This window comes from Streptomyces blattellae (genome assembly GCF_009709555.1).
Taxonomy (GTDB): domain Bacteria; phylum Actinomycetota; class Actinomycetes; order Streptomycetales; family Streptomycetaceae; genus Streptomyces; species Streptomyces blattellae.
Map to the genome: position 1 here is coordinate 56,675 of NZ_WJBG01000222.1, position 40,408 is coordinate 97,082.

38 protein-coding genes are annotated in these 40,408 nt (G+C 71.3%); 11 read left to right on the plus strand and 27 right to left on the minus strand.

Features of this window, described 5'->3' with window-relative positions:
* Positions 1 to 67 precede the first annotated feature (67 nt).
* On the minus strand, positions 68 to 844 hold the full coding sequence (locus GFH49_RS31820) for a sulfite exporter TauE/SafE family protein (protein WP_155059524.1): 777 nt from the start codon (positions 842 to 844) through the stop codon (positions 68 to 70).
* A gap of 111 nt (positions 845 to 955) precedes the next feature.
* Here GFH49_RS31820 and GFH49_RS31825 point away from each other — a divergent pair, with 111 nt between their 5' ends.
* From GFH49_RS31825 to GFH49_RS31840, 4 genes are read left to right on the plus strand one after another with little or no spacing between them, the layout of a single operon-like run.
* Positions 956 to 1,762, plus strand: coding sequence for an alpha/beta hydrolase (locus GFH49_RS31825; protein WP_155059525.1), 807 nt, complete (start codon positions 956 to 958; stop codon positions 1,760 to 1,762).
* A gap of 48 nt (positions 1,763 to 1,810) precedes the next feature.
* On the plus strand, positions 1,811 to 2,068 hold the full coding sequence (locus GFH49_RS31830) for a WhiB family transcriptional regulator (RefSeq protein ID WP_155059561.1): 258 nt from the start codon (positions 1,811 to 1,813) through the stop codon (positions 2,066 to 2,068).
* Positions 2,065 to 2,544: a Dps family protein gene (locus tag GFH49_RS31835; protein WP_155059526.1), complete on the plus strand. Its 480-nt coding sequence runs from the start codon at positions 2,065 to 2,067 to the stop codon at positions 2,542 to 2,544. The genes GFH49_RS31830 and GFH49_RS31835 overlap by 4 nt, the downstream gene beginning before the upstream one ends.
* Positions 2,545 to 2,575: 31 nt before the next feature.
* Complete coding sequence (locus tag GFH49_RS31840) at positions 2,576 to 2,908, plus strand: DUF3140 domain-containing protein (protein WP_155059527.1); 333 nt, start codon at positions 2,576 to 2,578, stop codon at positions 2,906 to 2,908.
* Positions 2,909 to 2,914: 6 nt separating this feature from the next.
* Here the strand turns inward: GFH49_RS31840 and GFH49_RS31845 are convergent, their stop codons facing one another.
* The 8 genes from GFH49_RS31845 to GFH49_RS31880 form a co-directional block, all read right to left on the minus strand.
* Entirely contained in the window at positions 2,915 to 3,607 is a 693-nt protein-coding gene (locus GFH49_RS31845; RefSeq protein WP_155059528.1) for an SDR family oxidoreductase, read from the minus strand.
* On the minus strand, positions 3,604 to 4,479 hold the full coding sequence (locus GFH49_RS31850; RefSeq protein WP_155059529.1) for a cupin domain-containing protein: 876 nt from the start codon (positions 4,477 to 4,479) through the stop codon (positions 3,604 to 3,606). Before GFH49_RS31850 ends, GFH49_RS31845 begins: the two co-directional genes overlap by 4 nt.
* Complete coding sequence (locus GFH49_RS31855; RefSeq protein WP_155059530.1) at positions 4,476 to 5,828, minus strand: amidohydrolase family protein; 1,353 nt, start codon at positions 5,826 to 5,828, stop codon at positions 4,476 to 4,478. Before GFH49_RS31855 ends, GFH49_RS31850 begins: the two co-directional genes overlap by 4 nt.
* 21 nt (positions 5,829 to 5,849) lie before the next feature.
* Complete coding sequence (locus GFH49_RS31860) at positions 5,850 to 6,860, minus strand: alpha-ketoacid dehydrogenase subunit beta (RefSeq protein ID WP_155059531.1); 1,011 nt, start codon at positions 6,858 to 6,860, stop codon at positions 5,850 to 5,852.
* Positions 6,848 to 7,825, minus strand: a complete 978-nt coding sequence (locus GFH49_RS31865) for a thiamine pyrophosphate-dependent dehydrogenase E1 component subunit alpha (protein WP_155059532.1) — start codon at positions 7,823 to 7,825, stop codon at positions 6,848 to 6,850. Before GFH49_RS31865 ends, GFH49_RS31860 begins: the two co-directional genes overlap by 13 nt.
* Positions 7,812 to 9,176 carry a M24 family metallopeptidase gene (locus GFH49_RS31870; RefSeq protein ID WP_155059533.1) on the minus strand — a complete coding sequence of 455 codons (1,365 nt, stop codon included), beginning with the start codon at positions 9,174 to 9,176 and terminating at the stop codon, positions 7,812 to 7,814. The genes GFH49_RS31865 and GFH49_RS31870 overlap by 14 nt, the downstream gene beginning before the upstream one ends.
* 45 nt (positions 9,177 to 9,221) lie before the next feature.
* The gene (locus GFH49_RS31875) at positions 9,222 to 9,860 is read right to left on the minus strand and encodes a helix-turn-helix domain-containing protein (protein WP_155059534.1); all 639 of its coding nucleotides are present in this window, start codon (positions 9,858 to 9,860) and stop codon (positions 9,222 to 9,224) included.
* A gap of 72 nt (positions 9,861 to 9,932) precedes the next feature.
* Positions 9,933 to 11,342 (minus strand): cytochrome P450, encoded by a 1,410-nt coding sequence (locus GFH49_RS31880; protein WP_155059535.1) that lies wholly within the window; start codon positions 11,340 to 11,342, stop codon positions 9,933 to 9,935.
* 197 nt (positions 11,343 to 11,539) lie between these two features.
* Between GFH49_RS31880 and GFH49_RS31885 the strand changes: the two genes are divergently transcribed.
* From GFH49_RS31885 to katG, 6 genes are all read left to right on the plus strand, one after another.
* Positions 11,540 to 12,340 carry an SAM-dependent methyltransferase gene (locus GFH49_RS31885; protein WP_155059536.1) on the plus strand — a complete coding sequence of 267 codons (801 nt, stop codon included), beginning with the start codon at positions 11,540 to 11,542 and terminating at the stop codon, positions 12,338 to 12,340.
* Positions 12,341 to 12,365: 25 nt separating this feature from the next.
* Complete coding sequence (locus GFH49_RS31890) at positions 12,366 to 13,751, plus strand: type I glutamate--ammonia ligase (protein WP_155059537.1); 1,386 nt, start codon at positions 12,366 to 12,368, stop codon at positions 13,749 to 13,751.
* Position 13,752: 1 nt separating this feature from the next.
* A complete protein-coding gene (locus GFH49_RS31895; protein WP_155059538.1) occupies positions 13,753 to 14,880 on the plus strand; it encodes an amidohydrolase family protein in 1,128 nt (375 codons plus the stop codon).
* Positions 14,881 to 14,904: 24 nt separating this feature from the next.
* On the plus strand, positions 14,905 to 15,432 hold the full coding sequence (locus GFH49_RS31900; protein WP_196218186.1) for an NUDIX hydrolase family protein: 528 nt from the start codon (positions 14,905 to 14,907) through the stop codon (positions 15,430 to 15,432).
* A 195-nt stretch (positions 15,433 to 15,627) separates the two neighbouring features.
* The gene (locus tag GFH49_RS31905) at positions 15,628 to 16,065 is read left to right on the plus strand and encodes a Fur family transcriptional regulator (protein WP_155059540.1); all 438 of its coding nucleotides are present in this window, start codon (positions 15,628 to 15,630) and stop codon (positions 16,063 to 16,065) included.
* Positions 16,066 to 16,100: 35 nt separating this feature from the next.
* On the plus strand, positions 16,101 to 18,317 hold the full coding sequence (katG, locus tag GFH49_RS31910; RefSeq protein WP_155059541.1) for a catalase/peroxidase HPI: 2,217 nt from the start codon (positions 16,101 to 16,103) through the stop codon (positions 18,315 to 18,317).
* 79 nt (positions 18,318 to 18,396) lie between these two features.
* Here katG and GFH49_RS31915 read toward each other — a convergent pair whose 3' ends face one another.
* The 16 genes from GFH49_RS31915 to GFH49_RS31990 all read right to left on the minus strand — a co-directional run bounded on the left by GFH49_RS31915 (position 18,397) and on the right by GFH49_RS31990 (position 37,577).
* A complete protein-coding gene (locus tag GFH49_RS31915; RefSeq protein ID WP_155059542.1) occupies positions 18,397 to 20,247 on the minus strand; it encodes an ABC transporter ATP-binding protein in 1,851 nt (616 codons plus the stop codon).
* A 134-nt stretch (positions 20,248 to 20,381) separates the two neighbouring features.
* Entirely contained in the window at positions 20,382 to 22,499 is a 2,118-nt protein-coding gene (locus GFH49_RS31920; protein ID WP_155059543.1) for a bifunctional serine/threonine-protein kinase/ABC transporter substrate-binding protein, read from the minus strand.
* A gap of 80 nt (positions 22,500 to 22,579) precedes the next feature.
* Positions 22,580 to 24,793 carry a bifunctional serine/threonine-protein kinase/ABC transporter substrate-binding protein gene (locus GFH49_RS31925; RefSeq protein WP_155059544.1) on the minus strand — a complete coding sequence of 738 codons (2,214 nt, stop codon included), beginning with the start codon at positions 24,791 to 24,793 and terminating at the stop codon, positions 22,580 to 22,582.
* On the minus strand, positions 24,790 to 25,662 hold the full coding sequence (locus GFH49_RS31930) for a hypothetical protein (RefSeq protein ID WP_230396615.1): 873 nt from the start codon (positions 25,660 to 25,662) through the stop codon (positions 24,790 to 24,792). Before GFH49_RS31930 ends, GFH49_RS31925 begins: the two co-directional genes overlap by 4 nt.
* 124 nt (positions 25,663 to 25,786) lie before the next feature.
* Positions 25,787 to 26,695 (minus strand): metal ABC transporter permease, encoded by a 909-nt coding sequence (locus tag GFH49_RS31935; protein ID WP_155059545.1) that lies wholly within the window; start codon positions 26,693 to 26,695, stop codon positions 25,787 to 25,789.
* Entirely contained in the window at positions 26,692 to 27,435 is a 744-nt protein-coding gene (locus GFH49_RS31940; protein WP_155059546.1) for a metal ABC transporter ATP-binding protein, read from the minus strand. The genes GFH49_RS31935 and GFH49_RS31940 overlap by 4 nt, the downstream gene beginning before the upstream one ends.
* Entirely contained in the window at positions 27,432 to 28,406 is a 975-nt protein-coding gene (locus GFH49_RS31945; RefSeq protein ID WP_328288308.1) for a metal ABC transporter substrate-binding protein, read from the minus strand. Before GFH49_RS31945 ends, GFH49_RS31940 begins: the two co-directional genes overlap by 4 nt.
* Entirely contained in the window at positions 28,370 to 28,696 is a 327-nt protein-coding gene (locus tag GFH49_RS31950; protein WP_155059547.1) for a putative quinol monooxygenase, read from the minus strand. Before GFH49_RS31950 ends, GFH49_RS31945 begins: the two co-directional genes overlap by 37 nt.
* A 20-nt stretch (positions 28,697 to 28,716) precedes the next feature.
* On the minus strand, positions 28,717 to 30,369 hold the full coding sequence (gene groL, locus GFH49_RS31955) for a chaperonin GroEL (RefSeq protein WP_155059548.1): 1,653 nt from the start codon (positions 30,367 to 30,369) through the stop codon (positions 28,717 to 28,719).
* Between the two features lie 156 nt (positions 30,370 to 30,525).
* Positions 30,526 to 31,551 (minus strand): NAD(P)-dependent alcohol dehydrogenase, encoded by a 1,026-nt coding sequence (locus tag GFH49_RS31960; RefSeq protein WP_155059549.1) that lies wholly within the window; start codon positions 31,549 to 31,551, stop codon positions 30,526 to 30,528.
* Positions 31,548 to 32,282 carry an iron-sulfur cluster assembly protein gene (locus tag GFH49_RS31965; RefSeq protein ID WP_155059550.1) on the minus strand — a complete coding sequence of 245 codons (735 nt, stop codon included), beginning with the start codon at positions 32,280 to 32,282 and terminating at the stop codon, positions 31,548 to 31,550. Before GFH49_RS31965 ends, GFH49_RS31960 begins: the two co-directional genes overlap by 4 nt.
* Positions 32,279 to 33,286 carry an amidohydrolase family protein gene (locus GFH49_RS31970; RefSeq protein WP_155059551.1) on the minus strand — a complete coding sequence of 336 codons (1,008 nt, stop codon included), beginning with the start codon at positions 33,284 to 33,286 and terminating at the stop codon, positions 32,279 to 32,281. The genes GFH49_RS31965 and GFH49_RS31970 overlap by 4 nt, the downstream gene beginning before the upstream one ends.
* Positions 33,287 to 33,304: 18 nt before the next feature.
* The gene (gene mimD, locus GFH49_RS31975; protein WP_230396616.1) at positions 33,305 to 33,658 is read right to left on the minus strand and encodes a propane 2-monooxygenase effector subunit MimD; all 354 of its coding nucleotides are present in this window, start codon (positions 33,656 to 33,658) and stop codon (positions 33,305 to 33,307) included.
* Complete coding sequence (locus GFH49_RS31980; protein ID WP_155059552.1) at positions 33,655 to 34,785, minus strand: aromatic/alkene monooxygenase hydroxylase subunit beta; 1,131 nt, start codon at positions 34,783 to 34,785, stop codon at positions 33,655 to 33,657. Before GFH49_RS31980 ends, mimD begins: the two co-directional genes overlap by 4 nt.
* A gap of 63 nt (positions 34,786 to 34,848) precedes the next feature.
* Positions 34,849 to 35,868, minus strand: coding sequence for an FAD-binding oxidoreductase (locus GFH49_RS31985; RefSeq protein WP_155059553.1), 1,020 nt, complete (start codon positions 35,866 to 35,868; stop codon positions 34,849 to 34,851).
* Positions 35,869 to 35,933: 65 nt separating this feature from the next.
* Positions 35,934 to 37,577: a ferritin family protein gene (locus GFH49_RS31990; RefSeq protein WP_155059554.1), complete on the minus strand. Its 1,644-nt coding sequence runs from the start codon at positions 37,575 to 37,577 to the stop codon at positions 35,934 to 35,936.
* A gap of 281 nt (positions 37,578 to 37,858) precedes the next feature.
* On the opposite strand from GFH49_RS31990, the gene GFH49_RS31995 reads away from it, so the two are divergent.
* Positions 37,859 to 39,775: a sigma-54-dependent Fis family transcriptional regulator gene (locus GFH49_RS31995; protein WP_196218184.1), complete on the plus strand. Its 1,917-nt coding sequence runs from the start codon at positions 37,859 to 37,861 to the stop codon at positions 39,773 to 39,775.
* Positions 39,776 to 39,850: 75 nt separating this feature from the next.
* Here GFH49_RS31995 and GFH49_RS32000 read toward each other — a convergent pair whose 3' ends face one another.
* Positions 39,851 to 40,066, minus strand: coding sequence for a hypothetical protein (locus GFH49_RS32000; RefSeq protein WP_155059556.1), 216 nt, complete (start codon positions 40,064 to 40,066; stop codon positions 39,851 to 39,853).
* Positions 40,067 to 40,210: 144 nt separating this feature from the next.
* On the minus strand, positions 40,211 to 40,408 hold a 198-nt coding region (locus GFH49_RS32005), incomplete at its 5' end, for an L-serine ammonia-lyase, iron-sulfur-dependent, subunit alpha (RefSeq protein WP_196218185.1).

Below are 40,408 nucleotides of genomic sequence, written 5' to 3' on the forward strand. Positions count from 1 at the left end.
CACCGCCACCGCCACGGCCACGGCCACGGCCACGGCATGCTGCGCCCGCTGTCGTCGGCCCGGTGGTTCAGCGCAGGAGCAGTTGCAGGCCGCCCACCACCGTCGCGGCGATCACCAGCTGCTCGAACAACCGCTGGTTGATGCGGTTCACCGCCCATGTGCCGATGAACGCGCCCGGCACGACGAACGCGACGAGCGCGGCGTCGAGAAACAGCGAGCGGCCGTCGATCAGGCCGAGGCCGACACTGAAGGGCACCTTGGACACGTTGACGATGAGGAAGAAGAAGGCGGAGGTGCCCAGGAAGCCGAGCTTGCGGAAGCCCGCGGAGAGGAGATACATCGACATCACCGGGCCGCCCGCGTTGGCGACCATGGTGGTGAAGCCGCCGAGGACGCCGTACGAGCGGGCCTTGATCCGGCCGGAGCGGGTGGCGACCGAGTCCGGCTCCTCCGCCTCCGCGTCGGCCGTGCGCCGCCGCCACACCGTCACCGCGGCCATCACCAGCAGGATCGTCCCGATCGACGTCCGGACGATCGCGTCGTCCGCCCACACCAGGAACAGCGTGCCGCCGACGACGCCCGCGGCGACGGCGGGGAACAGCCGCCACAGCGTGGGCCAGTGGGCGTGCCGCCGGTAGGTGAGGACGGCGAGCACATCGCCGGCGATCAGGATCGGCAGCAGTACGCCGGTGGAGGCGCGGGCGGGCAGCACCGCCGCGAAGATCGCGAGACTGACCGTGTTGGCGCCGCTCACCGCGGTCTTCGAGAATCCGACGAGGAAAGCCGCGGCGGCGAGGGCGGCGAACTCCCAGCCGGTTATGTGCCAGAGCGTCATCGTGTCCATGCGGAGACCGATGCTAATTGCAGCTAACCGGTGGCCGTAAGGACCGTCTCGCCTTATGGTCCCCGTTCGGGAACCGTCCCCGGGCCCCGCACCGACACAGCAGGAGGCGCCATGACCGACGTCCGCGAGCACGTCCTCACGGGAACGTGTGGACCGATCACCGCACGCGAGTGGACGGGCCCCGGAACTCGCTACCTCGCGCTCGTGGCGCACGGCTACGGCGAGCACATCGGCCGCTACGAAGGGGTGGCCGATGTGCTGACCCGGCACGGCGCCGCCGTCTTCGGCCCCGATCACACCGGGCACGGCGACTCGGCGGGAGAGCGCGTGCTGATCGAGGACTTCGAGGATGTGGTCACCGATCTGCACCGGGTCGCCGACCTGGCCCGGGGCAGGTACCCGGACCTGCCGGTCGTGCTGATCGGGCACTCGATGGGCGGCCTCGTCGCCGCGCGCTACGCCCAGCGGTACGGCGCCGAACTGGCCGCGCTGGTGCTGTCCGGACCGGTGATCGGCGACTGGAAGCTGCCGGGGCGGCTGCTCGCCCTCGACGAGATTCCCGACACGCCGATCAGTCCCGCCGCGCTCTCGCGTGACGCCGGGGTCGGCGAGGCGTACGCGGCCGATCCGCTCGTCTGGCACGGCCCGATGAAGCGGCCGACGGTGGAGGCGTTCGCGCGGACCTTGGAGACCGTGGCCAAGTCCGGTGCCGTCGGCCTTCCGCTGCTGTGGCTGCACGGCGCCGACGACCGGCTGGTGCCGCTCGCCGGGAGCCGGGTCGGCGTCGAGGAACTGAGCGGCGGTGCGCGGACCGAGCGGATCTATGCCGGGGCCCGGCACGAGGTGTTCCACGAGACGAACAGCGCCGAGGTGTTCGCGGACCTGCTCCGCTTCCTGGACGAGGTGCTCGGGCACTGACATCTCACGCCACGTTTGCACCAGTTGGCCCTGGGCACCCGCGCCCGCATGGAGTGGTTGCGCAGTGCGGCCTGCGTGGGAGAAGACCCCGAACTGTTCTTCCCGGTGGGCACGTCCGGACCGGCGCTGCGGGACCTCGCGGAGGCCAAGCGCGTCTGTGCCCGCTGTCCGGTCTCCGGCGAGTGTCTGACGTGGGCGCTGGACAACGGCCAGACCTCGGGCGTCTGGGGCGGCACCGGGGAGGAGGAACGCGTTCGACTGCTCCGTGGCAGCAGACGCCGTGCGGCAAGGAGGAGCACATCATGACCGTCGTGAAGAGCACGCTGCCCGAACCGGCCCGTAGGGTCGTCGGGGAGGCACTGCAGAGCACGCTCGTGGATCTGCTCGGGCTCTCGCTGATCGGGAAGCAGGCGCACTGGAACGTCGTGGGCCCGCGGTTCCGTTCGATCCATCTGCAGCTCGACGAGGTGGTGGCGGCTGCCCGCGGCTACGCCGACACGGTCGCCGAGCGTGCCGCGGCGCTCGGTCTGCCGCCGGACGGCCGGCCCGAGACGATCGCCTCCGCGTTCACGCTGCCCGGCCCCAAGGGCGGCTGGCTGCGTGACACGGAGGTCGTCCAACTGCTCGTCGACGCGCTGGAGGCGGCCGTCGGACGGCTGCGTGAGCGTGTGGACGTGACCGAGAAGCCGGATCCGGTCACCCAGGACCTGCTGATCGGCATCACCCGCGAGCTGGAGAAGCAGCGGTGGATGTTCGACGCCGAGAACTGGCCGCGCGACTGACGGGCGAGAGCACGAACGGAAGAGGCCCATCATGACCGACGCCCTTGAACTCGACGCGCTGTGGGACGAGTTCCACCGCGTGGTGAACATGACCTCGCAGGAACTGGCCGCCTGGCTGCGGGTCGCTGACGCCGACGAGGAGACCGAACCGCTTCCCGAGCACGCCGGTTCACCGACCGGGCGGCATGTGCTGGCGATCCTGCAGAAGCGCCGCACCGACCTCACGGACGACGACGTCCGGGTGATGTACGAGGTGGTGGACTCGGTGACCGAGCAGGCGGACTCCGGCTACGGGCCGGAGCCGGAGGAGACGCGCCGTCGGCACCGGCTGATGACCATCGGCCACGACCCGCTGAAGGCGTGAGGCGCCTCAGCCCAGCAGCCAGCCCCCGTCCACGCTCAACTCCGCCGCGTTGACCGACCGGTTGCGCAGCAGGAAGTCCACCGCGTCCGCCACGTCCGCCATCGTGGCGAGCCGTCCGGTGGGCGTCTCGGTGCGCAGCGCCGCCAGCGCCTTCTCCGGCTTGGCCAGCCAGTACGGGCTGTCGCCCACGACTCCGGGATGGATTGTGTTGACGCGGACGGGGGCCAGCTGGACGGCGAGGGCGTGCATCAGGCCGGTCATCCCGGCGTTGACGGCCGCCACCGTCGTGGCCCCCGGGTAGGGCCGTTCCTTGGCCTGCCCGCCGAACAGCACGATGGCGCTGTCGTCGTGCAGCCGGGTCCGCAGGACGTGGACGACCTCCGGGTAGCCGACCAGCTTCAGCGTGACCAGGCTCAGTGCGGCGTCGATGTCGTACTCGTCCACCAGGTTGTCGTCGCGGGTGACCCCGGCGAGCACCAGATGGTCGACGCGTCCGACGCCGGCCAGCGCCGCGGCGATCTCGCCCGGCCGCGACAGGTCGAGGGCGAGGCCGCGGGCCGCGCCGGTCTCCTTGGCCACCGTGCCGGCACGGTGGGCGTCGCGGCCGGTGAGCACGACCTCGTCCCCGCGCCCGGCGCGCATGCGCGCGAACTCGCGGCCGATGCCTGACGTACCGCCGACGACGAGGACGCTGCTCATGATCCCAATGCCTCCCTCAGATAGTCCCAGTCCCGGGTGAACCGGTAGGAGTGGCGCACCGGCGGCTGCGGCGCCTGCGTCTCCAGCCAACGCACCGGCCCCTGGCCGGCGTTGGCGAATCCGTGCACACATCCGGCGCCCGCCCAGGCGCAGTCGCCCGGCACCAGCCGGTACGTCGAACCGTCGAACGTCGCGTCCACCACGCCTTCGAGGATCAGATACGTCTCCTCGAAGGGGTGGTCGTGACTGCCCGCGACGCCGTCGGGCGCGTACCGCACCATGAACATCGTCGAGGCGACCGCGCCCAGGTCGCCGTCGACCATCATCTTCACGGTGATGCCGCTGTAGACGAGCAGCGCGGTGCGCATGCTCGCCGAGACCGCGAGCAGGTCCTGGGACTGCTTTCCCGGGTCCATCTGCTCGGGCTCGAAGTGCCCGAACGACCGGGTGCGCGGGTCACGGACGTCGACACGGACGGGGTCGCGCGCGGGCAGCGCGGGCACCGCCTGGGTGTCGTGGCCGTAGCGGGCACGCGGCACCGGGGCGAGCATGTCGGCCCAGCGTCCGCCGGTGTCCCCGGCGCCGCGCCAGGCGTGCGGCACGCCGGCCGGGAGGAGGCCGTAGTCGCCCTCTTCGAGGAGATACGACCCCTCGGGCACGTCGAGGATCACCCTCCCGTCGAGCACGTGGAAGCTCTCCTCGTACGAGTGCACGTGGGCGGCCACTCGGCCGTCCGGCCGTATCTCGCAGAGGCCGAATCCGGTGTGCACGCTGCCGTCGTCCTCACCGACCACCGTCCGCCGCCGGTGGCCCAGTTCGTCGTACGGCGGCTCGGCGAGGTCGGCGGCTCGGCGCACCAGGTACCGGGTCATGCCGCGTTCTTCGCCTCCTTGGCGGCCAGGAGCCGGTCACGGGACTCCTGGACCAGTCGCCGGGCCCGGTCGACGTCGGCCACGAGCCTGCCGTCGCGCTTGCGGATCACGCCGTCGACGATGACCGTGTCGACGTTGGAGACGTCGGCCGACAGCGTGACCGCGGCGGCCGCGTCGTGCACCGGGGCGACGTTCAGCGCGGTGGCGTCGATCGCGACGACGTCGGCCCGCTTGCCGGGGGTCAGGGAGCCGGTGCGGTCCTCGACGCCCGCGACGTGGGCGCCGTTGAGGGTCGCGATCTCCAGCATCTGACGTGCCGTCAACATGGTGTCCGGTACTGGGAGGTTGGCCTTCCAGCAGTCGGCGTTGACGCGGGCGCGCTCGGCGCCGAAGGCCGCGCGGATCTGGGTGAACATGTCGCCGGGCACCGTGGTGACGACGTCGATGCTCAGGGACGGCCGCAGCCCGTACTCGATGGCCTTCATCACGGGCGGCCACCCGTGTCCCATCTGCACCTCGACCTGCGGCGCGATCGACACCGTACCGCCGCTGTCGGCGACCATCTGCCACTCGTCCTCGTGCAGGTAGCAGCAGTGGAGGTAGGTGGTGTCCGGGCCGAGGAGCCCCAGGTCGTGCAGCTGCTTGACCATGCCGAAGCGGCCGGCCAGGCGGCCCATCGCCACATGCACGGTGATCGGGATGTCCAGGTCGCGGGCGAGGGCCCACTCGGCGGTGACGACGTCGTTGGTGCAGAAGCCGGGGCCGCGGGTGGCCAGCGCCATGGTCAGCAGACTGTCGTCGGAGGCGAAGTAGGTGCTGCGGATCCGCCGTACGTCGTCGCCCGGCATCACGATCTTGCTGTCGAACCAGTAGTCGGCGAGCGAGGTGTTGGCGCTGCCGTACGCGTACTGGGCGCGGATGCCGGTCTCCGTGAGCGCCTGGATCGCGGCGTCCGGGTGGGCGGGCGTGTTGTTGATGTGCGACCAGTCGACGAGGGTCGTGATGCCGGCGTTCAGGCACTCCAGGGATCCCGCGAGGTTGGCGGCGTACACGTCCTCGGGGGTGTAGAGCGGTGCGAAGGTGTCGAGGATGTCGACGAAGTAGTCGTCCAGGGTGGCGTCAGGGGCGACGCCCCGGATCGACGCCTCCCAGGTGTGGCGGTGGGTGTCCACGAAACCGGGGATCACGATGCGGCCGGTCATGTCGAGGACCTCGGCGTCCGCCGCTATCTCCGGCCGCACCGCCGCGATCCTGCCGTCCTCGATGAGAACGTCCCCCTTGGGCAGTTCTCCGATCTCGGGGTCCATCGAGATGACGTGCCCGGCGCGCAGGAGTGTCCGCTTGGTCATCGTGCTTCCTCCCATAGGTTTTCAATACGCGGCGAGGCTCCGAACCGCCGCCACGACCTTCTTTACGGTCGGGATGACCTGTTCTTCCAACGCATCGGCGAACGGCAGCGGAACGCACTCCCCCGCCACCCGGCGCACGGGCGCGTCCAGCAGGGCGAACCCCTCGTCGGCGACGACCGACACGAGGGTGGCGCCCCAGCCGCCCTGGTACGGGTTCTCCTCGACCGTCACCAGCCGCGAGGTCCGGGCGAGCGAGGCGAGGACGGCGGCGACATCCAGCGGGACGAGGCAGCGCAGGTCGACGACCTCCGCCCGGATGCCTTCCGCAGCGAGCAGTTCGGCGGCCCGCACCGCCACCGGCACCATCGAGGCGAGCGCCACGAGCGTCACGTCGGCGCCTTCGCGGACGACGGCCGCGCTCCCCAGTTCGACCACGTGACCGGGCGGCGGCGGTGTTCCCTTGCTCGCCAGCAGGCCCTTGTGCTCGAAGAAGACCACGGGGTCGTCGCTGCGGATCGCCGCCGCCATCATGCCGATCACATCGGCGGGCGTCGACGGTGCCGCGATCTTCAGCCCGGGGATCGTCAGCGCCCAGTTCTCGGTGGCCTGGGAGTGCTGGGCGCCGAAGCCGAGCCCGCCGCCGTTGGCGGTGCGCACGACCAGGGGCACGGTCACCTGACCGCCCGTCATGTAGCGGACCTTGGGTATCTCGTTGGCGAGATAGTCCCAGCAGCAGGCCAGGAAGTCCGAGAACATGATCTCGGCGACCGGCCTCATCCCGGTCATCGCGGCGCCCATCGCCGCGCCCACGATGGCCTGTTCGGAGATGGGCGTGTCCCACACCCGCTCCGGCCCGAACTCCTCTCGCAGGCCCACGGTCGTCTTGAAGACCCCGCCGGCCTCGCCGATGTCCTCGCCGAGACACACCACCGCCGCGTCGCGCCGCATCTCCCGCGCGATGCCCTCGGCGACCGCGTCCCGGTAGCTGATCTCCCGTGCGCCGGCCGCCCGTTCGGCTGTCACGTCCGCCATGCGGCACCTCCGTCGGCCCATACGTCGGTCAGCGCCTCCCCCGGATCGGGCCCGGGCGCGGCCTTCGCCGCCTCGACCGCCTTCTCTACGACATCCCGTGCGCGCTCGTCCGCCGCGGTGACCGCCTCCGGCGCCACGCCCAGCTCGACGAGCCGCCCGCGGGCGAGGTCCAGCGGGTCCCGCTTGAGCCAGAGTTCGACCTCCTCGGCCGGGCGGTAGGTCGCCGGATCGGCGCGGCTGTGCCCGAAGTGCCGGTAGGTCTGTGCCTCGACGATGGCGGGCCCGTCTCCCGCTCGGGCCCGCCGGGCGAGACGGGTGACCGCCTCCTGGACGGCGACGACGTCGTTGCCGTCGACGCTGTCGCCGGGGATGCCGTACGCGGGCGCACGGTCGGCGGCGGGGCGGGCCACCGCCGTGACGTCGGCGATCGGCGTGTACTCCATGTACTGGTTGTTCTCGCACACGAACAGCACCGGCAGCTTCCATACGGCCGCCAGGTTCAGGGCCTCGTGGAAGGCGCCGATGTTGGTCGCGCCGTCGCCGAAGAAGGCGACCGCGATCTGGCCGGTACCGCGCAGCCGGGCCGACCAGGCGGCGCCGACCGCCATCGGGAGGTGGGCGCCGACGATGGCGTAGGAGCCGAGCATGCCGGTGGAGGCCTTGGTGAGGTGCATCGAGCCGCCCTTGGCCTTGCACAACCCGGTGGCCCGGCTCATGAGTTCGGCGAGGCACTCCTCGGGGGTGGCGCCGCGTGCCAGGGCGTGGTGGTGCCCGCGGTAGGTGGCGAACACGTAGTCGTCCTCGCGCAGGGCGGCGCTGGTGCCGACGGCGATCGCCTCGTGTCCGGCGGCGAGGTGGGTGGTGCCCTTGACCAGGCCGTGCAGGAACAGGTCGTGGGCGGCCTTCTCGGTACGGCGGATGACGGCCATCTGCTCGTACCGGGCGAGGAGTTCAGTGCCGTCCATGACTGGTCCCCGTGTTCCGGTGAGACTGCCCGGTCCCGGTGTTCAGGTGGGACTGCGCCTCACGCCGCGTGTTCAGCTCGCCGCCCACCGTCCAGTACTTGCGTCCCGCCACCAGCAACTCCTCCGCCGGGAACTTGGTGATGACCTCGCAGCCGTCGGCGGTGACGACCAGCTCCTCCTCGATCCGGGCGGCGGACCAGCCGTCGGCGGCGGGCCAGTACGTCTCCAGTGCGAACACCATGCCCTCTTCGAGGACTTCGGGGTGGTCGAGCGAGACCAGACGGCTGAAAATCGGCTTCTCCCAGATGGACAGGCCGACGCCGTGGCCGTACTGGAGGGCGAAGGCCGCCGTCTCGTCGGCGAAGCCGAACTCCTCGGCGCGTGGCCACACCTGGACGATGTCGGCGGTGGTGGCGCCCGGCCGGACGAGGGAGATCGCCTGGTCCATGTACTCCCGGCAGCGGACGTAGGCGTCGCGCTGGGCGCGGGAGGCGCTGCCGACGGCGAAGGTGCGGTAGTAGCAGGTGCGGTAGCCGAGGTGGCTGTGCAGGATGTCGAAGAAGGCGGGGTCGCCGGGGCGGATCAGCCGGTCGCTGTAGACGTGCGGGTGAGGTGAACAGCGTTCGCCGGAGATGGCGTTGACGCCTTCGACGTACTCGCTGCCGAGGTCGTACAGGACCTTGCTGACGACGCCGACGCACTCGTTCTCGCGTACGCCGGGGCGCAGCTGGCCGTACAGCTCCTCGTACGCCGCGTCGACCATCGCGCAGGCCTGGGTGAGCAGGGAGATCTCGTCGCCGGTCTTGATGCGGCGGGCCTCCAGGAAGACCTGCTGGCCGTCGACGACGTCGATGCCCTCGGCGCGCAGGGCGGCGAGGACCGGCATCTCGGCGACGTCGATACCGAGGGGTTCCTGGGCCAGGCCGTGCTCGCGCAGCTCGGCGGCGATCTTCCGGGCGACGTCCTCGGCTATGCCCGCGTCCGGGTGGAAGGCGCCGCGCAGGGTGGAGATGCCGGCGCGGGCGCCGGTGGGCGGGCCGCCCTTGCCGTCGCTGTAGTCGAGCCACGGGTTGTAGAGCTGGTGGTGGCGGGCGGCGGAGCCGAAGTCCCAGACGACCGGCTCGCCGCCGCGGGTCAGCAGGGCGAAGCGGATCAGCTTGTCCATCGCCCAGGTGCCGATGTGCGTGGCGGTCATATAGCGGATGTTGGCGAAGTCGAAGCTGAGCAGCGCGCCCAGCTCGGAGCGGTTGAGCTGTTCGTTCAGCCGGGCCAGGCGCTGCCCCCGCAGCCGGTCCAGGTCTACGCGCTCTTCCCAGTCGACGGCATTGGGTCCGAATGTGCGGATCGCCATGGCGACCACCCCCGATGCGGAGTCAACGACCACCTGCCGGAAGTGTCAAGTACTACTGAACACACACCATACGCCGACGGCTGGTTCCTCTCCATCGTTGCGGTAGCGGTGCGGAGTCGTCGACTCGAAGCAGACCGCGTCGCCGGGGCGCAGCGGGTACTCGTCGAAACCGAGGGTGAGGACGAGTTCACCCGAGGTGAGAAAGCCGTACTCGGTGCCCGCGTGCCGCATCAGGCCACCGGAGCCGGAGGAGGCGCCGCCGGGCCGGTAGGTCACCAGCAGGAAGTCGACATCCGTGCCGGGAACATGGCCGAGACGCTCCCAGACGACCCCCGAGTCCAGCTCCAGCGTCTCCCGCTCGCCCGGTGTGACCAGCGGGCCGATGCGGCGGCCCGGATCGGCGGCGAAGGCGGCCAGGGCGTGCAGGACGGTGCCGGGGGCGGCGGTGGCCGCGATCCGCGGTGCGGGGTCACCCGCCTCGAAGAGGGACTCGACGGAGATGCCGAGAGCCGTCGTGATCGCGTACAGCGTGCTGACGGAGGGCTGGCTCTTGCCCGTCTCGATCTGTGACACCAGGCTCGCCGAGACCCCGATCCCCCGGGCCAGCGACCGCAGGCTCATCCCCCGGTCCAGACGCGCCTGCCGGATACGGGCGCCGACCGGCGGAGCGGCGGCTGCTGCCACTGACGGCTCCTCTCCCGGTGGCGTATGTGCAGCTTCATTGAACAGCCGGGGGTGGGCGGGACGCCAGTGCGCTCAGCCGCCCGGGCGGATCAGCCCCGTCAGGTACCGCCACAGCGAGGACCGCCGGCGGACCACCTGGTCCGGTGCGTCCGCCGGGGGCGCCGCGGCTTCCGGGGGTGCCGTCGGCACCGGGCGCGGTGCCTGCTCGGCGAGTTCGTAGCGCACCGGCAGCGAGCGCAGCCCCCGCATGAACGGCGAGGAACGCCAGGGCAGTTGGTCGACCGGCAGGGCCAGCTCCAGGTGGGCGAACCGTTCGAAGACACGGCTCACGCCCGCCGCAGCGATCGTCGACGCCAGCTCGCGGGCCGGGCACTGGCGCGGGCCCGCTCCCCAGGACAGGTGCGCCCGGCTGCTGATGGTGGAGGATCCCGGTGCCGTGTGCCCGGCGAACACCGGGTCGGCGTGCGCGGCGGCGGAGGAGACCCACACGGGGTCACCGGCGTGGATGGTGTAGTTCCCCAGCCGGGTGTCCGCGGCCGCGAACCTCGGCACGAAGTTGACCAGCGGCGGCTTGCGCATGACCACCCGGTTCATGGTCTCCCGGACCATCCCGGCGGACAGGACCGCACGCACTCCTCCCTCGCGTTCCCCGGAGATCACCTCGACGACGGTGTTGGAGATGAGGATGCCGACGTGGTCGGAGGTCATGCCGAGCAGCATGAAGAGCTCGCGGGCGAGTTCGTCGACCGAGAGGTCGGGGTCGGCGGCCAGCAGCAGGGAGGGGAAGTCGTCGCCCGGTTGCTCCCGCTTGGCGGCGGCCAGCTCCGTGAGGGTCCGCAGCAGCCGCGCCAGGGCGGGTTCGGCGTCCGGGCCCGCGTCCAGCACCCGCCACATGTCCATCAGGGCGTCGTCGCCCTGCGAGCCGGGGAAGCCGAGCAGATGGCTGGCCGCCATCAGCGGCAGCGGGCGGGAGAACTGCGCCGACAGGTCGGCCAGGCCCGTGCCGCCGCCCTGGGCGAGCAGGGTGATCAGCTCGTCGGCGTACGTCGTGACGGCCGCCTTCAGCCGCTTGGCCTGCGGCTGGCGCGGGTCCTGGAACGGCCGCAGGGTGGCGTCCCAGGCGATGCGGAGCCGCCGGTGCCCCGAACCGCCCTGGATGAGCACGTGGTTGACGTCGAGGGAGGGCGCGAGCGGCCAGTCGGCGGGCACCCGGCCCTCCGACCTGGCCCGCCAGTTCTCCAGGCCCTTCGGCCAGCCGGCGTCGTCGTGCAGCACCTGGAGCGACTCGCGGTAGCCCAGCACCAGCCATGCGGGCACGCCCAGCAGATCGACCGGGGCGACCGGGCCGTGGCGCTCGCGCAGCCGCTCGTAGACGAGCGCGGGCCGGGTCTCGTAGTCCCGCGTCAGCAGGGGTTCCGGAGCCAGGGCTTCCAGCCGCGCACCGTCCCGCGCCGGCTCCTCCTCGACCAGATGGAATTCCATGATGCTGCCGCCCCCTTCGACACCGCCCGTAGCGGTCTGCAGCCAGTGAGTGGTTGCGGATCGCAGGGGACCCTACCTCAGGCGGCACACCCGTCACAGGGCCGGGGTACTCGCCGGTAGGAAAGTGTTTCCGGGACATGCTGATCACCGGAGCGGCACAATGACGGCGACGGCACCGGGCGCGCGAAGGAGCAGAGTTGAGCGAGACCCACCCCAGACCGGGGCTGAACACCGCTGTGGCACACAACGCCCGCGTGTGGAACTACTGGATCGGCGGCAAGGACAACTACGAGGTCGATCAGCAGGTCGGCGAGCATGTGGCGACCATGTTCCCGGTGATCCGGGACATCGCCCGCGCGGACCGTGAATTCCTCGGCCGGGCCGTGCGGTTCCTCGCCGGTGAGTGTGGAGTGCGGCAGTTCCTCGACATCGGCACCGGGCTGCCGACGGCCGAGAACACCCACGAGATCGCCCAGCGCATCGCACCCGAGGCCCGCATCGTCTACGCCGACAACGACCCGATCGTGCTCGTGCACGCTCGGGCGCTGCTGACCGGCACCCCCGAGGGCGTCACCGACTACATCGACGCCGATGTGCACGACCCCGGGGCGATCCTCGAACACGCCGCGAGGAGCCTCGACTTCACCCGTCCGGTCGCCGTGATGATGCTCGGCATCATGAACTTCGTACTGGACACCGACGAGGCGCGGCGCATCGTGCGCCGGGTCATGGACGCCGTCCCCTCCGGCAGCTTCCTGGCCCTGACGCACCCCACCTTCGACGCCGACCTGGGCGGCGAGGGCCAGATCCCGGCGATGGAGTTCTGGAACGAGAACGCCACCCCGCCGATCACGGCCCGCAGCCGCGCGGACATAGCAGCCTTCCTGGACGGACTGGAGCTGCTCGACCCGGGCATGGTGCCGTGCTCCCAGTGGCGTGCCGGGCCCGACCTGCCCGCCGCGGTACCGCAGTTCGGCGCGGTGGCCGTGAAACGCTGACGTAGCCGCCGCACGAGGAGGACGTATGACCACCCTTGCCGACCCCGTTCCCGGAGGGCGTCCGGGCGATGTCGAACGGGCCACCGCGCTCAGCGGGGAGCTGTCCGGCCGGGGTGTGCACGGCATCGTCCTGGCCTACGTCGACACGGCGGGCATCGGCCGGGTGAAGACCGTCCCCACCGCCAGGCTCGCCTCGGCGGCGGCGTGGGGCGTCGGCATGTCGCCGGTCTTCGACACGTTCCTGGCGGACGACTCCATCGTCTCCACCGATGTCCTCGGCTCACCCGACGGCGATCTGCGTCTCTACCCCGACCTGGACCGACTGGTCGCCCTGGCCGGGCAGCCCGGCTGGGCGTGGGCGCCGGTCGACCGGATCACCCAGGACGGCGAGCGGCACCCCGGATGCAGCCGCACCTTCCTGCGCCGGACCGTCGCCGACGCGGCCGAGCGGCACGGCGTCACCTTCCGGGCGGCGATCGAGATCGAGTGGGCGGTGGGCCGGGGACCCGCGGCGGACGGGGAGTTCGTGCCCGCGGTGTCGGGTCCGGCGTACGGCGCGGTCCGGCAGGTGGAGCTGAGCGACTGCACGGCCGATCTGCTGGCGGCGTGCGCGGCGCAGGGCGTGGACGTCGAGCAGGTCCATCCCGAGTACGCGGCGGGGCAGTTCGAGATCTCGGTGGGCGCGCTCGACCCGGTCGCGGCGGCCGACCGCAGTGTGCTGGTGCGGCAGACCGTCCGGGCGGTGGCGCAGCGCCACGGGCTGGTCGTCTCCTTCGCCCCGGCCGTGTCCGCGCGGGGCGTCGGCAACGGCGGCCACATCCACCTCTCCGCCTGGCGCGACGGCGCGAACCTGCACTCCGGCGGCGCGGGCCGGTACGGCATGACGGCCGAGGCGGAGTCCTTCGCGGCCGGGATCCTCGCCCATCTGCCCGCGCTCACGGCCGTCACCGCCCCGAGCCCGGCGAGCCATCTGCGGCTGAAACCCTCCCAGTGGGCCGGGGTGTTCACCGCCTGGGGCCACGAGACCCGTGAAGCGGCGGTACGCGTCGTCACCGGTACGGCGGGCCTGCGCGACCAGGCGGCGAACCTTGAGGTCAAACCGGTCGACCTGGCCGCCAACCCGTATCTCGCCCTCGGCTGCCTGATCGCCGCCGGACTGGACGGAGTGTCGTCATCGGCGCCCCTGCCCGAGGAGATCACCGGCGACCCGGCACGGCTGGGCGAGGCGGTGCGCCGGCTGCCCACCTCGCTGGCGGAGTCGGTCGAGGAGTTCCGCAAGGACGAGGGGCTGCGCACCGCCCTGGGCCCGGTGCTCGCCGACGCGGTGACCGCCGTACGCCTCGGGGAGATCGCGGCCGTCGCCGGACTGGACGACGAGCGGATCGCGGCGGCGTACCGCTGGAAGTACTGACGTGGGCGCCGTCGGGGAGGAGCTGGCCGGGCTGCCGCTCTTCGACCATCACTGCCACGGTGTGACCACCGCCGGTCTCGGCCGCGAGGGCTTCGAGTCGCTGCTCACCGAGGGCGAGCCCTGGCCGGGCGTCTCGATGTTCGACACTCCTGTCGGCGCGGCCGTCCGCCGCCACTGCGCTCCCCTCCTCGACCTGCCCCGGCACGCACCCGCCGACGACTACCTGACCCGGCGCACCGAGCTGGGCCCCGGCGAGGTGAACCGGCGCTTCCTCAGGGCCGCGCGGACGGATGTGCTCTGCGTCGACACCGGCTACCGCCCGGACGGGCTGACCACTCCGGCGGAGCTGGCGGAGGCGGCGCACGCGGACGCGTACGACATCGTACGACTGGAAGCCGTCGCCGAGGCGGTCGCGGCCGAGGGGGTCGAAGCGGACGCGTACGCGCGCACGTTCCGCGCGGCGGCGGAGGAGGCCGTACGGCGTCCGGGCGTGGTGGCGGTGAAGTCCGTGGCCGCCTATCGCTCCGGCTTCGACCTGGACCCGGCCCGTCCCACGGACGAGGAGGTGACCGAGGCAGCCCGGCAGTGGCTCACCTCGGGCGGCCGGCTCCAGCACCCCGTTCTCGTACGGCATCTGCTGTGGACGGCCGTGGAGCTGGGACTGCCGCTCCAGCTGCACACGGGCTTCGGCGACGACGACATCCGCCTGCACCGCGCGGACCCCGCCCTCCTGACCGACTGGCTGCACCTGACGAGCGGCACCGTCCCGGTGCTGCTGCTGCACTGCTGGCCGTACCAGCGGCAGGCCGCCTATCTGGCCGCGGTGTTCGAGCGGGTGTACCTCGATGTGGGGCTGACCCTGCACCACGTCGGGCCGGCCCGGGCCCGGGCGGTCCTGGCGGAGGCCCTGGAAATCACTCCGTTCCGCAAGCTGCTGTACAGCTCCGACGCCTATGGTCTGGCCGAGTTCCATCTGCTCGGCGCGGTGGCCTTCCGGCAGGGGCTGGCCGGACTGCTGCAGGACCGGGTGGACGCCGGCGAACTGAGCCTGCCGGACGCGCTGCGTATCGCCCGCTGGGCCGGGCAGGACAACGCTCGACGGGTCTACCGGTTTTCCGTCAACTCCTGAAAGTATGATCAAGCAATGTCTGACATGACCGAAACCACGCCCGGCTGGCTCTCCTCCGACGAGCTGGAGATGGCGCGCGCCAGCATGCCGATCCTGTACGTCGAGGCAGTGCCCGTGCGCGTCGACGACAGCGGCGAAGTCAGCAGCATCGGCCTGCTGCTGCGCATCGGACCCGACGGAACGGTCAGCCGGACGCTGGTCTCCGGCCGTGTCCTGCACCACGAGCGGGTCCGGGACGCCCTCCTGCGCCACCTGGAGAAGGACCTCGGCCCGGTGGCCCTGCCGCACGTCCCGGCCTCCCTCCAGCCCTTCACGGTGGCCGAGTACTTCCCCACCCTCGGCATCACGCCGTACCACGACCCGCGTCAGCACGCGGTCTCGCTCGCCTACATCGTGCCGGTCACCGGCGACTGCCGGCCCCGCCAGGACGCCCTCGACCTCGTCTGGTTCAGCCCGCAGGAAGCCCTGTCGCCGGCGGTGCAGAGCGACATGCCGGGCGGGCACGGGGTGCTGCTGAAGCAGGCGCTGGCGCATGTGGGCTGCGTGAGCTGAGCGGCGGTCGCTTCCGTCGTCGTCGCCGGCCCGGGTTCTTGATACGTCGCGCCGGATTCCGGTCACTCCGTGTGGCCGTCATGCACTCCACCGTCACCGTGCCTTCTCGGCCGCTTCCCGCGCCCCGACTCGACATGAAATTAGAACGAGTCGTATTCTTGAATCGTTCGTGTTCTTGAGGATAGGTTCTGCGGCATGACCGCATCCGAGACTCCGACCACGGCCGAGGAGCTGCGCGGCGCCGGCCTGCGGGTGACGGCGGCCCGTGTCGCGCTGCTTGAGACTGTCCGGCACGGCGACCACCTCGGTGTCGAGGCGATCGCCTCCGGAGTCCGAGACCGCGTCGGCCATGTCTCCCTCCAAGCCGTCTACGAGGGCCTGCACGCGCTCACCGCGGCGGGCCTCATCCGGCGCATCGAGCCGGCCGGCAGCCCGGCCCGGTTCGAGGGACGTGTCGGGGACAACCACCACCATGTCATCTGCCGGTCGTGCGGTGCCGTCGCCGACGTCGACTGTGCGATGGGCAAGGCGCCCTGTCTGACCGCGTCCGAGGACCACGGCTTCTCGATCGACGAGGCCGAGGTCATCTACTGGGGCCACTGCCCCGGCTGTTCGATCCCACGAAGTTCCTGAGCACCGAAGATCCAGTAAGTTCCGGAAGGATTCCCATGGCTGAGAACCCTGATGCAATCGTCACCGACCCCAAGGCGGAGGGCACAGGAGGCTGCCCGGTCGTACACGGGCGTGCGCCGCACCCGACCCAGGGCGGCGGCAACCGCCAGTGGTGGCCGGAGCGCCTGAACCTCAAGATCCTCGCCAAGGACCCCGTCGTAGCGAACCCGCTCGGTGCGGACTTCGACTACGCCGAGGCCTTCCAGGCCCTCGACCTGGACGCCGTGAAACGGGACATCGCCGAGGTGCTCACCACCTCGCAGGACTGGTGGCCCGCCGACTTCGGCAACTACGGCCCGCTGATGATCCGCATGGCCTGGCACAGCGCCGGCACCTACCGCATCAGCGACGGCCGCGGTGGTGGCGGCCGTGGCCAGCAGCGCTTCGCGCCGCTGAACAGCTGGCCGGACAACGGCAACCTGGACAAGGCCCGCCGTCTGCTGTGGCCGGTCAAGAAGAAGTACGGCCAGTCCATCTCCTGGGCCGACCTCATGATCCTCACCGGTAACGTCGCACTGGAGAGCATGGGCTTCACCACCTTCGGCTTCGGCGGCGGACGCGCCGACGTCTGGGAGGCCGACGAGGACGTGTACTGGGGTCCCGAGACCACCTGGCTCGACGACCAGCGCTACACCGGCGACCGTGAGCTGGAGAACCCGCTCGGCGCCGTCCAGATGGGCCTCATCTACGTCAACCCCGAGGGCCCCAACGGCAACCCGGACCCGCTGGCCGCGGCCCGCGACATCCGCGAGACGTTCCGCCGCATGGCGATGAACGACGAGGAGACCGTTGCCCTCATCGCCGGTGGCCACACCTTCGGCAAGACCCACGGCGCCGGCCCGGCCGACGCGGTCGGCAACGACCCCGAGGCCGCGTCCATGGAGGAGCAGGGCCTGGGCTGGAAGTCCACCTACGGCACCGGCAAGGGCGGCGACGCCATCACCTCCGGCCTTGAGGTCACCTGGACCACCAAGCCGACCCAGTGGAGCAACGACTTCTTCGACATCCTCTTCGGCTACGAGTGGGAGCTCACCCAGAGCCCCGCGGGTGCCAACCAGTGGGTGGCCAAGGACTCCCAGGAGATCATCCCGGACGCCCACGACCCGTCGAAGAAGCGTCGGCCCACGATGCTCACCACCGACCTCTCGCTGCGCTTCGACCCGATCTACGGCGAGATCTCGAAGCGCTTCCACGAGCACCCGGACCAGTTCGCGGACGCCTTCGCCCGCGCCTGGTACAAGCTGACCCACCGCGACATGGGCCCGAAGTCCCTGTACCTCGGCCCGGAGGTCCCGCAGGAGACCCTGCTGTGGCAGGACCCGCTGCCGCAGGCCGAGGGCGAGGTCATCGACGCCGCCGGCATCGCGGCGCTCAAGGCCAAGCTCCTCGACTCGGGCCTGTCGGTCTCCGAACTGGTCTCCACCGCGTGGGCGTCGGCCTCGACGCACCGCGGCAGCGACAAGCGCGGCGGCGCCAACGGCGCGCGTATCCGTCTGGAGCCGCAGCGCACGTGGGAGGCGAACGACCCCGACCAGCTCGCGTCGGTGCTGCGCACCCTTGAGGGCATCCAGGGCGAGTTCAACTCCGGCGCCAAGAAGGTGTCCCTGGCCGACCTGATCGTCCTCGGCGGCTGCGCCGGCGTGGAGAAGGCCGCCAAGGACGCGGGCTTCGACATCGAGGTGCCCTTCACTCCGGGCCGGGTCGACGCGACCGAGGAGCACACCGACGCGGAGTCGTTCGCCGCGCTGGAGCCGACCTCGGACGGGTTCCGCAACTACCTCGGCAAGGGCAACCGCCTCCCCGCCGAGTACCTGCTGCTGGACCGGGCGAACCTGCTGACCCTGAGCGCCCCCGAGATGACGGCCCTCGTCGGTGGCCTTCGTGTCCTGGGTGCGAACACCCAGCAGTCGAAGCACGGCGTCCTCACCGAGACCCCGGGCGTGCTGACGAACGACTTCTTCGTCAACCTGCTCGACCTGGGCACGACGTGGAAGTCGACCTCCGAGGACCAGACCCTGTTCGAGGGCAGCGACGCCGCCACGGGCGAGGTCAAGTGGACCGGCACCCGTGCCGACCTGGTCTTCGGCTCCAACTCCGAGCTGCGTGCGCTCGCCGAGGTCTACGCGAGCGACGACGCGAAGGAGAAGTTCGTGACGGACTTCGTCGCGGCGTGGGACAAGGTCATGAACCTGGACCGGTTCGACCTCGTCTGAACCGTCTGATCACGGCGTCCCGGCCCGCGTGGCCGGCCGGGACGCCGTGCTCCGGCCCTCCGTTGGCGCTCGTCGTCCCTCAGTGGCCGGACTCCGCTGCCGCGGAGCCGACGGCGGGGCTCGTGCCGTAGTCGGCGGCGGTGTCGTCGAGGAAGCCGCCCGACTGGTGCTGCCACAGCTTCGCGTACGTCCCGTCCGACGCGAGCAGTTGCTGGTGCGTGCCCTGCTCGACGATCCGTCCGCGGTCCAGGACGACGAGCTGGTCCATGCTGGCGACGGTGCTCAGCCGGTGCGCGACCACCAGCGCCGTCCGCCCCTCCATCAGCCGCCACAGCGCCTCCTGGACGAGCAGCTCGCTCTCGGAGTCCAGGGCACTGGTCGCCTCGTCGAGCAGCAGGACGGGCGCGTCGCGCAGGATCGCCCGGGCGAGAGCGACCCGCTGGCGCTGTCCGCCGGACAGCTTGATGCCGCGCTCGCCCACCAGGGTGTCGAAGCCCTGCGGCAGGGCGTCGGCGAACTCCGTGACATGCGCCGCCTGAGCCGCGCGGCGGATCTCGGCCTCGGTGGCGTCCGGGCGGGCGAACGCGATGTTGTCCCGCAGGGTGCGGTGGAACATCGCCGGGTCCTGCGGCACGTACGCCATCAGTCCGCGCAGGTCGGCCTGGCGGAGCCTGCTGATGTCCTGTCCCCCGACCAGGATCCGGCCGCCGTCGATGTCGGTCATCCGCAGCAGCAGCCGGGTGAGCGTGGTCTTGCCGCCCCCGGACCGGCCGACGAGCCCGAGCTTCGTCCCGCTGGGCACGTCCAGGTCGAGGCCCTTGAAGAGCGGCTCCGCTCCTGCGTGGGAGAAGGTCACCCGCTCGAAGCGGACGTCGGCGGCGCCGGGCAGCAGGGGCTCCGGAACCGCCGGGTCGAGCACGGTCGGCGGCTGGAGCAGCAGTTCGGTGAATTGCGCGGCCTCCGTCATCGAACTCTCCAGGCGGCGGTAGATCTGGTTGAACTCGAACATGATCCGCGTCGCGTTCGTGTAGTACGTGAAGGCGACCACGACCGCCTCCACGCCCTGCGTGCCCCCGGCGAGGGTGACCGCGACCAGCAGGCCCAGCGTGTTGGTCAGCACGGACATCGGCGCGACCAGCGTGTCGATGCGCAGATTGCCGTAGTCCCACGACCTCAGCGTGAGCCGCCGCGAGTGCGCGACCCGGGACCGGTGCTCGGCGGCCTCGCGCTCCTCGGCTGCGAACGCCCGGACCGTGTCCATGTTCATCAGGCTGTCGGCGACATGACCCGACACCCGGGCGATGGCCTCCTCGCGCTGGTCGACGAGTGCCTGACGGCGCCGGATGAGCGGCAGCACGCACAGCGCGGTCAACGCGATCATCGCCAACAGCCCGACGACGAGCAGGGGTTCGTAGCGCCACAGCACCACCCCTCCGAACAGCAGCGGCACGAAACTGGCCACGACCTGGAACGACAGTGTGTCGATGAACTCCTCGAACCGGGAGGCGAAGCTCAGCACCCGCTTGGTCAGCGCCCCGGCGAAGTTGTCGTGGAAGAAGGTGGCGTCCTTGGCGAAGAGTTCGTCCATGCCGACCACGTACAGATGCTCGATGGCGAGCGCGTCGACCCGGTTCTGGCAGTGCAGGCCGATGCGCCACAGCGTCTCCGCGAGCAGCAGGACACCGGCGAAACCGAGGACGTACGGCAGCGTCGCGCCCAGGGAGACACTCGTGTCGTCGGCGACGCGGCCGACCAGGTTCGCGACGACCAGCGGCGCGACGTAGTTGATGCCGATGTTGCCGAGCGCCGGCAGCAGCATCGCGGGCAGTGCCAGCCACCGCAGCCGGGACAACTCCCGTCCGTAGTAACGAAGAGCGAGCAGCACCGAGCCCTTGGCCCGGCGCAGCTCTCCCGATTCAGGCGATCCCATCTCAACCCCGTGGTGTCGTACGGCAGCCCGCCGCGTGCCCGGTAAGGAGGTGCCGCTGCCTCGGTGTCCGTGCGAGTACGGGCAGGGCAGAAGCCGTAGTGTCCCGCGGGCGGGCGGACGGAGTCCAAGTGTTTTCAGGCGTCGCCGATGTCGGCGGAGCGCGCGACGAAACGGGCGGTCCCCCCGGTCACGCGGTACAGGAACCCGCCGTTTCCGTCACCGGCGTCGAAGAACTGCGAGGTGGCTTCGAAGCTCACCCGGCGGGTGACGCCCTGCCAGGGGGTGCGCAGGAGTTCCGAGCGCAGGGCGGACCGGCCGTCACCGGCGAGGGCCGCGAGGCCGTGGGCGGCGAACCGGACCGCGTCATAGGCCTCGGCCGCCCAGGGGCCGGGCGGGCGTTTGTGGCGGGCACGGAACGCGGCGGCGAAGGCTCGCGTACGGGGATCGGCGCCGGCGTCGGTGTAGCCCGTGCCGATCCGCCAGTCCTCGCCGACGGCGAGGAAGACGGGGGCGAGGACGTGCTCGCCCGCGGTCCGGGCGCCGCGGTGGCCCGCGGCCCGCAGCGCGCGGGCGCAGGCGGCGGCACGGTCGGGGCGCACCCCGGCGAAGAGGACGGCGTCATCGGGGCGGGCGGCGATGCGGCGCGCGGCGGCGGCGAAGTCCTCGCCGGCCGCGACCTCCTCCAGCACCGTCTCGCTGTCGAGGTTGGGGTGGAGGGTGACGAAGCGGACCGTGGCCAGGCTCGCCGCCTCGGTGGCCCTGTCGTGCACGACCACCGTGCGGGCGGGTTTGACGACCCGGTTCAGATAGCGGAAGGCCGCGTGTGGGCCGATCGTCCGGGTGGAGCGCAGCACCAGCGCGGTGGTGGTCTTGACGTTGTTGAGGCCCTCGGTGTCGGCGCGGGTGACCAGGACGGGCAGCCGCGCCTCCGTGCACACGGGCAGGGCTGCCGGCACGGTCGCGTTCGTGCCCGCGGCGATCACCACGGACACGTCCGGGTCGGCGGCCAGCCGTTCGGCCGCCTCGGCGGAGCCCGCCGCGGTACCGCGGTCGTCGGCGGTGCGCAGCACGAGGTCGACGGTGCGTCGCGGATCGCGGTTGTGCTGTTCGACGGCGAGCAGGGCGCCGCGCCGGTGAGCCGCGAAGAAGGGGCCGTCCGGGCTGCCGAGCAGGGCGACCCCATGGCGGGACCGGCGAGGCGAACCCGGGTTCGCCGACGCGCTGTTGCGGCGGCCCCACTGCCACCACGCTCCGGCCCCGCCCACCGCGGTGACACCGGCCGCGGCCCCCGCGACGAGCAGGCGCCGCCGGGTGGGCGAGGCGGGCGTTTCGGGAGCGGCGGCGGGCGACGGCCCGGTGACCACGGTGGGTTCGGGCACGGGCAGGTCGAGGACGCGTGCGGCACGGGCGGCGACCAGGGCGGGCAGTCGCTCGGGCAGCCAGGCGTCCGCCGCGAACTCACCGAACGTCTCGCGCAGTTCACGTGCGCTCGGCCGCCGCTCGGGTTCCTTCGCCAGACACCGCCGTACGATCCCGTCGAGCCCCTCCGGTACGCCGTCCAGGTCCGGTTCCTCGTGCACGGTCCGGTACAGCACGGCCGCCGCGCCGCCGGTGCCGAACGGGGGCAGGCCGGTGGCCGTGTGGGCGAGGACGCAGCCGAGCGAGAAGACGTCGCTGGGCGGGCCCACGGTGTGCCCGCGGGCCTGCTCGGGCGAGAGATAGCCGGGGGAGCCCACGACGGAGCCGTCCGTGGTGAGGGCGGTCGCGCCGACGGCCCGGGCGATCCCGAAGTCGATCAGCCGCGGCCCGTCCGCGGCCAGCAGGACGTTCGCGGGCTTGACGTCCCGGTGGACCAGCCCGGCCGCGTGCACCCCGTCCAGCGCCTCCGCCAGCGCGGTGCCCAGGCCGCGCAGTCGATCCTCGGGCCACGGCCCGTGCAGCGCCACGGCCTCGGCGAGGGACGGGCCCGGCACGTAGGCCGTGGCCAGCCACGGAGAGCGGGCGTCGGCGTCGGCCGCGACGACCGGGACGGTCCACCTGCTGGTGAGACGCGACGCGAGTTCGGCCTCACGGCGGAACCGGGCGCGGAAGCCGTGGTCGTCGGCGTACTCGGCGCGGATCACCTTCAGCGCGCACCAGGCGCCGTGCGGCGAGCGCGCCAGGTAGACGACGCCCATGCCGCCCGCGCCGAGCCGTCCCGCGAGCCGGTGGCCGCCGATCAAGGAGGGATCGGAGGACAGAAGCCGTTCCACGTCAGCAGCCTTCTCCCTTATCCGGCCGCCAGGGAACCGCCGCCGCGGCCCTCGTCGACCCCCTCGGCTTCCCGCCCACGTCAGCTGTCGGCCTTCGCCGCACGATCCAGCTCGGCCAGCGATCCGAGCTGCCGGAACCGCCCGCCGCGGACCTCGTGGACGAAGGTGTCGTCCGTCCAGCCGTCGCCGCTGTTGTCGTACTGGTGGAGCTCGCCGAAGGTGTACGTCCGGGCGATGCCGTCGTACGTGTACTTCGCCGTCGCCAGCCGCGCGGCGAGGTCGGCCCGTACCGGCCGTCGGCGTGCCCCGGCCGGGACCGTGCGGGCGAACTCGGCGAGCAGCATCCGCACGCTGTCGTATGCCTCGGTGGCATACGGCTCCGGGGTGCCGCCGTAGCGCTTCCGCCACGCCGCCGTGAAGTCCCTGGCCCGCCGAGTCGCCAGTACGGAGGGGTCCACGGCCGAGGTGACCGCGTACCAGCCCTCGCCCGCGGCACCCGCCCGGCGCGGGAAGTCCGAGCCGTACAGCTGGTGCTGCATCCAGCGCGGCCCCGTGAAGCCTGCCGTGGCCAGGTCCCGGGCCGCGCGGACGGTGGCGTCCAGGGGGCCCAGGTAGGCGAAGGCCCCGACACCGGCGGCGAGCAGTTCGCGGACCGCCTCGGGGCCGTCGTCCGTCCGCTCCGCGACGACGCGGGGGACGACCTCGGCGCCCAGCTGGTCGCGCCACGCGCTGACCAGGGCGCCCTGGTCCTGGACGGTCGGGCCGCCGTCCCGGTCGATCACGACGCCGATCCGCGCCACCTGGCCGGTCACCAACGCGTGGACCGCGATCCAGGTGCCGAGCGCCAGATGCGGAGCGGCGCTCTGGAACGAGGTCTTGGGCGATGTCACGAAGTAGTCCTGCTGCCCCGTGCTGCTGGACACATGGGTCAGCCCCGCCTCGCCGTAGACGGCCGCGGCCCCGCGCATCGGGATCTCGGCGACCGGCCCCAGCACGGCCACGACCTTCCGGTCGGCGGTGAACGAACGGGCCACCTCCAGGGCGGAGTTGACGTCGCCGCGGTCGGCCAGGACCTCCACCTTCAGGTCGTAGGAGCGCCGCGGGGAGAGGTTGTGCTCGGCGACGGCGAAGCGGGCGGCGCGTTCGCAGGCCCGGCTGACGGCGGCGTTCCCCGTGCCGGTGGACGTGTGCACGCCGAGGACGTACACGGGACGCCCGCCGCCCCCGGACGGCTCCTTGTCGTCGTCCGCCGCCGCCCACACCGCCGTTCCGGTCCCGCCGCCGGCGAGCAGCAGCGCACCGCCGGCGAGCAGCAGCCGGCGCCGTCCGGGGCGCCGGGCCGGAGGTGTGTCCTGCGGGGCCTGCTCGGCCGGTTCGTCCACGACCGTGGGCTCGATGCCGGGCAGGGCGAGACTCTCGGCGGCCCTCGCGGCGACCATCCGCGCCACGGGGCCGGGGAGCCAGTCGCCGGAGGTGTCCGGGGCGGCCGTGGCGTCCGTGGCGAGCAGGCGCCGTATCTCGTCGGCCGTGGGCCGTGCGTCGGGGTCCTTGGCCAGGCAGCGCTCCACCAGGGTCCGTGACTCGCCTTCCAGGTCCCCGAGTTCCGGCTCGTCGTGGACGGTGCGGTACAGCAGGGCGTCCGGCGTCCCGGTGCCGAAGGGCGGGATGCCGGTCGCGGCGTACGCCAGCACGCAGCCCAGCGCGAAGAGGTCGCTCGCGGAGGTGGCCGGCCGGCCCCGGGCCTGCTCCGGGGCGAGGAATCCGGGCGTGCCGACCACGACCCCGGACGCGGTCAGCGCCGTGTCGTCGGCGGCGCGTGCGATGCCGAAGTCGATCAGGCGCGGCCCGTCCAGAGCGAGCAGCACGTTGCCCGGCTTGACGTCGCGGTGGACGAGCCCGGCCGTGTGCACGGCGTCCAGCGCGCCGGCCAGCAGCCCGCCGAGCACCCGCACCGCACGCCACGGCAGCGGGCCGTGCGCGGCGACCGCCTCGGCGACGGAGGGACCGGGGACGAACACGGTGGCCAGCCAGGGCTCGCGGGTCTCCGCGTCGGCGTCCAGGACGGAGACCACCCAGGGGCTGTCCACCCGCCGCGCCAGCTCCACCTCCCGCGCGAACCGGGCACGGAAGTCGTCGTCACCGGCGCTCTCCCCCCGGATCACCTTGACCGCCGCGAGCGCCCCCGCGTCGGTGCGTCCGAGATAGACGACACCCATCCCGCCCGCACCGAGCCGACGCAACAGCCGGAACCCGGCGATACGGGACGGGTCGGACGGCTGCAAGGTCTCGCTCATCGTTCCGCCCCCTCGGTCTCGCCCGGCGTGCCCGCCGATGTGCCCGTCGATGTCTCCGCCGGTTCCGTCGCGTCGCCCCGGCGGTCGATGCCGGCGGCGACGAAGCCCAGCCCCTCGACCATGTCGACGGTGACCGTGGAGTCCTCCTCCTCGGTCCGGCCCGCGCCGTGCCGTGCGGTCGCGGCCACCGTGACCGGCCCGAGCCGGAACTTGTACCAGTCGAAGGGGTGTGCCCGGCTCTCGCCGTCGACGATCCACTCCCCGGACTCCGCGAGGTCGTCCTCGCTGATCGCGTTCCGCTCGTCGGTGAACGCGTCGACCCGGGAGTACAGGCCCCGCACCACGTCCGTGGCGTTCAGCCGCTGCTGGGGGCAGCTCAGCGCCGACTCCAGCGCCCCCGCCATGTCGCGCCGCGCCGCCATGGTGTCCTGGTGCACGGTGACGGTCAGCGATACGTACACCGGACCCTTGCCGCCCTTCTCCGGCAGCTCGAACGCCCGCGTGAGGCTGGCCAGTACGGTCTTGGGCAGTGGCTCGCGCCGCCACTGGCAGTCGTCCTGCAGTACGGCCCACTCGGACGGATCACTTTCGAAGGGCTCGCGTTTGCGATACCCGACACCGAAGTAGTCGGGCCGCACGTCGAGTTCACGGACGAAAGCCAACGCCTCCGCCCGCGTCCTCGGCGCCCGTTCCTCCGCCAGCGTGTACGGCTCGCTCACCGCAGTCGCCGACGACGGCGAGGCCGAGGCGTCGGGGCTCCCTTTCGGCTTCCCCTTCCCCTCGGCCTCGCCGTCCGGCGACCCGCTGGTACACCCGGCCAGCAGCAGCGCCCCCGCCGCCGCGGCCAGGGCTGGTCTCCACCCGGCCATGCATCACTCCCCTTCGACGCCCGCTCGGCACGTCAGTGTGACGCATGGAAACGCCATCCCAACTGCCCTTGCGGGAATGCCAAGTCAAGAGCATCGACGTAGCGGAGAGTCAATCGGTTGCGACTCAGCGGTGGTATGCCTCCAGTTCGGTGATCGAGGGGGCTTCACGCGTGTGCGCCTGGAGATGCCGGCGCCTGGTGATCCGGTGGCCGATGAGGCCGTGGCGCGGGGCGAAGAGGTACACGAGGGCGAACGCGGCGCCCTGGACCAGGACGATCATGCCGCCGGAGGCGGTGTCGAGGTAGTAGCTCAGGTACAGGCCGGTGACGGCCGCGGCGGCGGAGAAGGCCGGTGCGATCAGCAGCATGCGCTGGAATCGGTCGGTCAGCAGGTAGGCGGTCGCGCCGGGGATGACCAGCATGGCCACGACCAGGATGACACCGGCGACCTGGAGGGCCACCACGCAGGTGAAGGCGAGCAGTCCGAGCAGGGCCGCGCCGAGCAGACGGGGGGACAGGCCGATGGCCTGCACGTGGGTCGGGTCGAAGGCGTAGAGGGTGAAGTCGCGGCGTTTGAGGATCAGCAGAGCGAGGGTGACCGCGCCGAGGGCGGCGATCTGGATCAGATCGGCGCGGTCGACGCCGAGCAGGCTGCCGAAGATGATGTGGTTGAGGTCCGTCTGGCTGGGCGTGACCGAGATCAGCACCAGGCCGAGCGCGAACAGGGTGGTGAACACGATGCCGATCGCGGCGTCCTCCTTGATCCGGCTGGTGTCCCGGACCACGCCGATGAGCGCGACGGCCAGCACGCCGAAGACGACGGCGCCCAGCGCGAACGGCACACCGAGGATGTAGGCGAGCACCACGCCGGGCAGCACGGCGTGGGAGACGGCGTCGCCCATGAGCGACCAGCCGATGAGGACCAGCCAGCAGGACAGCACCGCGCAGACCACGGCCGCGACGAGCGTGGCCGCCAGGGCCCGGACCATGAAGCTGTAGGTGAGGGGTTCCAGGAGGAACTCGTAGAGGGTCACACCGGCTCCTCTCGCCGGAGCACGTCCAGCCCGAACGCCCGCGCGAGGTTGTCGGGCCGGAGGACCTCGTCCGGTGAGCCGTGGACGAGGACCGTGCGCATGAGCAGGACCGCCTCGTCGGCGAGGCTGGGCAGGGCGTGCAGGTCGTGGGTGGACACCAGAACGGCGGCCCCGTCCCCGGCCAGTTCGCGCAGCAGACGGGTGATGGTGGCCTCCGAGCCCTTGTCGACACCGGCGAAGGGCTCGTCCAGCAGCAGGATGCCGGCCCCCTGCGCGATTCCGCGGGCGACGAAGGCGCGTTTGCGCTGGCCGCCGGAGAGCCGCCCGATCTGGCGGTCGGCCAGGCCGGTGAGCTGCACACGCTCCAGGGCGTGGTCCACCGCCTCGTGGTCGGCGCGACGCGGGCGCCGGGTGAAGCCCAGGTGCCCGTAGCGGCCGGTCATCACGACATCCCGAACCGACAGCGGGAACGCCCAGTCCACGTCCTCGCTCTGGGGTACGTAGCCGATCGCTCCGGACTTGCGTGCCCGCACGGGCGGGCCGCCGTTGACGCGCACGGTGCCGCTGTCGGGCTTGAGGGCACCCATGATGGTCTTGAACAGCGTCGACTTGCCCGAGCCGTTCATCCCCACGAGCCCGCACACCCGTCCGGCGGCCAGCGACAGAGTGACGCGGTCGAGTGCGACGACGTCGCCGTAACGGACGGTCGCCTGGTCGACGTGGATCGCCGGCGCGGTCATCGGGCGGTCCCGTTCAGCGCGGTGACGATGGTGTCCGCGTCGTGGCGGATCAGGTCGAGGTAGGTCGGCACGGGACCCTCCGGTCCGGACAGCGAGTCGACGTAGAGCACACCGCCGAACCGGGCGCCGGTGGCCGAGACGACCTGGCGCATCGGAGCGTCGGACACGGTGGACTCGCAGAACACCGCGGGGACTCTGTTCTGTTCGACGAAGTCGATCGTGCGGGTGATCTGCTGCGGAGTGGCCTGCTGTTCGGCGTTGACGGCCCAGATGTAGCGTTCGGTCAGGCCCGCGTCGCGTGCCAGGTAGGAGAAGGCGCCCTCACAGGTGACGAGCGCCCGTTCACTGCCCGGCAGGCGGCCCAGCGCACCCACCAGCTCGTCGTGGACGCCTTGCAGCTGCCGCTTGTAGCGCGTGCCGTTGGCCTCGAACGCGGCCGCGTTGTCCGGGTCGAGGTCGCTGAACGCCTTCACCATGTTGTCCACGTAGATCTGCACGTTCAGCGGTGACATCCACGCGTGCGGATTGGCCCGTCCGCGGTAGGCGTCCTCGGCGATGTCGATCGGCCTGACTCCTTCGCTGACCACCGCGTGCGGTACGTCGGTCTCGGCCACGAACTGCTCGAACCAGGCTTCCAGGTGCAGGCCGTTGTCGATGATCAGATCGGCTCCGGCGGCCTTCTTGACGTCGTCCGGTGTGGGCTCGTACCCGTGGATCTCCGCACCGGCCTTGGTGATGGACTCCACCCGGAGGTGGTCGCCCGCGACGTTGGCGGCGATGTCGGCCAGGACCGTGAACGTCGTCAGGACGACCGGCCGCCGGTCGGCACGGGCCGCGCTCACGCTCCCGAGCTGGCACCCGGCCAGCAGGAACACCATCGTCGTCGCACAGGCGATCCAGGCCTTCATCAGGTGCCGGACGCCCCCTGCGGGGGTCAGTTCCGTGGCGTGATCTCCGCCATCCGCGACCATCCCTGCCCCTCCGTCTCGACGTTGATGATGTCGGGGGTCACGGCCACCACGTCCGGCATCCAGGCCATCGCCGCCTTGAAGTGGCCGGAGTTGACGTGTTCGACGCCCGCCTCCTGGGAGGCGAACGCCTCCAGGAGGACGAAGCGGTCCGGGTCGGCGGTGTCGGCGGACCACTCGAAGAAGAGATTGCCGGGCTCGGCGCGGGTGGCTGCGGTGAAGTCGGCCACGAGGCCGGGCCATTGGTCGCGGTACTCCGGGCGGACGGTGAACCGTACGGCGATGAAGATCATTCGATGCTCCCTGCCTCCGGCTACGGGATGTTGGACGGACGCGGCAGCCCCTCGGCGAGGTCGCCGATCTCCGGGGAGTGGATGGAGCCGGGATTGCCGATGATCTCCTCGACGATCAGCGTCTCGGTGGTGAGCAGCAGGGCGGCGATGGACGCGGCGCTGAGCAGCGCGCTGCGGGTGACCTTGACCGGGTCGATGATCCCGCGCCGGTGCAGGTCGGCGTAGTCGCCGCGCAGGGCGTCCAGGCCGCTGCCGACGGGCAGCGTGGCCACCTCGGCCTCCGCCTCGTCGGGGTCGAGACCGGCGTTGATGGCGATCCAGCGCAGCGGTTCGGCGAGCGCCTTGGCGACGATGGTGCAGCCCAACGCCACCTCTTTGCCGGGGAGTTCGAGTGCGGCGATGTCGGCCCGCGCGTGGAGCAGCGCCGCGCCGCCGCCCGCCACGACGCCTTCCTCGGCCGCCGCCCGGGTGGCGGCGAGCGAGTCCTCCAGGCGCATCTGCTTCTCCTTGAGCTCGACGCCGCTCGCGGCGCCGACGCGGATGACGGCGACGCCGCCGGAGAGTTTCGCGATGCGTTCGCCGAGCTTGTCCTGGTCGTGCTCGTTGGTGGCGCGCTCCAGTTCGGTCTTGAGGTTCTCGATGCGTTCGGCCACCCGCTCGTCGCCGCCGGCCCCGCCGAGGACGGTGGTGAAGCGTTCGGTGGCGATGACCTTCTCGGCACGCCCCAGGTCGTCGAGGGTGACGCTCTCCAGGGTGCGGCCCGCGGTGCCGGTGATGACCCGGCCACCGGTGAGCGCGGCCATGTCCTCCAGTTCGGCGATGCGCCGGAAGCCGAAGCCGGGGGCGCGTACCGCGAGCGAACGGAAGGTGCCGTGCGCCGCGTTGGTGACGAGCATGCCGAGCGCGGGCCCGTCGACGTTCTCGGCGATGACGACCAGCGGGGAGCCGGTGCCCATCACCCGCTCCAGGACCGGCATCAGCTCCTGCACCTTGGTGATCTTGGTGTCGCAGTAGAGGAGGTACGGGTTCTCCAGGACGGCTTCCATGCGTCCTTCATCGGTGACCATGTACGGGGAGATCCAGCCGCTGTCGAACTCCAGGCCCTCGGCGTACTCGACGGTGATCCCGAAGGCCGACGACTCCTCCACGGTGACGACGCCGGTGCGGCCGACGCGGGCCACGGCCTGGGCGATGGCCTCGCCGATGGCGGGGTCGTTGTTGGCGGACAGCGCGGCCACCCGCACGAGTTCGTCGTCGGTGCGGACCGGGCGCGACTGGGTGGCCAGCGAGTCGACGGCGGCGGCCACGGCGGCCTCGATGCCGTTCTTCAGCAGCACCGGGTTGGCACCGTCGTTGACCGCCCTCAGCCCCTCGCGGACGATCGCCTGGGCGAGCACGGTGGCGGTGGTGGTGCCGTCGCCGACATCCCCGTTGGTGCGGGTTGCCACCTCCTTCACCAGTTGGGCGCCCATGTTGGCGAAGGGGTTCTTGAGCTGGATCTCGCGGGCGATGGTGACGCCGTCGTTGGTGATGGTGGGCGGCCCGGTCAGCTTCTCCAGGACCGCGTTGCGGCCCTTCGGGCCGAGGGTGACCCGCACGGCGTCGGCCAGTGCGTTCACCCCGCTCTCCAGCAGTGCGCGCGCTTCGGCGTTGAAGCGCAGTTCCTTCGCCATGGCGGTGTCGTCCCTTCGGGTACGGCTCGGGTACGGCTCGGATACGGCAGGTGCGGGGGTGGTGGCGACGGCCGGGGTGCGGTTTCCGCGGTGCGCCGACCCTCACGGACGAAGGTCCACGGACCGGCCGCCGCCACCTGCTCGGGGGTGTGCGGATCAGGGCACGAGCACGGCACGCCCGCGCACCCGGCCCTGGTTCAGGTCGTCCAGGGCACGGCCGAAGTCGTCCAGCGGGTAGGTGACGGTGTGGAGGGTGACCAGTCCGCGGGCCGCGAGGTCCATCAGTTCCACCAGGTCGGTGTAGGAGCCGACCAGGTTTCCGATGAAGTTGATCTCGGTGGAGATGATGTCGATGGTCGGCACGGACAGGGTTCCGCCGTAGCCGATGACGTAGTAGTCGCCGGCCCGGCGCAGCATCCGTACGCCGTCCTCCAGGGCGCCGCCCTCGCCGACGAAGTCGAGCACGGCCTCGGCGCCCTGCCCTGCGGTGAGCTCCGCGACCTGGTCGGCCTGGCTGCCGTCGGCGACGACGGTGTGGTGCGCGCCGAGCGTCTCGGCGAGCTTCAGGGCCTGCGCCGACCGGTCGACGACGATCAGCTCGGCGGGGGTGAGCGCCCGCAGCACCTGGATGCCGATGTGCCCGAGCCCGCCCGCGCCGATCACCACGGCCTTGGCTCCCGGAGCGAGCGTGCGGGCCGCCTTCTTCGCCGCGTGGTACGCCGTCAGGCCCGCGTCGGCCAGCGCGGCCACCTCGGCCGGGGCGAGGTCCGCATCGAGCGGGACGACCGCGCGGGCGTTGGTGCGCAGGTACTCGGCGAAGCCGCCGTCGGAGTCGATGCCGGGGAAGGCGCTCGCCGCGCAGTGCACGTCGTCGCCGCGCCGGCAGGCGGCGCACAGTCCGCAGGTGACGAGCGGATGCAGGATCACCGGGTCGCCGGGAGCGACGGAGGTGACGGCGGATCCGACCTCCGTGACCCAGCCCGCGTTCTCGTGCCCCTGGACGTAGGGCAGGCCAACCCCGGTCTTGGCCTGCCACTGGCCCTCGATGATGTGCAGATCGGTACGGCACACGCCGGCGCCGCCGATCTTCACGATCACGTCGAGCGGTGAGGAGATCACCGGGTCGGGTACCTCGTCGAGCCGGGGCTGGTCCTCGTACTGGTGCAGTCGTACGGCTTTCATGACGCTTCCTCCTTTCTGCGGCTCACTCGCGTCCAGCCGGCCGGCCCGTAACGAGTGGCCAGCAGGCCCTCGCAGAACTCGGTGTTGGCGCCGATTCCGACACCGGCCGTGCGGCCCATGAGCAGGTGCCGCTCCACAGCGGCGGCGGGTACGGCCCGCCCCTCGTTGTCGGTGAACAGCGGAGCCGACACGTCCGCCGGAAGGCCGAGCAGGGCGCGTCGGCGGCGCAGCGTCACCGTCAGGCGCTCGGGCAGGTCGCCCAGGACCGCGTCGGCCAGCTGCCGGTGGGTCCAGCCGCGCTCCAGCAGCCGCTTGCCGAGGCGGGCCTGGGCGGCCAGGTGCCCTTTGCGCAGGAAGACGGCGCGCAGCTCCTGCATGCGGTCGGGGTCGGCGAGGCCCGGGAACGCCTCGGCGAACGACTTCCCGCATCCCACGCCCTGGTTGATCTCGTCGGAGGCGAAGTGGTCCTCCAGGATCACGGTGCACTCCCCCATCCAGGACAGCCGGGCCAGCTCGCGCCGGGCGTCCTCCACCATCAGCCAGGCGAAGTTGGGAGCGCAGAAGTAGGTGGGCAGCCGGAGCCTGGCCTCGACCGAGCCGTCGGCGCCGACGCTGACGGAGCGGACGAAGCCGAGTTCGGTGATGGGGCGGTCGAGTTCCGGGTCGAGCACCGCCGCCAGAGCCGCGTTGACGGCGGTGACCCGGTCGACCGCGTCGGTGACGGCGGTCATGCCACCACCGCTCCGGCGGGCGCCAGCTGGGCACTGCCGGGCACCTTCAGGTCGTACAGGCGCGCGTGGTTGAGGCCGAGGATCTTGCGCTTGGCCTCGGTGGTGAGGGCGCCGTACTCGGACTGGAGGTCCTTGGGGATCTGGAAGTCGGCGAACGTCTCGATCAGCCACTTCGGGCTCCAGATCCCGTAGTCGCTGCCGAACACGATCCGGTCGTCGTCGAGCCAGTACCGCAGCTCACCGATGATCTGGGCGAAGTAGCGGGGGCGGGTGTGGATGAACGGCATGACCACGGACAGGCCCGCGTACACGTTGGGTTCCTGGGTGGCGATCCAGCAGAAGTCGTCGAGGCGGGGCAGCCCGGAGTGCTCCACGACGAAGTTCAGGGCGGGGAAGGCGCTGGCCGCGTGGTCGATGTCGGCCACGTCGAAGGCGTCCCGGTTCAGCGGCCAGATGGTGGGGCCCTTGTGGACGTGGATGTTGCGGATGCCCAGCTCCTCGCACAGCGCCAGGTAGTCCTGCGCCTCGGGGTCGGTCAGCTTCCAGCCCTTGGAGGCACCGCGCCATTCGGCGGTGTAGAGCTTGACGCCCCGCAGGTTCCACTCGGCGTGCAGCTTCCGCAGCCGCTCCAGGCCGGCCTCGCCCTCACGCGGGTCGAAGGAGCCGTTGGCGATGAGGCGGTCGGGGTACTTGCGGGCCAGTTCCCCGTTGCGCTCGGTGGTGTTGAAGCCCTTGCGGTAGAACTCGTGCAGGTACGTGGGCTGGAAGATGCCCCAGTCGACGTATCCGGTGTCGAACAGGTCGTGGATCAGGTCCTGTTCGCTGTACTTGCGGAACTTCTCCAGCGGCCACACCCATTCCTCGGGGCTGAGGTTGCGGTGGTAGTCGTAGAAGCAGCGGATGAAGCCCTCGCCGTACTTGTTGGCGGTGTTCTCCTCGCTGCCGTCCCAGAAGTGGATGTGACCGTCGACGATGAAGTAGTCGACGCCGTCCTTGCGGTACATGGCTGCTCCTCCCAGGCGTCAGTCGACCGGCCTGAGGTCGAAGTCGATGTATTCGGCGGCGTCCTCGGGGTTGGCGAAGAGCACCGTGCGGTCGTCGAGGTGGACCATGCGCCCGTAGTGGGTGGACATGATCTCCTCGTAGTCGGCCTGGTCGAAGTCGAAGCCGAGGGCGCCCGAGATCTCGTCGAAGTCGAAGGTGAGCACCCGCTCGCCGTCGACGCGGATCATCGACGGGAAGTCGGTGACGGTGACGTTGTCCTTGGCGCGCATCACATCGGCGACGACATGGCCGTTCTGGTTGTTCATCAGCGTCACACCGCACATGTTCGACGAGGTGCGGTCGGCGCTGAACGGCTGCGGGGCGGTGGTCACTTGGCGGTCCTCTCGCTCGTGCGGTCGGCGGGTGCCTGAAGGCCGAGGTCCTCGACGATGCGGGCGAAGCGCTCCTTGGCGCGGTCGAGTCCGTCCTCGAAGCGGACGGGCTTCTCGGCGGGCTGCGACCACAGCGGCTGGAGCCGGCGTGCGGCGTCGAGGCTCACCGGCGTCCAGCGCTCCAGCCACTCCTGGACGACCTGCTTGTTGCTCGCGCCGTGGGCGGCGTCGGCGAGCAGGAGGGAGAACAGGGCCCGGGTGTAGCGCAGGTCGCGGTCGTAGTCGTTCTCGCCGGCGCCCATCACGGTCGGGGTGGTGTAGTCGCCGTTGCGGGCGGCGATCTGCAGGACGAGGTGGCTGCGGAACAGCTCGCCGACGAGGGGCTCGAAGACGAGGTTCGTGGCGAACAGGGCCTCGGCCCAGTCCTGGACGGCGGTGAGCCGTTCGGTGTTCTCCCGGACGCCCTGCCAGGCGGGGTCGGACTGCCACACGTCCCGGTGGGCGGAGCCGTCGAAGCCGTCGAGCTGCTCCTCGATGTCGAGGTTGTAGAGCGCGAGGTCCTGGGCGAAGCGGAGTTTGTGGACGCTGTTCACCGCCATCGCGTTGTTGATCATGTTGGTGGGCGCGGAGCGCTGGATCGCGACGAACACATGCATGCCCAGGCCCTGTTCGGCGTGCATCCACGCGCCGACGTGCCGCTCGACGAACGTCACCCAGGACCGGCTCCACTGCCCGTAGGCCTCGGCCTTGCGGGCGCCTGCGAGGTTCTGCTGGACCTGCCGCACGACGTTGGCGTTGTTGCGGTAGATCGTCTGCTCCCACTCCTCGTTGGGGTCGAGGAAGCGGTGCCAGTTCGAGGACTTCACGGCGGTCCAGTCCTGCGGGTAGCCCGAGGAGCCGTCGGCGAAGCCGTAGATCCAGCCCTGCAGCAGGTGCCGCTCGGGGTCGGGCTGGACGTCGAAGGTGACGTCCTCGTACATGCTGGCCCGCAGCTTCTGGGGCTTGTAGTAGGAGAAGGTGCGGCTGGTGGAGCTGGGGAAGACCAGGGCTCCCGCCTCGGCGTCGGTGAACTGCGGTTTGGGGAAGCTGCGTTCGGCCTTGGCCGGCTTGTCGGCTTGAGTGGTCATGCGTACGGCTCCTCACATCGGTCAGGAGGTCGGGTGGGTGCGCGGGTCAGGTGGGTGCGCGGGTCAGCTGTCGGCGGACGTGGTGAACTTGTCCAGGAAGATCCGCTCCTCGGGCATGCCCTTGCCGGTGAGCAGCTCGAAAGCGGCGTCGCACATCGGCGGTGGCCCGCACAGATAGGCGTCGGCCTGCGACAGATCGCCCTCGTGCCGGTCGACGACCTCGGTGATCAGGCCCTGTTCGTACGGTTCCGAGGCGTCCTCGGACAGGGCGGGCACGAACGCGAAGTCCGCGAGGCGGTCGCCGAGTCCGGCGATCTCGTCGAGCGCGAACAGGTCCCGCCGGGTGCGCGCCCCGTAGTAGAACCGGGTGCGCCGGGTGCTGCCGGTGGCGGCCAGGCCGCGCAGCTGGGCGAGGATCGGCGCCATGCCGGCGCCGCCCGCGAGCAGGATCAGGTCACGGTCCGGTGCGTCCCGCATCACGCAGGTGCCGTAGGGGCCCTTCACCGTGAGCGGGTCGCCCGGGGTCAGGGTGCCGTCGAGCAGCCCGGAGAACAGTCCGCCGGGGTAGCGCTTGATGAGGAACTCCAGCCGGCCGCCCGGCAGTCCGGCCATCGAGAAGGACCGCCACTGCCCGGTGCCCGGCACCTCGATGTCGACGTACTGCCCGGTGCGGTAGGGGAGTTCGTCGGCGGGGTCGACGGTCAGCGCGAGCCGGACGATGTCGTGGGTCTGCGCCTCGACCGCGCTGACCGTCGTGCGGACCTGACGCGGCGGGATGCCGGAGAGGAGCATCTCCTCGTCGTAGTTGATGAGTTCGACGCTGAGGTCGCCGTAGGCGTGCACGCGGCACAGCAGGACGTATCCCTCCTCGCTCTCGTAGTCGGCGAGCGCGAAGGTGGAGTAGCGCTCCATCTGCTGGTCGCCGTCGAGCAGAAAGGACTTGCAGGACGAGCACTGGCCCTCCTTGCATCCGTGCATGAGCATGACGCCCTGGCGGAACGCGGCGTCCAGCACGGTCTCCTCCTCGTCGGCCTCGATCTCGATGCCGACCGGTTCGAATCGGATGCGGTGCTTGTCACCCACAAGGACCTGCCTTCCGGGGCGGCGACCCCGCGACGGTTGCGTCGCCGCCCCTGCCTCGGGTTCGGTCAGGGCATCGACGGTGTGATGTTGGTGCGGCCGCGGTAGTCCGCGACATGCGCCTCGCGCTCCTCGTCGGACATCTCGTTGAGCGTCACGTTGGGGCTGAGGAGGGTGTTGCCGCGGATGTCGTCGAGCGTCCACAGCTTCTTCGGGTCGTCGAGGTCCAGGTGCGGCTGCGGGATCAGCGTCTTTCCGTCGTCGCGGACATAGCCGAGGTCCTGGACGATGTCGGCGAGGTCCTGCCCGTGGTAGCAGCTCTCCCACTCGCGCTTGCCGGTGAGGCGGCCCATCGCCGGGGTGGCGCGGCCCTCGTACTCGGGCCGGAACGCGGTGGAGTCGGTCCACGCGCAGGTCTCCGAGCAGTACGTGCGCCACTGGCCGTCGACCTTGTCGACCACCATGTCCTGCCGGATCAGACAGGGCACCATGCAGGACCAGCAGCGGTGCGGGTACTGGTAGCCGACGTCCTCGAAGGTGATCGGCTTGTTGGCACCGGGGTGCCGCAGCCGGTTGTACGCCTCCCACCAGGCGCCGTACTCCGCGTACCAGCCCGGGTACTTGGACTCGAACCACTCGAAGTCGTCGTCGGTCATGCCGTCGATGCGCCAGAAGTTCACCGGCCAGCCGGTGGCGAAGAACTGGGCGACCTTGTGGACGTAGCCCTGGTTCCAGATCCGGTCCCACGCCTGCTCGACGAGGTCGTGCGGGATCGTCAGGCCGTACTTCTCCAGCGGGATCAGATACGACCGGTAGTAGTCGTCGTAGATCCAGCGGCGCCACATCTCGGCGTAGCTGTCGCGGTCCTTGCGGCGGTCCTTGCTGCCGTACTCGATGAACGTGCCGATGGCGGCGTCCACCACACAGTGGTTGTTCCACCAGGCGTAGCGCAGGTCGCGCTCCAGGAGCTGGCGGTTGTCCTCGTCGGCCAGCGCCATCAGCAGGATCGAGTAGCCGTTGGAGATGTGCCGGGACTCGTCCGACTGCACGGAGTGGAACACGGTGGGCAGCAGGTAGTCGCCGTTGGCGGCGGCCTCGGCGGGCATCGCCACGAACAGGGTGTTGGTGAAGGCCGTCTCCGCCACCAGCGTCAGGTAGACGTTGGCCGCGGTGATCGCGTCACCGGTGATGAACCCCTCGCCGAACTGCCGGCCGATGGTGCCCGCGTAGCAGTTGGCGAACGCCTTCTCGGAGATGTCGAACCCGGCGGGGTCGATGTAGTGGTTCATGTAGAGGCGCTTGAGGTTCATCTGGATCGTCGAGTGCCGTACCTCGTCGATCATCTGCACCGCGAGCCCGTTGTGCAGCTCCGGGTTGGGCACCGCGCCGATCGCCATCGGCATCGCGCGGGCCGCGCTGATCTCGGGGAAGGGGATGATGGACAGGAACAGCTTCTGCCACTCCATCCAGCGCTCCTGGACCTGGCGGAACATGTTGCCCCGGATCGCGCCGTCCATCGCGCCGTAGACCCGGTTGTCCTTCTCCTCCTCCATCGGGAAGTAGGAGCGCAGGACCTGCTTGAGCGGGTCCTTCTTGGGGGCCTTGTCGAAACGGTAGTCGGTCGCGAAGCGGTTGGCCGGTGTCGCGAACGTCGGATCCCACGACAACTCGGTGATCTTCTTGTGCGCCTTGCTCAGGCTCTGTCGGCTCACGGGTGATACTCCTCCGGCTGACTCGGCGGCGTTGGGGCTCCCCTCGGGACCCGGCGCGGCCGGAGCCCGAGGGAAAGGACCTCGTTCGCCCGGCGCTCGTGGCGGCGCACAGCCGTCGGTGACCGGGGCGTCGCCCATCGTGGGGGCGGGGGCGGCTGCCGCGCGTCTCAAGTTGAGACGGGGGTCACATCCCGGGTATGGCCACCACCGCACTCCCGGATTTAACGTGCCCGACATACCGGAACCCCGAGAGTCATCGCACGGCAGAAGGCGCAGAGCCGATGGAACCTGTGGAATCCGTGGAACCCCTGGAGACGACGAGGCGGTCACAGACCGTCTCCCCGCTCGGCCTGGACCGTCCCGTCCCGCACCTCAACCCGGTCCGTGAGCGGGTCCGGTTCCTGGAGGGCGGGGACGTCTCGCCCTCAGCGGTGCGCCCGCCCATCCTCCACTCCTGGCAGCGCTCACTCTTCTTCGGCGTGGACGCCGACAGCATCCAGGCTCCCTACAACGCCGACTTCGACCCGCACTCCCGGCTCGCCACCGCCGCCCGGCCGGTCCTCGACCGGCTCTCCGACGCGCTCCTGGGCACCCCGATGTGCCTCGTCCTGACGGACTCCAAGGGACGGGTACGTGAACGCAGGACCGGCGACCGGGCGCTGCACCGGCATCTCGACGACATCTGCCTGGCACCCGGCTTCAGTTACGCCGAGGAATACGTCGGCACGAACGGCATCGGCACCGCCGCCGAGGACGGCCGTACGGCGCTGGTCTACGGCTCGGAGCACTTCTCCGAACGGCTGCAGCGGATGTCGTGCGCCGCGGCGCCCATCCGCAATCCGGTCAGTGGCCGGGTGCTCGGCCTGATCGATCTGACGTCCTGGCAGCACACCGCCTCGCCGCTGATGGTGGCGCTGGTCCAGGAGGCCGCCGCCGACATCGAGGAGCGGCTGCTGGACATCGGTTCGGAACGGGAACGGGCGGCACTGCGCGCCTTCTTGACGTCCCGTCAGAGTTCGCGGCGGGCGCTGGTCACGCTCACCGACGGTCTGCTGCTCGCCGACGCGGCCGCGACGGAGATGCTCGGCCCGGCCGACCACCGGCGGCTGCGGGAACTCGCCGCCGATCCGGCCGGGCTGCACGAGCAGCGGATGCTCCTCAGCGACGGGCGGACCGTGCAGCTGAGGGGCCGCCGGGTGGAGGGTGACGAGCCCGGCGGACACCCGGCCGCGTATCTCATCGAACTCCGGCTGGTCGCGGAGCGGGACGAGTCCTCCCCGCACTCCGTGGTCCGTATGCCGCGGCTGGCCGGCATCAGCGGGTCGAGCCCGGTGTTCCGTGGCGTCGTCGGCCAGTTGACCCGACACTGCCGGCAGGGCGGCTGGACGCTGGTGGAGGGGGAGGCGGGCACCGGCAAGCTGGCGCTGGTGCGGGCCGTGCACCGGCATGTGGCGCCCACGGAGCGGATCAGCGTGCACGATGCGGCGGACGCGAGGGGCGGCGCCGCGCCGTGGCTGCAGGCCGTCTTCCGGGATCTCGCCGAGGACCGCGGCACGGTGGTGCTCCGGCATCTCGAACTGCTCTCCGCGCACGTGCTCGGGCAGCTCGACGGGGTGCTGCGCACCACGGCCGGGCGCTCCGGCTGGGTGGCCGCGCTGCTCACCCATGACCGGCCCCGGCTGCCCGGCGCGGGCGCCGAAGCGCCGCCGAACGCCTACGGGGTCGCCGCCTCCCGGCAGGCGGATCCCGCCGCCCCGGTGCGGGCACGGTTCGGGGCGGAGGTCACCGTCCCGCCGCTGCGGCACCGTACGGCCGACATCCCCGCGCTCGTGACCTGCCTGATGGCCCGCCACGGTGGCGACGGCGCAGACGTCCGGTGCTCGGACGGCGCGTTGCGTGCCCTGTCCCGGGCGCCCTGGCCGGGCAACGTCCGCCAGCTCGACGGCTCGCTCCGCTACGCCCAGGCGCACCGCTCGGGCACCCTGGTCGAGGAGTCCGACCTCCCGCCGTCCCTGCTCTCCCAGGCTCAGCACCCCCTGTCCGCCTGGGAGTCCACAGAACGCGACCTGATCGTCCAGTCCCTCCTCGACCACGGCGGAGACAAGGCGAAGGCGGCCAAGGCACTGGGCATCTCCCGGGCGACGATCTACCGCAAGATCACGGCGTACGGGATCCGGCTGGGGCCGGAGAAGGGGTGACGCCGGGAGGCGACGAGGGGGGACGCCGGGAGGTGACGTGGCGTCGGCAGGGTCCGGTCCGGCAGGCGGGACGCGTCAGCGTCGGGTGGGCTTCCCCCCTCCCCCGGTCCGGGCGTGCCACAGCCACAGGCCGCACGCCTCCCAGCAGCCGAGTACGGCACCCGTGAGGGCGACTTGGGGTCCGGACGCGGCACCCGCCACCGTCGCCACCGCGCCGCCCACCGCCAGCAGGGCCCCGAACCCGCCCAGGGCCAGCAGCCGTTCCCGGTGCCCCCACGACTGTTTCGCCATGTCCGCCCTTACTCGTCACGCTCTGCCCCGGCGCGTCGTCCCGAGCATGCCGGAGGGCATGGAAGGCAGGAGTCTCACGGTGAGACGGCGGCCCGGCGTGTGGGGCAGGGATGCGGGCGGCCTTCTCCCGCTTCCTCCGCGTCTTCAGCACTCGATGACGTTGACGGCGAGTCCGCCGCGGGCGGTCTCCTTGTACTTGACCTTCATGTCGGCGCCGGTCTCCTTCATGGTCTTGATGACCTTGTCCAGGGAGACGTGGTGGCGGCCGTCGCCGCGCAGGGCCATCCGGGCGGCGGTGACGGCCTTGACCGCGGCCATGCCGTTGCGTTCGATGCAGGGGAT

Bases quoted from the DNA above. Each gene is read 5' to 3' on its own strand.
- GFH49_RS31940 (WP_155059546.1), bottom strand. From the start codon at position 27,435: ATGACCGCGCCGGCGATCCACGTCGACCAGGCGACCGTCCGTTACGGC.
- GFH49_RS31900 (WP_196218186.1), top strand. From the start codon at position 14,905: ATGACCGAAACCACGCCCGGCTGGCTCTCCTCCGACGAGCTGGAGATG.
- GFH49_RS31970 (WP_155059551.1), bottom strand. From the start codon at position 33,286: ATGTACCGCAAGGACGGCGTCGACTACTTCATCGTCGACGGTCACATC.
- GFH49_RS31925 (WP_155059544.1), bottom strand. From the start codon at position 24,793: ATGAGCGAGACCTTGCAGCCGTCCGACCCGTCCCGTATCGCCGGGTTC.
- GFH49_RS31995 (WP_196218184.1), top strand. From the start codon at position 37,859: ATGGAACCTGTGGAATCCGTGGAACCCCTGGAGACGACGAGGCGGTCA.
- GFH49_RS31850 (WP_155059529.1), bottom strand. From the start codon at position 4,479: ATGACCCGGTACCTGGTGCGCCGAGCCGCCGACCTCGCCGAGCCGCCG.
- katG (WP_155059541.1), top strand. From the start codon at position 16,101: ATGGCTGAGAACCCTGATGCAATCGTCACCGACCCCAAGGCGGAGGGC.
- GFH49_RS31840 (WP_155059527.1), top strand. From the start codon at position 2,576: ATGACCGACGCCCTTGAACTCGACGCGCTGTGGGACGAGTTCCACCGC.
- GFH49_RS31860 (WP_155059531.1), bottom strand. From the start codon at position 6,860: ATGGCGGACGTGACAGCCGAACGGGCGGCCGGCGCACGGGAGATCAGC.
- GFH49_RS31870 (WP_155059533.1), bottom strand. From the start codon at position 9,176: ATGGCGATCCGCACATTCGGACCCAATGCCGTCGACTGGGAAGAGCGC.
- GFH49_RS31980 (WP_155059552.1), bottom strand. From the start codon at position 34,785: ATGACCACTCAAGCCGACAAGCCGGCCAAGGCCGAACGCAGCTTCCCC.
- GFH49_RS31945 (WP_328288308.1), bottom strand. From the start codon at position 28,406: ATGGTCGCGGATGGCGGAGATCACGCCACGGAACTGACCCCCGCAGGG.
- GFH49_RS31845 (WP_155059528.1), bottom strand. From the start codon at position 3,607: ATGAGCAGCGTCCTCGTCGTCGGCGGTACGTCAGGCATCGGCCGCGAG.
- GFH49_RS31905 (WP_155059540.1), top strand. From the start codon at position 15,628: ATGACCGCATCCGAGACTCCGACCACGGCCGAGGAGCTGCGCGGCGCC.
- GFH49_RS31830 (WP_155059561.1), top strand. From the start codon at position 1,811: ATGGAGTGGTTGCGCAGTGCGGCCTGCGTGGGAGAAGACCCCGAACTG.
- GFH49_RS31825 (WP_155059525.1), top strand. From the start codon at position 956: ATGACCGACGTCCGCGAGCACGTCCTCACGGGAACGTGTGGACCGATC.
- GFH49_RS31950 (WP_155059547.1), bottom strand. From the start codon at position 28,696: ATGATCTTCATCGCCGTACGGTTCACCGTCCGCCCGGAGTACCGCGAC.
- groL (WP_155059548.1), bottom strand. From the start codon at position 30,369: ATGGCGAAGGAACTGCGCTTCAACGCCGAAGCGCGCGCACTGCTGGAG.
- GFH49_RS32000 (WP_155059556.1), bottom strand. From the start codon at position 40,066: ATGGCGAAACAGTCGTGGGGGCACCGGGAACGGCTGCTGGCCCTGGGC.
- GFH49_RS31915 (WP_155059542.1), bottom strand. From the start codon at position 20,247: ATGGGATCGCCTGAATCGGGAGAGCTGCGCCGGGCCAAGGGCTCGGTG.
- GFH49_RS31855 (WP_155059530.1), bottom strand. From the start codon at position 5,828: ATGACCAAGCGGACACTCCTGCGCGCCGGGCACGTCATCTCGATGGAC.
- GFH49_RS31835 (WP_155059526.1), top strand. From the start codon at position 2,065: ATGACCGTCGTGAAGAGCACGCTGCCCGAACCGGCCCGTAGGGTCGTC.
- GFH49_RS31890 (WP_155059537.1), top strand. From the start codon at position 12,366: ATGACCACCCTTGCCGACCCCGTTCCCGGAGGGCGTCCGGGCGATGTC.
- GFH49_RS31965 (WP_155059550.1), bottom strand. From the start codon at position 32,282: ATGACCGCCGTCACCGACGCGGTCGACCGGGTCACCGCCGTCAACGCG.
- GFH49_RS31930 (WP_230396615.1), bottom strand. From the start codon at position 25,662: ATGGCCGGGTGGAGACCAGCCCTGGCCGCGGCGGCGGGGGCGCTGCTG.
- GFH49_RS31880 (WP_155059535.1), bottom strand. From the start codon at position 11,342: ATGGAATTCCATCTGGTCGAGGAGGAGCCGGCGCGGGACGGTGCGCGG.
- GFH49_RS31865 (WP_155059532.1), bottom strand. From the start codon at position 7,825: ATGGACGGCACTGAACTCCTCGCCCGGTACGAGCAGATGGCCGTCATC.
- GFH49_RS31960 (WP_155059549.1), bottom strand. From the start codon at position 31,551: ATGAAAGCCGTACGACTGCACCAGTACGAGGACCAGCCCCGGCTCGAC.
- GFH49_RS31820 (WP_155059524.1), bottom strand. From the start codon at position 844: ATGGACACGATGACGCTCTGGCACATAACCGGCTGGGAGTTCGCCGCC.